Raw genomic sequence first — 52430 nt, 5'->3', positions numbered from 1 at the left:
GCGCATCGGCACGAGACCTCCGCTCGGCCACACGCGCTCGCGACGCCTCCCGCGCCTCACGGGCGCGAGGCGCTTCATCGGCTTCATCGGCTTCATCGGCTTCATCGGCTTCATCGGCTTCATCGGCTTCATCGGCTTCATCGGCTTCATCGGCTTCATCGGCTTCATCGGCTTCATCGACTTCATCGACTTCATCGGCTTCATCGACTTCATCGACTTCATCGATCCCGTCGATCCTTCGGTTCCGTCGACGACACAAAGCGGCGACGGCCGCGCTCAACACGCCGCGCCGTCCGTCGCGCATCGCCCACCCGGATCAGAACTTGTGCCGAATCCCGACGATCGCGAGCTCCTGCGAATCGGTGCCCGAGTTCGCGCCATATGAGCCGACGGACGCCTGCGCATCGATCACCGAGCCGTTCGCGCCGAGCGTGCGGCCGCTCGCCTTCTGGTAGCCGAACAGCGCGTACAGGTCGGTGCGCTTCGACAGCGCGTAGCCGGCGCCGAGATTCACCTGGTGATAGTGCGCGGAAGCCGGCCCCGTCAGCGACGTGTAGTTGTAGCCCAGGCCCGCGCGCAGCGCCGGCGAGAATTGGTAGTTGAAGAACGCGGAGCCGCTGTTGAACTTCGCGGTCTCGTTGAACGTCGACAGCGAATCGCGGCCGTATTGCGTGTTCGAGTACGCGAGGCCGAACGTCGCCGAGCCGAGCACGTATTGACCGCCGACGCGCACGATCTGAATCGACTTCGCGCTCGCGAAGCCCTGGTTGATCACCGTGTTGAACAGCGTATCCGAGCTGCCCGTCCACGTGCGCACGCCGTTCGCCGCGGTCGTGCCGCCGTCCGCATACAGATAGCCCGCGCCGAGCGACAACGGCCCGTTCGCGTAGCTGGCCGCGAAGCTGTACGTGCGGCCGCTGCCCGTCGCGCCCGCGACGCCGCCGAAGCCGTACAGCGCTGCGAACTGGAAGCCCGACAGCACCGGGCTCGTGTACTTCACCGCGTTGCTGACGCGCAGGCTGTTGTCGTAGTTGTCGAGATCGCCCGGCGTCGCGAACACCCCGCCGAAGTAGTTGTCCTCGGTGAGCCCCTGCACGAGATCGACGACCGGATCGTATTGGCGGCCGAGCGTCACGGTGCCCCACGTGTTGCTCGTCAGGCCGACGATCGCCTTCCGGCCGAACTCGCGGTTGCCGTTCTGCACGCCGGTGCCGAGATTGAAGCCGTTTTCGAGCTGGAACAGCGCGGCGAGGCCGCCGCCCAGGTCCTCGGTGCCCTTCAGGCCCCAGCGGCTGCCCGACAGATTGCCGCTGCTGAATTTCACGAGCGACGACTGATTGCGGCCGTCGGTTCCCTGGACGTTGTGCACGTATGCGATGCCCGCATCGACGATCCCGTACAGCGCGACGCTGCTTTGCGCATGAGCGCCGGCGGACAGCAGGAAGCCGGCCGGCACGGCGAGTGCCGCAAGACGCTTCGTTTGCTTCATGTGGTGGTGTTCCTCGTGGTCGACTTGTTGTTGGAATCGCTGAACGATACGGACAGGACGACGAATCGAAAACCAATTAATTCTGCGATGTTTATGATGTGCGGCCGGATCGCGCATGAACGAACGCATACGCGACAATGTCCGTTGCCAATGCGCTCGCCCGATTCGCCTCGCGCGACGCGCCGGGTGCCGGAACGATCGCGCGCTCGACGAAGCGCGGCCCGCGCGATCAATGCGTCGACCGATCGGTCGTGCGGCCGGATCGGACGCGCCAGCGTCGTCGATCGAGGTCGAGCCAACCGGCTCGACACTCGGCCGCAACGCGTGCATGCAAATACGGCCGATACGATACGTCGAGCGTCGTCGCGCCGCGCACGTCGCGAGCCCTTGCGACGACATGCGCACTGCAGCGCACCAGCCGAATGCGAAACGCAATCGACGTGCCTGACGGATCCCGAGAAGATCGACCGGCAGCCAAGACAACGTCATTCACACGATGATCGTGTTCTTGCGGCTCATCGTCCGATGACGGCACCGGAGTCGCTTTTACACGAGCCACCCGTACCGATCGGCGCCACGACAACGCGGCCTTGAAATGCGGAGATCGGAGAAATCGGCACCGGATTTGATGCGCAGCCGGAGAAGCCAATTAATGCCCGTATAGCGCATCAATCAGAAAGCCATACGGCGAAGCCGTTTCCATGACGAATTATCATAAAAGACGGCTGTCTCAGCCATCCTAGAAGAAGCCGCTTAAACCATCGCCACCACACCCCATTCAGCCTTATGCCTCAAGGAACACGGCGGAACGTTAATTACTTTATTCTCTAATTAATCTTGGCTCCACTTTTCTTTTTGACACAACAAAATCACAATTTGATTACATCCCCCTTAAAAATTCGTTAGACAGCCCCAAGAATCCTATGGTTAAATTCAACCGACTCGCCTGGTGCCGATCTATCCGATTGAATTTATCCGGATCACGCCATTCAGGCGAATAACCCATATAACAATAAATTCTGGCAAAAGTGCCTCCAACATTCCTTCGAAAACAACAATAAATTCCAAGGTGTCAGATGTGATGCGGGAAGGCATCCTGCGGCAGGCGGATTTGCAACGTCCGCTCATTTGATTGGGACTTCGATAGGTACTTAGTAATGCTAATCGATGAACGAAATCTACCGGAAACAGCTGATTTTACACATGGGAGCATTCGAGGGAAGTTGCAAAAGCAGGGTTGGGCGAGATTCGACGCCGCCGATCTCGACTATGTCGAAGCGGAATCACGCTGCGTTGCGCGGCTCCGTCGATACGCCGATCAACTGCCCGTCGATCGCTACGGCGGAGCGGGACGGCACCGCAGTTACGCCGAGGGCATTCTCATGCCGCGCGCCGGTCACATCGACTGGAAGCCGGGCTTCGTCGGAGTCGACGGTGCGATCGAGCTCGAATATCACCAGGAAGCCGGCTTCCAGCCCGAGTACGGCGGTGTACACCGCCGCTTCCTGCGAACGAGCGACAGCATTCTCGCGCTGCCGCTGATCCGCCGGCTCATCCGATTCGACCTCGCGCTCACGCCGTTGAGCGAGATCGACGAACCGCTCCTGTGCGGCCTGCACGTGCTCCGGATGCGGGCCCTGCCGGGCATCACGTCGAGAATCACGCCGGACTGCCTGCATCAGGACGGCCAGCCGTTCACCGCCGTGCATCTGATCGACCGCACGGACGCGATCGGCGGCGTGAACTACATCGCGCCGCCGCAATACGCAGGCCGCCAGGTGGACGACGTGCCGGACGATCGGCTCCATGCGTTCTCGCTTTACGCGCCGCTCGAGAGCTACATCATCGACGACGAAGCCGTCAGCCATCACGTGACATCGATCTCGTGCGCACCCCGCGCGCCATGCGGAATCCGCACCGTCATTCTCATCGACTTCACGCCGCTCAGCGCCGTCGTCCACGCGTCGTCGGACGCCGCCCCTCCGACCGATCCGATGTCCAATCTGGAGTCCGTTCGTGACTAATCGCTCAACCCGATTGCAATCCCTCGAAAACGTCGAGCGCGCCGCCGCGGATTCCGAACACGGCGCCTTCACGCTCGCCCCCACGGCGGCGCAGCGGCGTCTGTGGTTCGTGACGAACGGCGACGTCCGCTCGGCGACGTACAACATCGCGGCATCGTTTCGAATCCGAGGCCTTCTGGACGAAGACGCGCTCGGCCGCGCGTTCGTCTTCATCGCAAACCGGCATCCGATTCTCGCTTCCCGTTTCCGCACGGCGGACGGCGAACTCGTCATCGAAGCGCGTCCCGCGAGCGCCCTGCTTCAATCGGCCGATCTGAGCGAACTCGCTCCCGATGCGCAATCGGCCGCCGTCCGGCGGCACGAGCGCGAGCTGGCCGCACACGTCTTCGATCTCGAGCGCGAAGCGCCGCTGCGCGCGACGCTGCTGCGTACCGGCGACGATCGCCACGTCCTGATCGTCACCATCCATCACATGGCGATCGATGCGTGGTCGCTGGATCTCTTCTACCGTGAACTCGGCGATGCGTATCGCGCATTGCGCGACGGCCGCGAGCCGGCACTCGCCGCGGTGCGATATTCGACCGCCGCTGACGCGGCCGAATCCCCTGTCGACGCCGAATCCAGGGACGACGGACGCGAATACTGGCAGCGTCAGCTGGAAGGCATTCCGAACCTGCACAAGCTGCCGACCGACCGGCCGCGACCGCCGCAGCAACGCGGCGCGGGCGCCGTCTCGAGGCATGCGTTCGATCCCGCGATCGCGGCAGGCATTGCCCGCCTCTGCCGCACGGCGAGCGTCACGCCGTACACGGTCGGCATCGCGGCATTCGCCGCGCTGCTCCACCGATATTCGAACGAAACCGACATCGTCATCGGCAGTCCGTTTGCGAATCGCGCGACCGAGGAACAGCAGCGGCAGATCGGCTTCTTCATCAATCTGGTGCCGCTGCGCTTCGACTTCAGCGGTGCGCCGAGCTTCCTCGAGCTGCTGGCGCAAACACAAACCACGACGCTCGATGCGTTCGAGCACATCGGCTTGTCGTTCGACGAGATCGTTGACGTCGTGCAGCCGCCGCGCTCGCTGAGCCACGCGCCGGTCTTTCAGGTCATGTTCGACTATCTGAAGGGCTCGTCGCATGCGCTGTCGCTTGCGGGGACCGAGGTCGACGGCGCGCTGATCCACAACGGCACGACGAAGTACGATCTGACGCTTTCGCTCGAGGAAATCGACGATGAGTGGATCGGCTTCCTCGAATACGACACGGACCTGTACGACGCGTCGACGATCGCGCGACTCGCCGGCCACCTCGACCAATTGCTGCGCTCCGTGCTCGACGCGCCGAACGAGCCGGTGATGAAAGGCTCGCTGCTGAGCGCCGACGAACTCGCCGACATCCTGCGGCTCGCCAAGCCCGGCGAGCCGCTTGTGTCCGACGGCTTCTCGCCGATTCCTCGGCGCATTCGCGAGGCCGCGCGGCGCACGCCGGACGCCGAGGCCGTCGTCTATCGCGATGCGCGGCTCACGTATGCCGAGCTCGACCGGCTATCCGATCGCATCGCGGCGCGGCTGCGCGCGCGCGGCGTGACGCCGGGCAGCCGCGTCGCATGCTTCGTTTCGTACTCGCACCATATCCCGGTCGCGTTCGTCGCGGTCCTGAAAGCCGGGGGCGTCTATCTTCCGGTCGGGCCGAACGATCCGCGCTTTCGCGACAAGTTCGACGACGCGCAGCCGCGCGCGATCGTCACCACGGAGCACGACCGCACGCTGCTCGACAGCGACCTCGCCGCGCTCGCGCTCGCCGTCGACGACGATGCCGACGAGGCATCGGACGCGCCGCCGTTCGAGATTCCGGCATTGCATGAAGACGATCCCGCCTACGTGATCTATACGTCGGGCTCCACCGGAAAACCGAAGGGCGTCGAAGTCTCGCACGGCAACCTGAACCTGTCGTATCACGCGTGGCGTCAAGCCTACCGCTTCGACCAGCCCGGCCATCCGGTGGCGCTGCAGCTCGCGGGCCCGACGTTCGATCTATGCATCGGCGACCTGAGCCGAACGCTCGGCTCAGGCGGCAAGCTCATCATGTGCCCGCGCGACTGGCTGCTCGACGCAACGAAAGTGCATGCGCTGATCGAGCGCGAGCGTGTCACGTTCGGCGATTTTCCGCCCGTCGTGCTGCGCGAGCTGATCCGCTACTGTCACGATCGCGACGTGCGTCTCGATGGCTTCGCGGCGCTTGTCTGCGGCGCAGACGTGTGGTTCGGCCACGAGTTGCAGGCGGTGCAAGCGCTATGCGCGCCGCATGCGCGCGTGCTGGGCTCGTACGGCGTGACCGAAGCGACGATCGACAGCTCCGTGTTCGATCCGGCCGAGCACGATCTGGCGCCCGGCAGCGTCGTGCCGATCGGCCGGCCGCTGGCGAGCTGCGAACTCTACGTCGCCGATTCGCGGCTGCAGCTCACGCCGATCGGCGTGCCGGGCGAATTGCTGATCGCCGGGCCCACCGTCTCGCAACGCTATCTGAACAACACCGAGCTCACGCGCGAGAAGTTCATATCCGGCGTATTTGACGCACGCGGCTGTCTCGTGCAGACGCCTGGCGAGACGCGCTTCTACCGCACGGGCGACGTGTGCCGAATGCTGGCGGACGGCACGATCGAATTTCTCGGGCGGCGCGATCATCAAGTCAAGATTCGCGGGTTCCGCGTCGAGCTCGGCGAGATCGAAAGCACGCTGGCGGCGCATCCGGACGTACGCCAATGCGCGCTCACGACGAAGAACGAGCAATTCGACGACGCCATGCTCGTGGCGTACGTCGTCACCGACGCGCCGACCGCCGCGCTCTATCGCTTTCTCCGTGAACGCCTGCCTGCCCACATGCTGCCGACCGCGATCGAGCGGCTGCCGGAATTGCCGCTGACGGCAAGCGGCAAGATCGACCGCAAGCGATTGCAGGCACTGGAAGTGTCGCCGCTCGGCGGCAGCCAGGCCGAGCCGAGCACCGACACCGAGCGCCGCGTGCTCGAGCTTTGGCGAGCCGCACTGCCCGCGCCCGTGACGGGCGTCGACGAGAATTTCTTCTTCTGCGGCGGGCATTCGCTGATCGCCGCGCGACTGATTTCGCGCATCAACGACGCATTCGGCGTGCGTCTCGGCGTCGCGGCGTTGTTCAAGCATCCGACCGTCGCGGAAATCGCGGAGCGTGTCGACGACGAGCGGCGCGCACTGGCCGAGGCGGGCCGCGCGCCGGACGCGTCCCCCGGCGCCGCCGATGCGCCGGCGCGCGAATCGGTCTCCGGGCGGGACAGCGATCCTCGGCGGCTTTCGTTCGCTCAGAACAGTCTGTGGTTCGCAGCGAAGCGGCAGCCGCAGGATTTCACATACAACATACCGATGGTCTGGCGCCTCGACGGCGCGCCGGATCGCGACGCGCTCGCGTGCGCGCTCGACGACGTCGTGCGCCGCCATCCCGCGCTGCGCACGACGTTCTCCGCGAACCTGCTGCCGTTGGTCGCCGAATCCGGCGACGTCTCGCTCGAGCCGGTGCAGACCGTCGCCGATGGCGTGCAGGCGGCGCTTCGCATCGTGAACGTCGCCGACGACGAAACGTTGTTCCGCCTGCTGCGTGACGAAGAAACCGCGCCGTTCGACCTGACGACGGGCCCGCTCGTGCGCGCCGCCCTCTTCGTGCGCGACGATCGTCACCACCTGCTTTGCGTGACCGTCCATCACATCGTGTTCGACGGACCGTCGCTCAGCATCTTCTGGCGCAACCTGCAGGCAGCTTACAACGCCCGTGCACGCGGCGAAGCCTTCGAACTGGCGCCGCCCGGCGCGACGTATGCGGACTTCGTCGCGCGGCAGCGCGCGCAGGCGAATCATCCCGCGCTCGACCGGCAACTGTCGCACTGGCGCGAGCGCCTGCGCGATCTGCCGCCGGCGCTCCAAATTCCAGCCGGCGCGATGGCGCAAACGCAGCCAGGCCCGTCGAGCTTCGAGATTCCCGCACCGCTCGCGGCGCGGATCGAGCAGACGTCGCGGCAGCTCAGCTGCACGCCGCTGATGTTCTACCTGAGCCTGTTCGCGCAGGCGCTGCGCGACGAAACGGGCGACGACGATCTCGCCATCGGCATCCCGACTTCGCTGCGTCCGACCGACGCGTTCGACTCGGTGATCGGCTTCTTCACGAACACGCTGCCGTTGCGCGTGCGCTTCGACGGCGCCGGAACGTTCCGTGAACTGCTCGACCACGTGAAGCACACCTGCCTCGACGTGTTCGAACACCGCGAGGTTCCGTTTGAGCGCCTGGTTCAGGCGCTCAATCCGCCGCGTTCGGCGAAACGCAATCCGATTTTCCAGGTGCTGTTCTCCTACGATCTGGACGAAGTCGCCTCGCTCGATCTCGAAGGCGTACGCGCGACGCTCCATCCGCTCGAAACCTATGTCGCGAAGCTCGATCTCGAGTGCGCAGTCGCGCGGCAGGGCGACGCCGTGTTCTGCCATCTGATATCGCGGCCGGGCTCGTTCGACGACTCGTCGCTCGAACGCATGCGCGAGCGCTTTCTCGCGCTCGCGGCCTGCGCGTCGGCCGATGTCGACGTCCGCGCCGAGACAGTCGCGAACGGCCGTGCAACGCCTACGATCGCCAACGGCGACCGCGCCGACCTCCATGCGCTGTTCGCCGCGCGCGTCGCGGACAGCAGCGAGCGCATCGCGATCGAATCGGGCGATCTCGTCCTGACGTATCGGGAACTCGACGCGTTGTCGGCCGCAACCGCCGCCTCGCTACGCCGCGTCGGCGTGCGCAGCGGCGACCGCGTCGGCATCTGCATGGGCCGCCATCCGTACGCCGTCGCCGCGATGCTCGCGATCGCTCGCGTCGGCGCCGCGTTCGTGCCGCTCGATCCGGAACACAAGCCCCAGTGGAACCAGTACATCGCGAACGACGCCGCGCTACGCGCGATCGTCAGCCGCGACGAGCTCGTCGACAAAGTAACGCACCTGAGCCTGCCGCTCGTCGACATCGATATCGTCGACGCCGATCCGCCCGCCGATGCGGCGACGCTCGACGCCGCCGTCGCGTCCGACGGCGCCGCCTACGTCATCTATACGTCCGGCTCGACGGGCATGCCAAAGGGCGTCGCCGTCCCGCATCGAAGCGTGTGCCACAACGTGCTCGCGATGCGCGACGCATTGGGCATCACGCATCGCTCACGCATCGCACAGTATTCGTCGCCGATCTTCGACGCCGTGCTCGGCGAGATTTTTCCGGCGCTCGCAGCGGGTGCGGCGGTCGTCTTCGGCGAACGCAGGCGGCTGCTGCCCGGCAACGACCTCGTCGATTGGCTCGCGCAGCGGCAAATCACGCACCTGTGGATCGTGCCGTCCGCGCTCGCGCTCGTGCCGCACGCGCCGTTGCCCGCGCTCGAGGCGATCGTCGTCGCTGGCGAGGCGTGTCCGCGCGAAGTCGCGCAGCGCTGGGCGGCCGGACGACGCCTCTTCAACGGCTATGGTCCGACGGAGTGCGCGATCGTCGTCTCGATGGCCGAATACTGGGCCGAACGCGAACGCCTCGTGCTGCGCCCGCTCGGCGGCGCGCGATTTTACGTGCTCGACGACTCGCTCGATGCAACGCGCGACGGCGCGGCCGGCGAGCTGTTCGTCGGTGGCGTCTGCGTATCGCAAGGCTATCTCGGCAAGCCGGCCCGCACGGCATCGGCGTTCGTCGCCGATCCGTTCGCCGCGCATCCGGGAGCGCGGATGTATCGCACCGGCGACGTCGTCAGGCGGCTCGACGACGGCAGCGTCCAGTTCATCGGCCGCGCCGACCGCCAGGTGAAGATCCGCGGCTTCCGGATCGAGCTCGACGCTGTCCGCGCCGCGCTGATGGAAGCGCCGGGCGTGCGCGCAGCCGAAGCGCTCGTTCATGCCGATGCGCGCGGCCAGCTGGAACTCGTCGGCTACGTCGTCGGCTCGGGCGACCGGGACGCACTCGTCGACGCGCTGCGCGGCAAGATACCCGACGTGATGATTCCGTCCGCGTTCGTCTTCCTCGATCGCTTGCCGACGGGACGCACCGGCAAGGTGGACCTGCAGGCGCTGAAAACCTTTTTCATCGTGTCCGGAAGCGGCGTGCTCCGGCCTCGTGACGATCGCAGCGAGGCCGATCGGGGCGATTGCATGGCGAGAACGGATTGCGCCGAACCCAGCGCGCCGAGCGTATGAAGGAATTGACGTCGTTTCATTCGAGCACGTCCTATTGTCGTTATGCCGACGCGCGAGCGGGGCGGGCGGCGACGATCGTCGCACGCCGTCGAGCGCACGCGCCGGTGGAGCGTAGGCGAACGGCGATCGATGCGCACGCAACGATTGCCTGACGAGCGAAGCGACGCCGCCGTCTCGTCTCATCTCATCTCATCTCGTCTCATCTCGTCTCATCTCGTCTCATCTCGTCTCATCTCGTCTCATCTCGTCTCTTTTCGTCTCGCTGCGCCGCTCGCAGTGAACTTCCGCGACGAATCGCGATCCCTGTATCTCACGCCGTCGCCGCGCGACGGCGCATGCGCGTGGGCCGCGAACGGCCGGCCGGCTTCGGCGACGATGCCGGCCGCGTCCGCCCGCGGCCCGCGCCCGACCATCGAAGCCATTGTTTTTAGAAGGACGCCATGAAGAAGATTCTCGCTGTCATCGCTTTTCTCGCTGTCGTCGGCTGGCTCGCCGCGACGACGACCATCCTGCTCGCCCCGACCGCGCAGCCGGGCACCGAAGCCTGGTTCGACGCGATCGACAAGCAATTCAACATCACCGACGGCGGCGGGCACGGCCCCGATCCGGGCAGCAGCGAATGGCTCGGCGCGGTCGAGCGCAAAGCGAAGCTGCCCGAAAACGACGGTCTGACCGAGCAGCAGCGCTGCGAGGCGATCCAGCGCGAGCTCGCGCATCGCACGTACATCGTGAACCAGCGTCTCGGCCTGAAGTTCGCACTCTGATCACGCCGCGGGCGCGCGCAGCACCCACGCGCGCGTCCACTCTTTCAGATCCGGCAGACCGCGGATCGCGCTCAGCAAGTCTTCAAGCGGGCCAGCGCCGCTGCGTCGGCGTGCTTCATCGATGTCTCCGGGTTGGCGCAATCGTCGTTCGAATCGTCTGCATCGGCATGCGCGCGCGCCGTGAGCGCGATGCGAACGGCGGCGCGTCGGCGAGCCGCGCCATGTGCAGCATGTCGCCCCGTTCGCCGTCGCGGATCGCGCTACAGCGTCAGCTCGAACGACCGCGCGAGCAGCCCCGGCAACTTCGCGCCGCCCGTCGCGCGCTCGCCCCACGACTGATCGTTCAGCAGCAGTTCCGGCTCTGCGCCGAGCTGCTCGAGCTCATCGCCGAACAGCCGGTACAGGCTGTCGTCGAAGCGCATCGCGTCGACAGGCGCGACGATCCTGCCGCCTTCGACCCAGAACGTCGCGAAGCGCGTCATGCCGGTCATCCGGCAATTCATCTTGTCCGAGAAATTCAGATACCAGAGATTGCCGACGTACAGGCCGGTGCCGAGCGCCGCGAGCACGTCGGCATCGGCGAGCGCGCCGCCCGCGATCGACAGCGTCTCCGGCACTTCATATGCGGTCGCGCCGTTCGGATTCAGGCCGTGCTCGCGCGCGGTGCGCGCGCTGACGAGCTGCCCGGCGCTGCGCCCCTCGACGACGAGCGGCACGCTGTCGCGCCGATAGCCGTCCGCGTTGAACGCCGGAGCGACGCCGAGCGAGAAGTCCTCGGCGATCGTCACGCGCGGATCGAGCGCCGCTTCGCCCGCGTGCAGCCGATGCAGGCTGCTGCGCGCGCTCGCGTTCGCACGCGCGGAAAAACCGTCCCAGCCGAGCAGGCTCACGATCTCCTGCACCGCGGCGGGCGCGAGATACGCGCGATAGCGGCCCGGCGCGAGCGCCTTCGGCGTGCGGCCGAGCACCGGCAGCCGCGCGGCGGCCGCTTCGATCTTGTGCGCGAGCGCCGCGTCGCTCCAGGCGTCGCCCGCATAGACGGTCTTGATCGCGCGGCCGCTCGGGTCGTACAGCGACCAGCTGAAGTCGAAATTCTCGACCTCGTGCCAGCCGCGGCTGCCCGTCGACGAAGCAAAGCCGCGCACGAGCGCGCCGCCCGCGTAGAAGCCGACGAAATCGAGCCCGCGCGCGGCGTCCGCGACGAGTCGCGCGAGCGCGTCCGGGTCCGGCAGGCGTCCGGTGCGGCGGGTCGACTGCTGCCACGACGACGTGTCGAACAACAGATGCGGATCGTCCGGCGCGTCGCGCAGGCCGTCGCGCAGCGTCGCGAGCGCAGCCGCGAGCTCGGGCAGATCCGTGGCCGGATCGCCGCACACGGTCTGCGTGACGGACGCCTGCCGCGCGCCGCCAACGAGCCGCACGCCGAGCTTGCCCTGCAGCACGCGCCCGGTCTGGCGGATCTTGCCCGCGTTGAAACGGATGAAATCGGACGTCTCGCCGGCGAACCACAGCAGCACCGCCTCGCCCGGCTGCTTGAGCCGCTCGGCTTCGTCCGCGAGCCGCGCGAAATGCGCGTGCCAATCGATCGGGGCGGCGTGCCCCGGCTTCATGAAGTCGGTCATCACGCGCCTCCGAACACGTCGACGTCGGCGAACACGCACGCGGGAGACGCGTGGCCGACGCGGATGATCTGCGCGGGCTCGCCCTTGCCGCAGTACGGCGTGCCATACACGCCGAACGTGCTCGCGTCGCCGACCGCGCGCAGGCTGCGCCAGAAGCTCGCGGAGATGCCGCGATAGTTCGGCTGCTTGACGACGTGCGTCAGCTTGCCGTTCTCGATCAGTTGCCCGAACTCGCAGCCGAACTGGAATTTGTTGCGATGATCGTCGATCGACCACGACGTGTTCGTGCGCATCAGGATGCCGTGCTCGATGCCGGCGACGAGTTCGCCGAACGACTGCGAGCCGGGCTCGACGTTCAGGTTCGCCATCCGGTCAATCGGCGGCCGGTTCCAGCTCGACGCGCGCGCGTTCGCGACGCCCGGCAAGCCCGCGCGCGCCTGCGACAGCGCGCCGCCGAGCGGCCGCTCGAGCACGCCGTCGCGGATCAGGTACTGCTTGCGCGCGGCGCTGCCGTCGTCGTCGAACGCGTACGACGCCGCCTCGCCGCGCAGCGCGGGATCGAACGTGACGTTCAAGAGCGGCGAGCCGTATCGATACGAGCCGAACATCTCCGGCTTCACGAAGCTCCAGCCGGCGAAGTTGCGCTCGTCGCCGAGAATCCGGTCGAGTTCGAGCGGATGGCCGATCGATTCGTGGATCTGCAGCATCATCTGGTCCGGCATCAGCAGCAGGTCGCGGCGGCCGGACGGGCAGTTCGGCGCGGCGAGCAATTGCAGCGCCTCGTCCGCGATCCGCACGCCCGCGCCGTCGAAGCCATAGCGCGCGAGCACGTCGAGACCGCCCTGCGCGAGCGTGCCGGCGTTGCCGAGCGTGCGCACCTGCGTGTCGCCGTCCGCATGCGCGACCACGCTCAACTGCGGCATCACGTGGCGAAAGCGCTGGTCGATCCGCACGCCGTCGCTCGTCACGTAGAGTTGATCGGTCTGCACGAGCATCACGCCCGCGGTGCGCTCGACGATCCGCGCATCGACGGCCGCCGCCGCGCATTCGTGCGCGAGGCGCTCGATCCATTCGGCGCGGGCCGGCAGCGCGTCGTCCGCGTGCGGCGACACGTAGCTGCCGCTCGCGTCCGGCCGCGCGACCGCGCGATGGTCGATCAGCGACAGCGCGGCGCTCGCCTTCGCGCGCGCGGTGGCCGCATCGAGCGCCGCCTGCAGGCCGGCGGCCGACAGATCGGCCGTCGCCGCGTAGCCGGCGCCCGCGCCGGACCACGCGATCAGCATCGCGCCGCGATCGCGCACGCTCGCGAGCGGCTGCGCGACGTCGTTGCGCACTGCGTGTTCGTCGATCCGTTCGTCGACGACGCGCAGCGACCAGAACCCGGCGTCGCTGCGCAACTGTCGGGCGGCCTGCGCCCAGCGTTCGTCAATCATCTGCTCTCTCTCGCGGACTGCGCCTCGGCGTCAGCATCGACGACGCCAGCAGCGATTGCGTATACGGGTGCGACGGTGCGTCCAGCACGTCCAGCGTGGCCCGCCTCGACCACGCGCCCTTCCTTCATCACGATCACCCGATGGGCCATCGCCCGCATCACCGCCAGGTCGTGCGTGATGAACAAGTAGCTGAGTTTGTACTTTTTTTGCAGATTCGTCAGCAGATTCAGCACCTGCTTCTGGATCGATACGTCGAGCGCGCGCGTCGGCTCGCCGGCGAGCGTCGGCACCATCAGCAGCAATCGTCTGAGAATGTATGCAAGCATCGTCGCTCCCCGCTACGCGGCCGGGCCCGGCTTCGACGCCGGCGCCGGGCCGGCTGCGGGCTTCTTCCGGTACCAGTAGTCGATGATCCAGTCCTCGTATTGATAGGACGCCGGAATGACGGACGGATGCCCGTACGTCGTCTTGTAGGCGATCCACGCGTTCGGCAGGTAGTACTGCGGCACGAGGATGTACAGGTTGATCAGCACGCGCGCGCGTCGCCGTTTGCGGACCGTCGAGCGTGTCCGCCGCGAGCGCCGCGCGGATCAGCGCGTCGACTGCCTTCGAACGCACGCCCGGATCGTTCTCCGAACCGATCTCCGATGCCGCCGCGCTGCCGAAGCGGCGCACGAGCTCCGCGCCGGGAATCTTGACGGGCGGAAAGATCAGCGTCGTCATGTCGTACTGGAAGTTCTCGAGGCGCTTCTGATACAGCGCGCTGTCGATCTCGTGCATGTGCGCCTGGACGCCCAGCATCCCGAGCATTTGGGGCACTGCAATTTCGAGATTACGTCTCCGGCGCATCTCCACATTTTCAAAATCCCTGGAGCGTTCGCAACTTCTTGGTCTGTTTCGCTTCTATCTTTGGCTTGCATCTCTAATTAGCTGCGCGAAGATCGAAGTCGTCGCGAGCATGATGTCGCGTGTTCAAATCGGAATCTCGGCGGCATTGCTGAATCGCGGGATCGCGGGATCGCTCGTCACGTCGCAGGCGGAATTCGCGATCGCCGCCGTGGCGTGAACATCGCGGCATCACGCCACGTCACGCTTCACATCATCCGTATCCCGCGTCTCGCGCTTGAAACGCGAACCGGCGTGCTCGCCGAACACGCATCTCGTCGCATCAGCCACACGAGTGGAGAACGTCGGACGACGGCACCGTTTCAGACATGCCCGCCGAACATTCGTCACGCGCAAGCCGCGTGCCGTCAAGTCGACTCGGCGATTCTTCCGCTAGAATGCGCTCGGCGGGACGCGCAGCATCGAACGACAACCACAAGCTGCCCGCCGGCATGAGCCAATCCCGGCGATGGAACCCAGATGAGACTGAAATTCAAGATCTTCCTGCTCGCGATCGTCCCCTTCCTCGTGACGATCGCGGCGATCGGCCTCGGCGTGCGCCAGCAGGCGACCGTGCTCGCGCGCACGCAGCACGCGACGATCGAGGCCGCGTATCTGTCGAGCAAGGAAATCGAGCTCAAGCATTACGTCGACCTCGCGACGAGCGCGGTCGCGCCGCTGTACGAGGCGGGCCGCGACAACGCGCGCGACGACGCGCTGCTGCGCCAGCAGGCGCTCGCGATGCTGCAGAAGATGGAGTTCGGCCCCGACGGCTACTTCTTCGTCTATGACCTGCACGGCAATTCGCTGATGCATCCGCGCGAGCCCGAACGGGTCGGACACAATTATTGGACGCTGCGCGATCCGCGAGGCTCGCTGACGATTCAGCAACTGATTGCGGCCGCGTCGCGCGGCGGCGGCTACGTGCGCTACGTGTGGCAGCGTCCGTCGACGGGCAAGCTCGCGCCGAAGCTCGGCTACGTCGTCTCGCTGCCGCGCTGGGGCTGGATGGTAGGCACCGGCATCTATCTCGACGACGTCGACACCGCGCTCGCACGGATCGACGAACGCGCATCGGCCAACATCGAGCGCACGATGACATGGCTCAGCACGATCGCGCTTGCGGGCGCCGCGGTGATCGCACTGTGTGCGCTCGTGCTGAATGTCAGCGAGTCGCGCAGTGCGGATGCGAAGCTCAAACGCCTCGCGCAGCAGGTCGTCGAATCGCAGGAGCAGGAGCGCGCGCGTCTCGCGCGCGAGCTGCACGACGGCATCAGCCAGATGATGGTGTCGGCGAAGCTGATGTTCGAATCGGCGCTCGAACGCTTCACGCGCTTGCCGGCGCGCGAGAACGCGGCGGAAGCCGCGCTGTCGAAAGGCATCGCGCGGCTCGGCGACACGCTGCGCGAAGTGCGCCGCATCTCGCACGCGCTGCGCCCGACGATGCTCGACGACCTCGGCCTCGCGGCCGCGCTCGAGCAACTGGTGCGCGAGCTCGGCGCGGAGACGGGCGTCGAGCTCGGCTTCACGCAGATCGATCACAGCGGCGCGCCGCCGCTGCCCGCGCCTGTGAAGACCGCGCTCTTCCGCATCGCGCAGGAAGCGCTGACGAACATCCTGCGCCATGCGCACGCGACGCGTGCGGCCGTCGCGCTCGACATGTCGTCGCGCGAAGTCGCGCTGACGATCGCCGACAACGGCCGCGGCTTCGACGCCGTGCGCGCACAGGCGGACGCGCGCGGCGGCGTCGGCCTGCGCAACATGCGCGAGCGGCTCGACGCACTCGGCGGCACGCTCGCGATCAGCTCGCAAGTCGGACACACGGTCGTCGCCGCGCGCGTGCCGTTGTCCGGCGCCGCCTCCACCGGAACCACGCGATGACCACTGTCTCTCCCACGCTCCGCACCGCGCGCCTCTTGCTCGTCGACGATCATCCGCTCGTGCGCGACGGCCTCAAGATGCGTCTCGAAGCGGCGCCCGGCCTCGCCGTGGTCGGCGAAGCGGGCAATGCCGACGAAGCGCTCACGCTCGCCGAATCGCTCGAACCCGATCTCGCGCTGATGGACATCGGCATGCAGGGAATGAACGGGATCGCGCTCGCGGGCGTCTTTCACGACCGCTTCCCGGCAATCCGCGTGCTGATGCTGTCGATGCACGACAACATCGAATACGTGACGCAGGCCGTGCGCGCGGGCGCGAGCGGCTATCTGCTGAAGGATTCGCCCGCGACCGAGATCGTTCGCGCGATCGGCGCGGTGCTCGCCGGGCAGACGTTCTTCAGCGAGGGCCTTGCCGCGCGGATGATTCATGCAAGCGCGGAAGCGTCGCCGCTCGATCGGCTCACGCCGCGCGAGCGCGACATCCTCGATGCGCTCGCACAAGGGCTGTCGAGCAAGCAGATCGCGCAGCGGAACGGTCTGTCGGTGCGCACGGTCGAGACGCATCGGCTGAATCTCAAGCGCAAGCTCGACATCGAGGGCCAGGCCGAGCTGATCAAGTTCGCGGTCGAGCATCGCAGGCGCTGAGCGTCAGGCGCCGCGCGCAAGCGCGAGCAACGCAGCAAAAAAGGGCGCCGCGGCGCCCTTTTGCGTGACGAATGCCGGAACGGCCGGCGCACTCAGTTCGTGCGCGCGTTGTGCTTCGTCAGGAATGCGATCAGACCGTCGATGCCGCCCTGCGTGAGCTGCGCCTTGAACTGGCCCTGGTAGACCTGAATCAGCCACGCGCCCGACATGTCGATGTCGTAGATCTTCCAGTCGTTGCCGACTTTGCCGAGCCGGTAGCCGACCGACTGGCTGTCGCCCGGCGTCGTCACCGTCGAGCGCACGAGCGCGTCGGTGCCGCCCGCGCCCGCCGCCTTGAACGAGAACTTCGCGTCCTGGCTGCCGAGCTGCGCGAGCGATGCCGCATACGTGCGCGTCATCAGAATCCGGAACTGCTTGTACAGCTCTTGCTGTTGCTGCGGCGTCGCCTGCGTCCACGCGTCGCCGACGGCGATGCGCGTCGTGCGCTCGAAGTTCGTCGCGGGCAGGAAGCGCGCTTCGACGATCTGCGTGATCTTCGCCATGTCGCCGCCGCGCGCGGCGGGGTCCGCCTTCATCGCGCCGACGGTGCCCTCGACGGCGTTCTTGACCACCTCGACAGGCGCGGTTTGAGCGAATGCCGAAACGGACACGACGGCCGCGGCCACAAAAGCAAACAGATGACGTTTCATGCGTGTATCGAACCTGGAAGGGAAGAAGCCGGACGCGGCACGGCGCCGGCGCAGACGGGACAGTATACCGAGCTTGGCGCGCTCGCGCGGCGCCGTGACGGTCTGTTACCGAATAGGCAAAATATTTACGATGCGGCTGGCGATGCGGCGCATATCGCCGTCGAGGGCACCGCCGACGCGCGCGAACGTGCATGCGTGCGCGGCCGATCGACGCATGCCGTCGCGACCCGCTCGCGACGCGCGCTCGCCTCGCCGTCGCCGGCCGAGCTTTCCGGCGCCCGCCGCCAGACGACGACGCGCGGCGCTCACGCGTCGAGGCAGCAAGACAGGCTCATCTCGAAATATCGGAAGCTGCGCTCGATGCCGGCCGCGACGTCGCGCACCTGCTCGGTGCTCGGCGATTGGCCGAGGATCGTCGCGACGATGTCGAGCGCTTCCCACGGATGCTTGTCGTCGTAGCTCGAATGCAGCTTCAGCCAGCGCATCGCGCGGCCGCGCACGTTCTCGGCGAAGCCACGCTCGTAGACGTCCGAGCGGCACAGGTCCGCGCTCCATTCGCCCGTCACGCCTTCGATCGCATAGTTGGTCGCCGCGATGCTCGCCGCGAGCGAATCCGCGCTGCTGCTCTTCCAGCACCAGTGGCTGAGCGCGAGCGCGGCGGGCGGACTGTCGCCGTCGATCAACTGCCGGCGCGGCACGCCGCTCGCTTCCGCCCAGTTGACCCAATGCTCGACGTGATTCAGCTCCACGCGGACGTTGCGGATCAGGTAGCGGCGCGCCTTCTCGTCGCCCGACGAGCTCGGCCCGTTCGCCTTCAGCAGGTTCATCGACATGTACTTCGGAAACTGCTCGACGACGGGCCAGCCGTTCACGAAGAACGCGGCCAGTTGCCGCGGCGCGAGGCGGCCGTCGCGCATCAACGAGAAGACTTCGTGGAAGCGCACCCGATCGCGCGCTTCTCGCACCGCGCCGACCACGTCCTGTAGCCAGTGTGGATAGCTCCCGATATCCATCAAATCGCCGTCGCGTTCAAAAGGGATATGCAATTTCCTCTCCTTAGATAAAGTCATCGAACCACATCAATAGCCGCCTTCGCGCCAAGGCGAAGGCTTGGCAAAGAAATATCCCTGGCAGAAGTCGATGCCGAGCTCGCGCAGCATGCCGAGTTCGACGTCGGATTCGACATGCTCGGCGACGGTGCTGCAACACATCGAGTGCGCGACTTCGTTGATCGCGCTGACGACGCCGTAGCTCACCCGGTCCGACATCATGTTCGACACGAACTCGCCGTCGATCTTCAGGTAATCGATCGGCAAGTTGCGCAGATAGCGGAACGACGACATGCCCGCGCCGAAATCGTCCAGCGCGAAGCGACAACCGATCGCGCGCAGCTCGCTCATGAAGCGCGATGCGAGCTCAAGATTCTTCACGGCGATCGTTTCGGTGATCTCGAAGCAGATCACCGAAGGCTCGAGACCGGAGCTCAGCAGCTCGGCGATCACGAATTCGAGAAAGCGCTCGTCGGAGATCGACGCCCCCGACAGGTTCACGTTGTACTCGTGGTACTCGCGCGTCCGCAGCGCGCTCAGCTTGTGGAACACCGTGCGGATCACCCAGCGGTCGATGAGCCCCATCAGCCCGTAGCGCTCGGCGGCCGGCAGGAACGCGGCGGGCGAGATGTCGCGGCCCGCGCCGTCCATCATCCGCAGCAGCACTTCCGCGCGCTCGGGGGTCTGCGAGTCGGGGCGCGTGTGGACGATCGGCTGCACGAACAGGCGGAAGCCGTCGGTTTCGAGCGCGGTCTTGATTCGCCGGCTCCACTGCACGTCGCCGACGTGGCGCGCCTGCTGCAGGTCGCTCGGATCTGCGAGCTGAATGCGGTTGCGGCCGCGCTCCTTCGCGATGTAGCACGCGATGTCGGCGAGCTTGACGGCCATCTCGAGATTGTGCGGCGCCTTGCAGAGCTCGAGCACGCCGATGCTGACACTGACCGTGAAGCGCTCGCCTTCCCACAGGAACACGAAATCCTCGAGGCTGCGGCGCAGCCGCTCGGCCTTGTTCTTCGACGGCCACGAGCCCGCGCCGTGCGGCAGCAGCACGCCGAACTCGTCGCCGCCGAGCCGCGCGAGCACGTCTTCGTCGTCGAGACAGCTCTGGAAGCGCTGCGTGACTTCGCGCAGCATCGCGTCGCCCGCCGCGTGGCCGCACGTATCGTTGATCTCCTTGAAGCGATCGAGATCGAGCATCAGCAGCATCGAGTCCGCGCGATCCTTGCCGGATGCCGCATCGGCGAGCGCGAGTTCGAGACGGCGCTCGAACTCGACGCGGTTCACGAGACCCGTCAGCACGTCGTGCGTGGCCTGCCAGGCGAGGCTTTCGAGGAACTGCTGCTCGCGCGTCATGTTGCGCAGGATCAGCACGTAGCCGATGTGGCCGTGCACGCGGTCGCCCATCTCGGAAATAGTTGTCTGCACAACGATCTTCGAATGATCGCGGCGCAGCAGATGCACCTCGCGCTTGATCGGCGTGCGCACGTCGCGCGCCCAGAATTCGTCGACGATGTCGACCGCGAGCCCCGTCTCCTTGTCGAGCAGCATCAGCACGCTCGACACGGGCGCGCCGACGCACGCGGCCGCCGAATAGCCGAGCAGTTGCTCGGCCGCGTTGTTGATGAAGTCGACGTTTTTCGCGAGCCCGACGGTGATCACCGCCTCCGCGACCGAACTCAGCGCGGCCTCGGCGAACGCCTCGCTGCGGTCGAGCGCGTACTGGATCGACAGCCGTTGCAGCGCGGCCTTGCGCGCCCAGACGAGCGCGAGATACATCAGGAACATCGATGCGGCGAAATAGCAGACGAGCAGCAGCGCGACGCTCGAGCGGAATTCGTCGCTGAACGCCTTCGAGAAGCGGTCGGGCAGCCCGGACACGCGCTCGTTGATGTCCCACGCGCGATGCTCGAGCGCTTTCACGCGCGGATCGTCGCGATGGCCGCTGCTGACGAGCGCGTGCAGCTGGCTCGCGACGTTGCGGAATTCCGCCAGCTCGACGTCCGCCTGCATCCAGCACTGCAGCGCATAGTTGATCTTCGCGACCCAGCTGAGCGCGGGCAGCAGCCACGCGGCCGCCGTCGCGTCGGTCGGATCGATGCCGCTCGCGATGATCGCCTCGCGCGCGGTCGCGCGATCGGGCGGCTTGCGCTGCAGCGCGGTGCGTGCGAGGCTCAGGCGATACGGCTTGTCGATCGCGGCCTCGTAGAGCTGGTACGCATGCTCGTCGCCCGTCTCCGCGTAGCGGATCAGATAGATGACCGCGTCCTTCTGCGACTTCGACCACGTGCTCTCGCCGCCGATGTAGACCCGCAGGAAGGACACCACCGTAAGACTCACGATCACGACGCACACGAGCACCGACACCATCAGCAGGATCGGCCATACGTCGAGCGCCGGCCTCAGTTCGGCCGTCTGGCCACTCCCGTCATTCAAGCCGAGCGCCTGTTCGCGCATGCTGGAAGTCCCGTTCATCATCCACCTTGCCTCAGCCCCGCCGCCGCGCCGCCTCGTCGCGACGGTCTCGTATTCCCCCGGCGCGCGCAAACGCCGGAAACAAACCGGCGGCGACCCGTTGCCGGTCCGCCGCCAGATGCTCGAAACGTGGCCTGTCCCGCTGTTCCTTGCGGACGCCTTGCGTAAACTAGCCGTCTTGCGCGCATTCGTCTGCTCGTCCCGTTACATATGAAGCGTTTGCACGAATGCACGTGCGCCGCCGCCCGCGCAAGCGGCCGCGCAATCGCCGGATAATCATACGATGCGCGGCGCGCCGCCGCTTAACCTTCTTTCACACACCCTGCATTTTCAAGCGGTTCGCATGCGTGCGCAGCACCGCGACCGGATCGGCCGCGTACGCGCCGCGAATGCCGAGCAGCTGGTTGATCTCGTCGAAGTGGTTCCACTTGTAGTCGGTCGAAATCACTGTTCCGTACAGCGAACTGCAGGTCGACGTGAAGCCGTCGTTCGGCCCCGCCTGCTTGAGCGCCATGATGTTGCCGGCCGTCAGGAACACGAGCGTCGACGGATCGAGCACGTTCGCCGGATCGACGACCGGGATCGTGCTCTTGTCGACGGCGCCCGTCGTGAGGCCGAACACCGTGATCGGCTGGTACGCGCTGCCGCTCCACGAATACAGCAAGTGCACGTTGCCGGCGACCGTCTCGCTCGGCGCACCCGGCGCGCACGCGCCCGGCGCGCCCAGGCCCGCGCTCGGGAACTGGTCGTCGAACTGCGTCGCGTACGGCGTGCTGAGCGCGTTCAGCGCGGCGATCGCGTCCTGATTCGTGTTGTGCGTGTGGCTCGTCAGGATCCCGAAAATATTCAGCAGCTTGCCGAAGATCGGCGTCGCAAGGCCGGTCGGATCGAGCTTCAGCGCGCCGAGCACGAAGTCGGCGAACTGCGAGCCGCGATGCGGCGTCGCGATCGTCGTCACCGATGCGACGAGATCCGGCGCGACCGCCGCGACGTAGCGCGACGACAGTCCGCCCTGGCTGTGGCCGATCAGGTTGACCTTCTGCGCGCCGGTGACGGCGAGCACTTGCTTCACGTACGCGAGCAGCTGCTCGCCGCGCCCGTTCGGGCCGATGTCGCTCTGGAATCCCGATAGATCGGCGATGAACACGGTCGCGCCGTGCTGCTGCAGATCGGACTGCATGCCATACCAGTACGGCAGGATTCCGAAGTAGTCGTCGGTGCCCGTGAGGCCATGGACGAGGATGATCGGATAGCGCGTCGCCGCGTAGTCGTCGACCGCGCCCGCTGCGGTATCCGCATGCACGGCCGGCGGCGCGGCGAGCGCGCAAAACACGGCGACGATCCCGGCCGCCCACGCTCTCCCCAGTTTTTTCCTCGCGACGCGCGCCGCCGCGGCGACGCATTCGAACATCGAATTCATTGTTGAAATCCCCTATTTCAAGCCACACCTGAACGATGCCGCACGCCCGTTCGCCGCAGTCGCGGCGCCGGGCGGCAGCTCACCACCCCAAACAGAATCCGTGCATGTCGGCGCCGCGATCCTCCATCGCGACCGCGGCGCGCCATGCCGTGCCGAGCGCGACGTCGGCGACTGCCCAGCGCACACCGTCGCTCGCGCATTCGTCTCGCGCGGCGGGCAGCGCGGGCCACGGCATCTCCAGCTCGCGCGGATCGCGCCGCAGGCCCGTGCCGTGCGCCTTCAGCAGCGCCTCCTTGCGCGTCCAAAGCTGCAGCAGCAGCCGGTGGCGCGCGCAGGCCGGCGTTTGCGCGAACAGGTCACGCTCGCGTTCGCCGAGGCTGGCGGCCGCGAGCGCATCGACGTCGATCTTTCGATCGAGCGATTCGAGATCGCAACCGACCCGCTTCTTCGCGATCGCCACCAGCACCGCGCCGCTCCCGTGGCTCACGCTGAATTCGACATCGCGGCCGAACAGCACTGGCTTGCCGCCCGGCTCGACGTCGAACACGAGCCGCGCCGGATCGACGCTCAGGTACTCGCCGAGCACGACCCGCAACATCGCGCGCGCAAACACGAACAGCTCGCGATGCGCGCCGTATTTGAGCCGCGCGGCGCGCTCGTGCTCGCTGAGCGACAGGCAATCGCGCTTCAGGTACGACCCCGCCTCGTCGGCGCGTGCGCGCCACACGTGCACCTCGCCTCGCATCAACCGCTCCGTCAGCGCAGCCGACGGCCTCGCGACGCTGAACCGCAGCGCCGACATGTCGTCGTGCAACGTCGCGTGCGCCAATTCTTCCACCATCATTCGTCAGTCAACCTAAGTGTTTCAAACGCGCGCCGGCTGGACCGGCCGCGCCTCCCGCCCCGCCTCGTCCGTCAGCCCGCCGTCGCCGCGACGCGGCTCTGCCACCAGACGAACAGCGGCGCACCGGCGATCTCGAGTACGGTAAAGCCGATGAACGGCGGCAACGGTGCGCCGAGCGACACGAGCGAGATCAGCCGGCCGATTCCGCCGACGAAGATCATCGTCCACAGCGCGCGGAACAGCACGCCGTTGCGCTCGATGTTCGGGATCGTGTAGAACGCGCCGAGTCCAAGCCCGAACCAGACGCCCGCGTAGAAACGCAGATTGCTGTCGAGCGTCGCGTCGGCGGGCAGCGCGACGCCGAGCGACGCGTACAGCGGATCGTGGATGCCCATCATGCCGAGCGCGCCGGTGACGACCGGCACGGCCGCGAGAATCGCGGTGGCGATTTGCAGAATGCGTTTGCTCATCGTATGGTGGCCCGTGTTATTGGACGATTGACAACGTCTTATTGATAAAAAATGCCCAGCACCTGAACGCTGCTCGCTTCCGGCATCGCGCCGAAGCGGCTCCACGACGGTCCCGTCTGCCGCAGGAACTGCACGGCGACATCGAACTTGTCGAAGCGGCGCCGCAGTTCCACCCAGTACTGCTGCCCCGCGCCGAGATCGAGCTGCGCGAAGCCCGTCAGATCGAGGCGGCGCACGAACACGTTGCGCCACGCGGCCATCAGGAACAGCCCATGCCGCGACGGCAGTTCCTGCGCGGCGATCGACGTGCGCACCGCGCGGCCCCACGCATACGGATCGCTCGCTTGCAGCGCGCGCCACTGCGATGCGGACGCGCCGCCGCTGTTGCTCTGCAGTTCCGCCGTCAACGACAGGTCGACCGGCAGCGTCCACGTGAAGCCGACCGCCGAGCGCGAGCGGAACGCGCGATCCCGGTTGCCGCCCCCCGTCGCCGCGCCGAGCAGCGACGGCCGCCAGCCGCCCGTCCATTCCGCGTACGCGACGATCGCATTGCCGAGCAGCACGCTCAGATTCTGCCCGAACTGCGGCGACTGTCCGCTCTCGCCGTACAGCACCCACTGCGGCTGGATCGCCGGCGTGATCCGCTGGCTGCCGACAAGCATCCAGCGATCGACGCCGTTCGTGCGCCGCAGGTCCGACGACGCGGACGGATCGCCCGGCACGCTGCGGCTCGCGAGCCGCGGCGACAGCATCAGCGCGATCGAGCCCGAGTCCCACACGCGCTGCGCGCGCACGCCGACGCTGCCGAGCCGGTTCGTGTGCCGGCTGTCCGGATCGGGCGGCACGTCGAGGCTCACCGCGCCCGCCTTGAAGAAATCGGTCGGGTTGTAGCCGATCGCCGCGCCGATGCGCTCGTTGATCCGGCCCGCATCGATCGCCAGCAACGGCGACGGCTTCCAGCTTGCATACGCCTCCTTCACGAGCATTACGTCGCGATGCGACGCCGCACCGGACGACAGCGGATCGAAGCGGTCGAACCGCATCGCGAAGTTCACGTTCAGCGTCGGCGTCAATGCATGCTCGAACTGGAATTCGAGCGATAACTGATTACGCCACGATGAAGCCGCATCGCGTTCGTCGCTCCAACGCACGGCATCCTGCACGCTGAACTTCCACGACCGCGCCGTTTCCGTCGCGGCGACAGGCGTCGCGTCCGCGAGATCGAGCGCCGCGTTCGTCGCTTCGTTCGCCGCGTCCGCGTCGCCGGCGGTTGCGGCGTGCGACGGCATCGCCGCCGATGCCGCCGCCGCGACCGCGCAAATCAGGACCGCCAACGATCTGCGCGTCATTGCGCCTGAAAGCGGGCCAGATAGTCGCGTTGCAGCCATGCGTCCGGAATATCGCGCCACGCGTATCCGGAAAAACGCATCACCGTCACCCAGTTCGAATCGAGGCCGTCGATGATCACGGTCTCGGTCGGACGCTCGACGCCGAGCTCCGTCGTATAGCGCCGATAGAACGCGCTCTTCAGCAGCCGATCGCTTTCCGAATAGAACTTCGCCTTGACCGGCCGGCTGTTCGACGCGTCGAGCCACATCTCGATCCGGTGGTACGTGAGGCCCTGAGCCTTGCCCGTCAGCGACAGCTTGTAGCAATGCCGCGTCTGCCGATCGCCGTCCATCACGTCCTCGGCGCCTTTCAGCTCCGCCTGATAGTCGTGCGCGAGATTGACGGTGACGACGTCGCCGTTCGCCGCCTGCCCGAGCAGACGCTGGTCCGGCGAAATGCGGATGCTCGCCTGGTTCGCCGGATCGTAAAACCACAGGTCGTTGCCGTTCTTCAGCATCAGCTTGCCCGTGTCGCGCGCGGGCGCGACGAAGCGCACCAGCGTGCGGAACGCGCCGCCCGGCGCGTCGGGCTTCGAATAGATCGACAGCGTGTTGCCGTCGACCTGCTTGCCGGACCGGTATTCGGTCAGCGTCGCGGTCAGCACGAATGACTTCGCCGGCGTCCGGATCGCGTCGCTCTGCGCAAGCAGCTTCTGCGGATCGGGCGGCGTCTGCGCGTGCGCGAGCACAGCCGCGCCGAGACTCAAGCCGACCCACCATGTACGAAACAAGCGACGCACGCTCCACCTCCCGATCGATTCGATCTTTCGTTGTTCAAACTAAAAATTGCCGCGGCTCATGCGTAGCGCAACGCGTCGACGATCGACAGCCGCGCCGCGTGGCGCGCAGGCAGCCACGCGGACAGCCCGGCGACGAACGCGAGCCCGACGAACGTCAGCGCGATCAGCCGCCATTCGCCCCACACGCGCACCGTCAGCGCGACCGAGTCGATCCGCGCGGGCGGCGTCCACGCGAGCCCGCTGTGATTGACCGCGAACGCGAGCCCGAGCGCGACGAGCACGCCGATCGACGCGCCGACAAGGCCAAGCAGCGCGCCTTCGCAGACGAACAGCGCCTGGATGCCGCCGCGGCGAACGCCCATCGAGCGCAGCGTGCCGATCTCGACGGTCCGCTCGAGGATCGCGGTACTCATCGTGTTGCTGACGACGAACAGCACGATCGCGCCGATCAGCACGAACACGAAGCCGAAGATCATCGAGAACATCCGGTTCGTCTGGTCATAGAACGGATTCAGTGCGGCGAAGTCGAGCACGTCGAGCGGCTGGCCTTCGAAGCGGCCGCCGAACAACTGCTCGATCCGCGCGCGCGCGGCGGGCAGTTGCGCGGTGCGCGCGAGCTGGATCTCGACAGCCGTCACGCGCGGCGCGTCGCCGCCGTAGACGAGCCGCTGCGCGCGCGGCAGGTGCATCGCGAGATACACGTCGTCGAGCTCCTTCACGCCTTGCTGCTCGGCCTTGACGACCGTGAAGCCGCCGACGTTCGGCGCGCCGTACGCGTTCGCCGCGAGTACCTCGATGTGCGTCGCGCCGGCACGCTCGCCGTTGCGCTCGCTCTTTTGCGCGTCTGCTTCGGCCGCCGCGAGCGCGATCACGTCCGCGGGCGCATCGGCTGCGGATGCGCCGGACGCCGCGCTCGCCGCGTCCTTCGCGTGATCGCCATCGCCGCAATCGGGCACGTGCAGCGGCGCGCACAGATGCAGCACGCGCGCGACGCCGTGCCCGACGAGCGCCGCATCGGGCACGGTGCCGACGAGCGGATATGGCCTCGGCGCCAGCGGGAAGCCATAGTCGTTCCACTGCTGCATCCGGTTCTGCTCGTCGGCGATCGCGCCCTGCGCGAGCACCGTGCGCGACACGCCCGCTTCGAAGTTGCCGGCGATTCCGCCGAACTGCAGCGTCGGCGTGATCACCGCGATCATCGGCGCGAGCACCGGATCATCGCGCAGCTGCGCGATCAGACGCTCATAGCCGCCGATCCCGTACGCGACCGGATTGCCGCTGCCGTACTGGTAATAGCCGTGCCGCTGAATCTGCAAGTGCCCGCTGCGCCGCACGAAATCGGTCTGCAATCCGAACGTGATGTCCTTGCTGAAGCCGCCGAACAGCAGGATCGCGCAGACGCCGACGATCATCGCGAGCAGCGTCGTGATCGAGCGCCGCTGGTTCCGCTGCAGGTTGCGCAGCGCCAACATGAAGGTATGCATCAGCTTTGCGCCTCCTGCGCGATGCGGCGACGATCGACGATGCGGCCGTCGCGGATCTGCACGACGTCGTCGGCTGCGTCCAGCACTTGGCGGTCGTGCGACGACACGATGAACGACACGCCGCTCTCGCGCTGCATCCGGTGCATCAGCGCGATGATCGCCCGGCCCGTGACGCTGTCGAGGTTCGCGGTCGGCTCGTCGGCGAGCACGAGCGACGGCCCCGCTGCAAGCGCGCGCGCGATCGCGACGCGCTGCCGCTGGCCGCCCGACAGCTGGCTCGGCCGATGCGCGCCCTTGCCGCTCAGGCCGACCGCGTCGAGCAGGTACGCGACGCGCGCCGCGCGTTCGCGCGCGGGCGTGCGCGCCATCAGCAGCGGATACTCGACGTTCTCGTACGCGGACAGCACGGGCAGCAGGTTGAACGACTGGAACACATGGCCGACCTCCCGCGCGCGGAAGTCGGACAGCGCGTCGTCGGTCAATGTCGCGGTGTCCTGCCCGGCGACGACGACGCGCCCCGCGTCGGGCCGATCGATGCAGCCGATCATGTTGAGCAGCGTCGTCTTGCCGCTGCCGGACGGGCCGCTCAGCACGGTGAAGCGGTTCGCGTCGATGTCGACTGACACGCCGGCCAGGCCGGTCACTTTCACGCTGTCGAGCAGATAGGTCTTGCTGATGCTCTCGACGCAGACGATCGTCATCATGCCTCTCCCGCTTGCACGCGCCCGGCGGCAACCGTGGCGGGCGTGGCGGGCGCCGGCGCTTGCGCCGCGGTCGCGACGGCCACGGGCCGCCGCTGCCGCGCCGCCACGCGCGAATCGGGCAGCGCGCGAATCAGCCGCTTCAGTTGCAGCCGGTAGGCGAAATGCTCGACTTCGATCACGTGCCGCTGCGTGTCGCTGAAGTGAATTCCGCCATTCCAGTTCGAGCGGTCTCGCCGGATCAGCCGATCGATCCGCGCGGCCTTGCGCGGTGCGGCGTCGCGCGCGCGCAGATAGCGCGCGACGAGTTGCGCCTGATAGTCCATCAGCGGCCAGTTGCCGGTCGACGTCTGGAACAGGCCGATGAAGAACAGGTTCGGATGCGCCTGATCGAAGATGTTCAGATACAGGCGCGGCTGCATCTTGTCCCATTGCAGGTACGACGGGTCGAGAAACGGAAAGCTGAGCTGGAAGCCCGTTGCATAGACGATCGCGTCGATCTGCTCTTCGCTGCCGTCCGAGAACGCGACGCGGTCGCCCTTCAGCTCGACGACATCCGGCTTCGCGACGAGATCGCCGTGTCCGAGGTGATAGAACAGCGTCGAGTTGATGATGAAGTGCGCTTCGAACAGCTTGTGGTCCGGCTTCGGCAGGCCGTAGTCTTCCGGCTGGCCGGCCGTCGTCAGGCGCAGGAGCCGCACGCCGAAGAAGCGCCGCGCCCACAGCGGCAGGCGCAGCTTCAGCGGCCACTCGGCCCAGCGATCGGCAGGAATCCCGAACAGGAATTTCGGCCAGTAGTAGTAGCCGCGCCGCGTGCTATGGAACACCGCGCGCGCGTGATGGGCCGCCTCGACCGCGATGTCGCAGCCCGAGTTGCCCGCGCCGACGACGAGCACCCGCTTGTCCTTCAGCACGTCAGGCGTCTTGTACAGCGCCGAATGCAGTTGCAACCCGTCGAAGCGACCCGGATAGTCGGGCACCTGCGGCTTCGACAAATGGCCGTTGCAGACGAACACGCCCTTGTAGTGGCGCACCTCGTGGCCGTCGAGTTCAACGCGCCACAGCCCGCCGTCCGCGAGCGGCGCGACTTCGAGCACGGTCCGGTTGAACTCCGCGTGCTCGTAGACGCCGAAGCGGTGCGCGTAGTCGCGCAGGTAAGCGAGCGCCTGATCGCCGCGCGCGTACGTCGGATAATCGGCTGGCATCGGGTAGTCCGTGTATTCGGAGAACGCGCGCGAGCTGATCATGTGCACCGACTTGTAGATCGCGCTGCACGGCTTGCCGTAGTACCACGTGCCGCCGATGTCGTCTTCGCGTTCGATCAGATCGAATGCGATGCCGTGCTCGCGCAGGTTCTTCGCCGTCGCGATGCCGGCCGCGCCGCCGCCGATGATGCAGTAGCGGTTGCTGCAATCCCGGTTCGCCGAGCTCGCCGTCGCTGCCGTCGCCGCTGTCGGTTCCATCGTCGTTTTCGTCGTTGTCATCGTTGTCGTTCCTTCATTTGGGCGGTCGCGCGTCATGCCGTCAGCGGGTCGGCGAGCGCGCCCGCTTCGGGCCGCGTCGCCTGCGCGGCGACGACGCGCGTGTCGTCGAGGCGCAGCAGCACGTAGCCGCGCGCGTCGACCACCGCGAAGCGGCCGGTCGCGTACTCGACGACGCCGTCGGCCGACGACGCCGGCAGCCGCGCGAGCTTCGCGCCGCCGATTCGCCAGACAGCGGGCGCGTCGGATTGCGCCGCGCCCCATTCGGCGAGCAGTACGCGCAGCACGTGCTCGACGTGATTGACGGGCAGGCGCAGCTCGAGCGGAAACGGCAGTGTCCACAGGCTCAGCACCGCGGCGGGCGGCACGCGGCCGATCCGCACGATGCCGGCCGACGCGTCGTCGGGCACGCTCCAGTCGCCCGCCGGCAGCAGATCGCCGTTCCACGCGGCGTGCGGCGCGCTCGTCAGCCTCGGCGGTTCGGGCGTCGCGCCGGGCGGCCGCGCATACGCGGCGCCGATCTGCTCAGGCTCCGGCCGGTAGACGAGCGTCATGCTGAGCAGTTCGGCTTGCGTGCGCGCATCGCTGCAGCGCACGTCGACGCACCAGACGTCGCCGATCATGTAGCCGGCCGCCTCGCTGCCGATCTCGACGGGCGCGCCGCCGTTCGACACGTCGGGCAGCGCGTCGAGGCGCAGCACGACGTTCGTCATCTCGCTCAGGTCGCGCGGCTCGCCCGTCGGCGGCATCACCCAGTCGCCGACCGCGCACGCATGCTCGAGCACGAGCGATGCGGGCAACACTGCCCGGCCGTTGAAGCGGAACGCGTGCGCGTATGGCGCGACGGCCGGATCGATCGCATAGCGGCCTTCGAAGCGCTTGAACGGCCGAAAGCGCAGCGGCTCGCCGACGTGATGCCGGCGCGTGACGAGCTCGCCGATGTTCGGCAGCTCGCGAATCGGCTGAAAGCCCTTGATCTGCACGGGCGTCGGCGCGCGGCCGACCGCGCCCATGAACATCACTTCGCCGCTGCCCGGCGACGCGAGTTCGCGCAGCCAATGCCGCACGCCCTCGTCGACGTTCATCGGCGTGATGTAGCGCTGCGTGACCGCGAAGTTCGTGATCATCCCGATGCCTTCCCACGTCGGCCACACGAGCGTCTTCACGCCGCACGCGGGCGCAAGCGCATGCTTCGCCGCCCAGAGACCGAGGCGCGCGAGCCCTTCGTTCGCGGCGGCGTAGTCGGTCTCGCCCGTCATCCCGCCCCAGCGGCCCGTCAACGAGCCGACGTTGCAGAACTGCACAAGGCGCGGCCGGGTGCGGACGGCATCGCACAGATTCGCGAAGCCGAGCACCTTCGTGCGAACCGTGCGCGCGAAGTCGTCGGCGCCCTTCTGGATCAGGCGCACCGGTTGGTCGACGCCCGCGTTGTGGATCACCATCCGCAGCGAATCGCCGAGCTCGTCGCACAGCGCGCGCACGGCCGCGCGGTCGGTCACGTCGCAGACCCGATAACGGACCGGCAAATCGAGCGCGGCCATCTCGTCGAGCGCCGCCTTCAACTCGCGCCGCCGCTTGAGCCGCTGCAGCGTCGCGCGGATCGCCTTCGGCGGATTGTCGGGCGTCGCCGCGCGCAGTTGCTCGAGGCCGTATCGCTTGAAGCCTTCGTCGTCGAGCGCCATCCACGGCTCGCTGCCGTCGGGCGGCGCCTCGCGTCCCGTGACGATCACCGTGCAGCCGTGACGCTCGGCGAGCGCACGCGCGCACAACAGGCCGATTCCGCGCGCGCCTCCCGAGAACAGCACGGTGTCCCCCGGCGCGAGCGTCGTGCGCGCATCCACGGCAAGCGGCGGCAGTTCATTGCGCCGCGCGTGCAGCGTGTAGCGCACGCCCTGCCGGTAGCCGACCTCGAAGAGGCCCCAGCGATAGAGCTCGTTGACGACGAGCCGGTCGACGCGGCCTGTCTCGTCGGGCGCGATGTCGAGCACGCGCACGTTGCAGTTCGGCAGCTCCTGCGGCAGCGTCTTCGCGAGTCCCGCCCACAGGCCGCCGAGCGGCTGCGCGCCGGCGGCGGCGTCGCCATAGCCCATCATTCCGTCCATCCACGTGAGCGCGACGTAGAAGAGCCGCGACGTATCGTCCTCCGCCGCCCAGTCGCCGTAGCACGCCTTCAGCAGCTCGACCGTGCGGCGCATCGGCGCTTCCCATGCGCTCGCGTCGTCGAGCGTGAACGGCGCTTCGAGCCCGAGATCGACGATGCCGTCGAGCGGGCCCGCTTCGTTGACGAACGTTCGCGCAGCCTCCGCGTAATCGGCGTTCGCGGCGGGCGCGAACACCGACACCTTCGTGCACGTCCGCGCGAGCGCGGCCGCGATGCGCTCGACCGTGCCGCCGCGCCCGTTGACGAGCGCGATCCGCTTGCCGCTCAACGCGGGCGATGGCGCATCGGGAATCGGATCGACGGTCGCCGGCCGCCACGTGAAGCGCCATGCGGGCACGCCGCGGGCGCTCGCGTCGGCGGCTGCATCGCGCGGCGCCGCGGCGCTCGGCGTCGCGAGCGACAGCCTCGCGGCGTCGGCGTGTTGTCGGGTCGCCGCACGCTCGTCGGTGACGGCTGCGCCGCTCGCATGCGCGGCATCGAGCGCTTGCGCCGATTCCGCCGCTGCCCCCGCCGCCGCGCTCGCGCCGATCTCGCCCGCCGCCGCCATCGGACACGCGGCGCCCGTCGGCTCGACCGTATCGCCGAGCGGCCGCAGCGCACGCGCGGCCTCGTGCTCGCGCACGCGCGCGAGATGACTCTGCTGACGCTCGCGCGGCTTCACGATCAGACGGATGCCGTGCACCGGCCGCAGCGAGATCGTCGCGCCGAGTTCGATCGGATGGCCGGGCAGCACGTTCAGATCGAAATGCTGCGCGACCACCGCGACGAGCACGCGCATCTGCAGCAGCGCGGTCTGCAAGCCGATGCACTTGCGCATCCCGCCGCCGAACGGGAAATAGACGAAGCGATGGCGGGCCGCCGCATCGCTCGCGAAGTTCTCCGGATCGAACGCGTCCGGATTGCGCCAGAACGCCGGATGGCGATGCGTGACGTACGGCGACATGAACACCGACGAGCGCGCCGGAATCCGATAGCCGCCGATCTCGTCGTCTTCGACGAGATCGCGCGTGAAGCCCCAGATCGGCGGATAGACGCGCAGCGACTCGTCGACGACCTGCGTCAGATACGGCAATTGTTCGAAGTCCTGCACGGTCGGCGCGCGCCCGCCGAGGCGCGCGTCGAGCTCGTCGCGCAGCTGGCGCAGCACCGCCGGATGCTGCGCCAGCGCATACAGCGCCCACGCGAGGCCCGCGCCCGTCGTCTCATGGCCCGCGAGGAACACGGTCATCACTTCGTCGTGCACTTCCTGCTGCGTCATCGGCGCGCCGGTGTCGGGATCGCGGGCATTCAGCAGCAGCGAGATCACGTCGCTCGGCTCGCAGCGTTCGTCGCGATGATCGGCGATGATCTTCGCGATGATCGTGTCGATCGCGCGGCGCGCGTGCGCGATCCGGCGATTGAAGCGCGTCGGCGCCCAGCGCGGGATGAAGTCGTTCATGTTGCCCTGCGGCATCATCGCTTCGATCCCGAAGCGCACCGCCGGCCCCACCGCCTGCGCATGCGTCGACACGTCGGTGTTGAACACCATCAGCCCGAGCATCCGCAGGCTCAGGTGCATCATCTCCTCGACGACGTCGATCGATTTGCCCGGCGGCAGCGCGCTCCAGCGATGCGCGAGCGCGAGCGCCGCGTCGCCGACCGCGGCCGCGTGCGCGTCGACCTGCTTCTTGTGAAAAAGCGGCTGCACCGCGCGCCGGTGGCGACGCCAGAATTCGCCGTCGGTCGTCAGCAGGCCGTCGCCGAAGAACATCTTGAAGTTGTCGTAGAAGCGCCCGCGCACGTAGTTGCGATGGTTCTCCTGCAGCACGTACTGGACGTGGTCCGGATGCGCGAGCGCATGCGTGACGAACGGCCCGAGCCGGTTGCGCGCGACGTCGCCGTATTGCTGGTGCAAACGCAGCAGCATCGTGATCGGATTGCGCTTGTATGCGGCGAGGTTGCCCATCACGAGGCTGCCGCGCGGCCCCGGCGCCTGGCGGTGCTTGCTCATGCCGTCTCCCGCTCGGTTGCAAGGCGCGCGGCGAGCGCGTCGACCTCGGCCTTCGTCGCGTACGCGCCGGTCGTCCGGTGCACGTAGCCGATCACGACGCCAGACACATCGCTCATCTCCATCAGCATGCGGCCGTCGGAGCGCACCGCGGCGAAGCGGTTGCCGGCGTGCGCGCCCTCGAGCGCGAACTCGCGGGGCGTCGCATACAGATCGATCCGGTCGTAGCGGCGTGCGAGTTCGCAGTCGTTGCCGCCTTCGTACAGATCGATCCGGCCGATCGACACCGGCGCGGCGAGCGGGATGTAATCGCCCGCGACATAGTTCAGCACCGCGACGCGCGCGAGGCCGTCGAGCATGATGCTCGGGACGACGAAGCGCGAAAACACCGGGTCGCCGGGCGCGACGTTCAGTTGGTAGCGCGCGACCTTGCCCGACGCGGTGACCCCCGTATCGGCCGTCGACACGAAGATGCCCGTCAGGCGCACGGGCGCCGATTCGAAGTGGTACGGATCGGCGACCGGCGTGCGCGGCTCGTCCGGCCGCATGGGCCAGACGGGCGCGCTCGCGTAGCGCGGCGCGACGAGCGCCTTGATCTCGAAGTGCAGCTTGTCCTGCACGAGCACCTGGCCGTTCGGCGCGAGCACGTCGCCCGTGATCCGCACCTGCACGACCGCGGCCTCGCCTTCGCGGCCGACGACCTGCGCGTGAATGCGCTTCGTGCTCGGCCGCTGCGCGTCGTACACGCGCAGGAAGTGGCGGAACGCGGCATCGCGGAAGCCGACGACGCGCAGCCCCGGCAACAGCTTCATCGCCGCCTCGGCCGCGAGCTCCGGCACGAACGTGCCGGGCAGCGTCGCGAAGCGATTCACGACGTGGTGCTGCAGGTATGCATCGGTGCGCAAATCGAAGATGCGCTCGAACGTCACGCTGTCGCTCGTGCGGCGCACTTCGCGGCCGAGATAGAAATCGTGGCTCGGCGGCGGCACGATGCGATCGCGCGGCGGCGCCGGATGCGATCGCTGCGCCGGTTGCCCGGCACGCGCGCCCGGCGCGGTTTGCACGTTCGGCGCGTAGCTCGGCGCTTGCACGGACCGTTCCGTCCGCGCGGCCGGCGCGGACTCGGGCGTTCCGAAGAACGTCGGCAGATGCGCCTCGATCGCGCGCCGCTCGGCCGCGCCGAGATGCACGGAACTCGCCGCGCGCTCGGTCAGATTGAGCTCGCGCAGGAAGTGATGAATGCCCTCGTTGGTCCGCATGCTCGTGAAGAGCCCGCTCTTCTCGAGGAACGCGCGTGTAACGGGATTCGCGCCGAGACCGACCGAGCGCCATAGCGTCCAGCCGATCGTGAACTCGTCGCGCGCGAGCGCCGCGCGATGATAGGCGGCCTGCGTGTTGAGAAAATCGTTGCCCGACGCGTAGTCGGTCTCACCCGCTTGGCCCGTCAGGCCGATGAACGAACCGAAGTTGCACCACGCGCGCGGCGGCGCGGCGCCGAATGCGTCGCGCACGTTCCAGTAGCCGCGAATCTTGATGTCGCGCACCGCGACGAAATCGTCGAACGACTTCACGTCGACTGACGCGGAGCGGTTCAGGCCCGCCGCGTTGACGACGAAATCGATCGGCTGGCCCGCCGCGACGATCTTGTCGACCGCCGCGCGCACGCTGCCTGCATCGAGCACGTCGGCGCGCAGATAGAACACCTTGTTCGGGCCGCAGTACGACTTCATCACGTCGATGTTGCGGCGCGCGGCGCGCGCGTCGACCTGGCGCTCGAACGCCTTGATGATCGCGGGCACCGGCAGATGCGGATTGAGCGCCTTCTGCTCGCGGATGTAGTCGGGACGACGGCGCGCGAACGCTTCGTCGCTGCCCGCGAACACGTCGGGGCCGTATGCGTCGAGCCCGCTGCTGCCGATCAGGTAGATCGTCGGCTGGAAGTGCTCGGCGACCGCTTTCATCAGCTCGGCCGTGATCCCGCGCGCGCCGCCGAATGCGACGACGACCGAATCGGGATCGAGCCGCGCGAAGCCGTCGGCGGGCAGCTCGCCCGCGTCGCGCGTCACGCGCGGCGTCAGACGCCGGCCGCCGCAGAGCGCGACGACGGGCAGCAGATGCTGCGCGCCGCTCTCGCGCTCGGCCTGTGCGACGCCTTGCCGGATATCCGCGTCGTCCGTCAGCACGGCGAGCGAGCGCGCATGCGGCAGCTCGATCGCGAGCGCCTTCACGAGGCCCGTGAACATCCCCGCATCCGGATGCAGCACGTCTTCCTTCACTGCGTCGAGCAGCAGCGCGATGAACGAGCCCTGCTGCGCGACGCCGTCGTAGCACTGCTTGAGCGCGAGGAACGCGAGGTCGTGCAGCTTCAGCAGCTCGGGCGACGGGGCGGACAAACGATCCGGCGCAAGCGCGCGCGCGCGCAGCGACGTCAGCAGCCGCACGTGGCGCGTGCCCGCGGGAATCACCCCTTGCAGCGCGGCTTCGCCCAGCGTATCGACGACGACGAGCCGCGCGCGCGAGAACGTCGTCGCGCGAGTGGACAGCACGAGCAGATCAGCGGGCAGCATGCCGATGCCGTCGAGCAGCTCAGGCGCGTCGGTCACGACGACGCTGCCCGCGGGCAGATACGCGATCGCGCCCGCGCCGGCATGCCACGGCGTTTCCTGCAAATCGATCCGATAGCGGGCGACGCCGAGCGGCTCGCCGTCGGCGGCGACATCGGTCACTTTCAGCGTCGCGGGAATCGGCACGCGCTTCTCGGTCGAAGCGGCGACGACGGGCGGCGCAGCGGGCGCCGTCGACTCCGTTCTCACGGTCGTCGCGAGCGGCGCGACGGCATGCGCCGTCGATGCCGAAGCCGCAACGGGCGTCGACGACGACATCGAAAGGTGAGAAGAAACGGGAGCCGATGGAGCTGCCGGAGCTGCCGGAGCTGCCGGAGCTGCCGGAGCTGCCGGAGCTGCCGGAGCCGCCGGAGCCGCCGGAGCCGCCGGAGCTGCCGAGGACACGCCGGGCGCATCCACGCCGGGCGCATCCGAAACGGCGTGCGTGCGCGTGCTTTCGTCGCCGACCGGCGGCGCGTTGCGATCGACGCGCAAGCCGAAGCGCACCCGATCGCGATCGTTGCCCAACGCGACCGACGCGGCGCCCTCACCGCCGACGAGCGCGCGCAGCACGGCGAGCGCGCCGTCGGCGCCGGCGTACGTGACTTCGCGGCCGTCGGCATCGCGCAGCGCGCATTGCGGCGCGGAAACGTCCGCGAACGCGCGGTCGCTCTCGACCCACGCAAGCACCGGCAGCCCGGCCGCGTCGGCCTGCGCCTTCGTCGTCACCGCGAACAGCACGATCCCTTCGGCGAGCGGCCGATCGAACGCGGGCTGCACTTCGTCGGCCGAGTTGCCGTTGATGCCGCCGACGATCACCATGTCGAGCTCGCCGCTTCTCAGGAAGCGCGACGCGACTTCGAACGCGGCAAGCGTCGACGCGTGCCCGGCGTCGACCGTCATGTTCATCCCGTGCAGATCGTGATAGTTCGCGACGCGCGCGGGAATCACGTTCGGCATCATGCCGGGGAACGCATTTTCGGTCGTCGGCGGCACGAGGCGCTTCGTTTTTTCGGCGACGCGCGCAAGCGCATCGTCGAGCGCCGGGCGCGACGCATCGTCGACGCTCGCGCGCACGGCGGTCGCGATGTCGTCGAGATAGCAGCGGCTCGCGTACAGCGCGGCGTTGCGCGTCGGCCCCATGTGGCCCATCACGATGCCGATCGCGTTCGCATGCGCGCCCCAGTAGTCGCGCAACTGCTCGCGCATGTCGTGCGCGGCGTCGAGCGCCATCAACTGGCAGCGGTCGAGCGCGCGCAGCACCGCGGGCGGCATCCGCACGCGATCGAAGCTCGGCAGCGGATACGTGAGACCGAAGCTCGCGCCGGGCGCGGCGCTCGCGCCGTTCAGCCACGCGGCGATCGCGTCGCGGCCGTCGAGCCCGGGGAATTTCGCGGACCAGCCGACAATCGCGAGCGGCTCGCGATTGACGCGCGCGGCAGGCTTCGACGCACGCAAGTCCGGCCGGTATTCGCCGACGATCAGATGGCCGTTCGTGCCGCCGAAGCCGAAGCCCGACACCGCGGCGACGCGCGCCGCATCGGTCTTGCGCGGCCAGTCGACGGCCCGCGTCGGAATCGTAAAGCCGCTCGCGTCGATGTCGAACTCCTGCGGCGGCTCGGAGAAGCGATGCTGCGGCGGAATGCGGCCATGCTCCAGCGCGAGCAGTACCTGGATCAGCGACACAACGCCCGCCGCCCAGCCGGTATGGCCGACGAGCGACTTGTTCGATGTCACGTACACCGGCCGGTCGCGCTTCAGCATGTCGCGCAGGCTCTGGAATTCGGCGAGGTCGCCCGCGGGCGTGCCCGTCGCGTGCGCGACGACCCAGTCGACCGCATCCTTCGGCACGTCGGTCTGCCGGTACGCGCGATCGATCGCGATGCGCTGGCCGGCCGAATTCGGCGCGTAGATCGCCTTGCCCTTGCCGTCCGACGACGAGCCGAACGCCTTGAGCACGCCGAGCACGCGGTCGCCGTCGGCGAGCGCGCGCTTCAGGCGCTTCAGGATCACGACGCCCGCGCCGTCGGCGAACAGCACGCCGTCGCACGCCTTGTCGAGCGGCCGCACTTCGCCGCTCCTCGACAGCCCGTGCAGCTTCGAGAACAGGATCGAGCCGCGCGGCGCGAGCGCGAACGCGCCGCCGCACGCGACGACGTCGTGCTTGCCGGCGAGCAGACTCTTGATGCCGAGGTCGACCGAATAGAGCGACGACGAGCACGCGGTGTCGACCATCATGTATTCGGCGTCGTCGGGCAGCACGCCGCGCATCGCATTCAGGCCGACGCGATGCGGAAAGAACTCGGACAGCTCGCCGGTGCCGCGTGCGTAGCGCGCGCGCAGCACCGCGTCGATCTGCGCGATGCTGCGCTCGCGTTCTTCGGGCGGCGCACCGGCTTCGTCGAGCGCGTCGCGCAACCGCGCGCGCATCGCCGCGAGCACCATCCCTTCTTCGAGGTGCTGACTGCCGTCCGCCGTGTAGCCGACGAGAAACGACGTGCGGTCGCCCGCGCGAACGCGAACGCCGTCGAGCGCCTGGCGCAGCGAATGGCGCAGCCACAGTGTCGTCAGTTCGCCGGGCGCGGCGGCGGCCTCGATCTCGGCGCGCAGGCGGGCCTCGGGCTCGAAACGCTCGATGAACACCGAGCGCGACTGGTAGCTCTTGTCCTCCGCCGACAGATCCGGCGAATAGAACGATCGGTAATCCCAACGATCGGGCGGCACGTTGCCGAACAGCTCGGGGCCGTTCAGCAGCGCCTGCCAGAACGCTTCCGGGTCGCTCGCGCCGGGCAGCGCGACGCCCATGCCGACAACGGCGATTTCGTCAGCGTCGTCTTCGGACGCGCTTTCGGCGTCGGGCGCGCCGATTACGTCGGCCGACACTGCGGGACGTGCGCCGCGCGCGCTCGATGCGCTCGATGCGCTCGATGCACTAGCATTCGCGTTCTCGCTCGCGAGCGCCGCCGCCACGAAAAAAGGCGACGATGCGGCGATGCTCGCATCCTTGCGAGAAGACGCGGCTGACGGCGCCGGGGCAACCGCGTGCACATCGGATGCCGATGCGGCCGGCGCATGCGCCACGGCCGAATCGGTTGACGGCGCGAACGCATGCGCGCTCACGGCATTCCGCGCGCCCGCCGACGCGGCCACGGTTCCGGCAACGTCGGCACCGTGCTTCGCCGCGGGCGCGCCGAGGCCCGCATCGTGCGGCGCGGCCGACGTCGCCGGCGCAGCCGCCGCGCCAGCGCTCGCCCGGCTCGGAAACGCGGTCGACGACGGCGCGACATCGCCATTCGGCGCGGCGGAATCCGCCGCCGCGCGCCACTCGCGCCGCGGCGACAACGCCTCGCTGCACAGCGACAGCCCGCCGTCCGCGACAATCACCTGCCCGGTGATCCAGCGCGCAGCATCCGACGCGAGGAACAGCACGACGTCCGCGAGATCCTCAGCGGTCGCGAGGCGGCCGAGCGGCGTCGCCGCGATGCTCGAGCGCTTCGTGTTGCCGGGATCGGGAAACTGCGCGGCGACGTCGCCGTCGATCAGCGTCGACGACGCGCCGTTCACGCGAATCCCGAGGCTCGCATACTCGACGGCCAGATAGCGCGTCAGCGATTCGAGCGCGGCCTTCGCGGTGCCGACGACGAGATAGTTCGCCGGCACGAGCGTCGAGCCGACCGACGACACGTTGACGATCGCGCCGCCGCCCGCGCGCGCCATCAGCCGCGCGGCGCGGCGCGCGCACCAGAACGCGCCTTTCAGATTGGTGTCGAGCGCGCGGTCGAAATGCGCGGCCTCGATGTCGTCGACGGGCAGCAGCGCACCCGACGCCGCGTTGTTGACGAGGATGTCGAGCTTGCCGTACTTCGCTTCGATTTCGTCGAACATCCGCTCGACCTGCACCGGCTGCGCAACCGACGCGCGCACGACGTCGACCGTCGCGCCGAGCGCACGCAGCTCGGCCGCGGTCTCTTTCGACGCGTCGAGCGAATGAAAGAAATTGACGATGACATGCGCGCCTTCCTCGGCAAAGCGGCGGCAGATCGCCTTGCCGACATTCTTTGCCCCGCCCGTCACCAGAACCCGTTTCCCCTTCAGATAGGAATTCGACATAAATCGCAGTGGTCAGGATTACCAAACATTCGGACGAGACTCTCCGTCTGATCCGGCCCTCTCCTCTCGTTTTTCTCGTGGCGCGCGGTGCGTGCGCGGCGCTCAGCTCATGACGAGCGCCGCCGCCTTGCCCTGGTGCTCATGGACGAAGTCGACGATCTGCCCCATCGCCTTGAAGTCGCCGGCGCGGAAGTTCGCCGGCAGCGGCGGCAGCCCGTAGCGGGCGCTGATCCGCTGGATGATCTCGGTCTGCTTGACCGAATCGATCCCGAGCTCCGCTTCGAGCTCGACCGTCTCGGTGAACACTTCGACCGGATACTCCATTGCCTCCGCGTAAATCGTGACGAGCTCGGTGAAGAGCCGGTCGCGCGGCACGTGCGCGGTCGGGGCCGCGGCGGGTGCGGCAGCCCCAACGGGCGCGGCCGGTGCTTGCGCGGCGGGCGCGGCCGGCGAAACGCTCGCCGCAGCCGCATGCGCGGCCGGCGCGAAACCGGCCGCGCCGCCGCGTTCGGTCACGATTTGCGGCGCGGGCGTCGCCTGCAGCCCCCGCGCGTCGAAGTAACGCTTGAGCTCACCCTTGATCTTGTCGACGATCCCCGGACCACTGTCGCGCCAGAACTCGTCGAAGTCGAGTTGCAGATGGCTTGCGCGAATGTCGTCGTTCATGACACTACCCCCATTGAAATATGCGAGAACGTTCTCCAGGCCGCCGAGTTCGTCTCCCACGCTCGACGCGCCCGGAAAGGTCTTGATGGCGCCGGGTCCCAGCGCGCGCACCGCGATCTTGCTGAGCGCATTCAGCGCACCGCACTCGACGAGCGCGCCGACACCGGCCGCTTTCAGTCTTGCGACCCCATCTCCGAACCGGACCGGCAATACGAGATGGCGCGCGAGACACGCGCCGAGATCGTCGGCTGCCGAGTAATAGCGATTCAATATCGGTGAATACACCGGATATTCGAGCGCTTTATTTTTATAAGCTCTCAGACGTCGTCCGAATTCAATTCGCGCATTTTCCAGATCGCCGTGATGAAATGCATAAGGAGAATTCAATATTTGCGCGAAGGTATTATTTCGAACGCAATAGGCCAAGAATTCTTCGACGTATTCTTGCGCGCCCGATACGACGGTCTGCGACGCATGATTTTCAACCGCGATCTGCACGCGCCCCTTGCGTTCTTCGGGCGCGCCGCGAAAGCATGCGGCGAGATGCGCGCGCACCGCGTCGGGTGTCGCGGACACGGCCGCCATCCGGCCGTCGGCGGGCGCGGCCGCGCGCAGCGCGTCGATCCGGTCGCAGACGATGTCGGCGCCTTCCTCGATCGAGAACGCGCCGCCGCACGTGAGCGCGGCGATCTCGCCGAAGCTGTGTCCGACGAGCACGTCGGGCCGCACCGCATGCGCGCGCAGCGCCTCGAAATACGAGATGGACGTCGCATAGATCGCGAGTTGCAGCAGATCCGGCGCGTATTGCAGGAGATCTTCGACGCCGATATGCTCGTCCCACAGCGTCGCGAGCAGCGGACGGCGCAGCCGTCGGATGGAAACGGCATCGATGGCTTGCATCGCCCGCTGCACCACGGGATACGCGCCGCTCAACGCCCGCGTCGCGCCCGCATGGAATGCGCCTTGCCCGGGAAACAGAAATGCAACTTGCACCATGTGATTGCCTTTGCCCACCACCAACGCCGAACGGCCCGATGTCGATCGGCCGAGAATTCGTCCCCTCAGCCTCCCGCTGATTATTTATTCGATTACGCATCGCGCCGGCGATATGCAATCCTTAATCCCATAATGCATTGGCGTAAAGTAACACACGCGCTTACACACCTATGTTCGCCAAACTACATATCTTCTGTGCGCATTTACGCGTCGAATAGGCATGACATCGCACCGCGCCGATCCGAACCGAAAGTCCATTTCGCGGCGCCGTTTGTTAAAAATGTTGAATTAAACGACTGAAAATCGATATTCACGCGCGGCGGCGCCGATTGGCGGCCGTCGCGAACGAATCGGCGCGCGCCGGCGGGCGGCCGCACGCGCCGTGTTCCCGCCGCACCGCCGCGTCGTTCCCCGAGCCCTGCGCCCGCCTTCGTGCCGCCTCCCGCCGCTTTCCGCCGCATTCCAACCCTATTTCGCAACAATCCGGCGAGATTCACATGCGCCGGAACCTTGCCGACTCTGAAACCCGCGCGCCGGTATACTTGGACACTTTGCCTTTCCGCAGCCCCCAACCCGCCGCCTCATGCTGACATCCGTCCTCGTCCGACTCGTCGCCTGGTCGGTGCGGCGCCCTATCTGGGTCGTCGTGCTGTCGCTCGTCGTCGCCGCGCTCAGCAGCGTCTACGTCGCACACCATTTCAAGATCAACACCGACATCAGCAAGCTCGTCGAGAACGACCCGCAATGGGCCGCGCTCGGCGATGCGATCGACGACGCGTTCCCGCATCGCAGCCAGACGATCCTCGCGGTCGTCGAGGCGCCCGCGCCCGAATTCGCGACCGCCGCGGCCAATGCGCTCGCCGACGGCCTGCGCCGCGAAACCGAAGCGGGCCGCATCGGCCAGGTGTCCGAGCCCGGCGGCGGCCCGCTCTTCGAGCACAACGGCCTGCTGTTCCTGCCCGAACAGGACGTCGCGACGACGACCGCGCAGCTCGCGAGCGCGCGGCCGCTCATCAACGTGCTCGCGAAAGATCCGAGCATCACCGGCCTCGCGACGACGCTGTCGACGACGCTCGGCGTGCCGCTGCAGTCGGGCCAGGTCAAGCTGTCCGGGATGGCGAAGCTGCTGTCGCGCAGCGCGGCGACCGTCGACGACGTGCTGGCCGGCAAGCCGGCCGCGTTCTCGTGGCGCGCGCTCGTCGATACTGACGCGGCCCGCGAGCCCGCGCGCACGTTCGTGACCGTGCAGCCCGTCGTCAACTACGGCGCGCTAAAGGCAGGCGAACAAACGTCCCGGACGATCCGCGCGACCGCGCAGGCGCTCCAGCTCGACAAGCGCTTCGGCGCCGTCGTGCGGCTGACGGGCGAGCAGCCGCTCGCCGACGAGGAGTTCGCATCGGTCGAAGACGGCGCGCTCGTCAACGGCATCGCGACGCTCGCGATCGTGCTCGTGATCCTGTGGATCGCGCTGCGCTCGAAGCGGATGATCGCGTCGGTGTTCGTCACGCTGTTCGTCGGCCTCGTCGTCACCGCCGCGCTCGGGCTGATAATGGTCGGCTCGCTGAACATGATCTCGGTCGCGTTCATGGTGCTGTTCGTCGGCCTCGGCGTCGACTTCGCGATCCAGTACGGCGTCAAGTACCGCGAGGAGCGCCACCGCGCGCCGAATCTCGAGCACGCGCTCGTCGGCGCCGCGCACGCGATGGGCGTGCCGCTCACGCTCGCGACGGCGGCCGTCGCCGCGAGCTTCTTCTCGTTCCTGCCGACCGCGTACCGCGGCGTGTCGGAGCTCGGCCTGATCGCGGGCGTCGGGATGTTCGTCGCGCTCTTCACGACGATGACGCTGTTGCCCGCGCTCATCAAGCTGTCCAAGCCGCCCGGCGAGCGCAAGCCGCCCGGCTTTCCGCGCCTCGCGCCCGTCGACGACTATCTCGACCATCATCGCAAGCCGATCCTGATCGGCACGCTCGCCGTCGTGATCGGCGCGCTGCCGCTCCTCACGCACCTGCGCTTCGACTTCAACCCGCTGCATCTGAAGGACCCGGGCAGCGAATCGATGGCGACGCTGCTCGCGCTGAAGGATTCGCCGGAAGCGTCGGTCAACGACGTGTCGATGCTCGCGCCGTCGCTCGCGGCCGCCAATGCCGCCGCGAAGCGTCTCGAAGCGCTGCCGGAAGTCGGCCGCACGACGACGCTGTCGACGTTCATCCCCGACGCGCAGCCGCCGAAGCTCGCGACGATCGCCGCGACCGCGCGCCAGTTGCTGCCCGCGCTCACGCAGCCGGCCGCGGCGCCCGCGCCCGATGCGCAGCGCGTCGCGGCATTGAAGCGCGCATCGGACCTGCTCGAATACGCGTCCGAAGACTATCCGGGCCCCGGCGCTGCGGCCGCGAAGCATCTGTCCGAATCGCTCGCGAAGCTTGCCGCCGCCGACAGCGCGACGCGCGACCGCGCGGAAAACGCGTTCTCCGCGCCGCTGAAGATCGCGCTGAATCAGCTCGCGATGCTGCTGCAGCCGTCGGAGATCACGCGCGAGAACCTGCCGCCGCAGATCGTGCGCGACTGGATCGCGCCGGACGGCCGCGCGCTCGTGCAGATTTCGCCGAAGGTGCCGAAGGGCGTTGATCCCGGCGACGACGCGATGCTGCGCCGCTTCGCGAAGGCCGTGAAGGCGGCGGAGCCGGGCGCGATCGGCGGTCCGATCTCGATCCTGCACTCGGCCGACACGATCATCCGCGCGTTCCTGCAAGCGGCCGCGCTGTCGGTCGTGTCGATCACGGTGCTGCTGTGGATCACGCTGCGCCGCTTCGGCGACGTGCTGCGCACGCTCGTGCCGCTCCTCGTGTCGGGCGTGGTGACGCTCGAGCTGTGCGTGCTGTTCGGGATGCCGCTCAACTTCGCGAACATCATCGCGCTGCCGCTGATGCTCGGCGTCGGCGTCGCGTTCAAGGTGTATTTCGTGATGGCATGGCGCGCGGGCCAGACAGGCCTGCTGCAGTCGAGTCTCACGCACGCGGTGCTGTTCAGCGCCGCGACGACGGCCACCGCGTTCGGCAGCCTGTGGCTGTCGCATCATCCGGGCACGGCGAGCATGGGGCGCCTCCTCGCGCTCGCGCTGTCGTGCACGCTGATCGGCGCCGTCGTGTTCCAGCCCGTGCTGATGGGCAAGCCGCGCACGAAGCGCGTGACGAATCAATTGCAAGGAATCGATGAATAAGATGCGAATTACCGCGTCGGCGCTCGCCGCCTGCCTGCTCGCGAGCGGCTGCGCGACCGGCCCGAACCGCCACCCCGGCGACCCGCTCGAACCGATGAACCGTGCGGTCTTCAAGTTCAACGACGCAGTCGACCAGACGGTCGCCGTGCCGATCGCGAAGGGTTATCAGAAGGTGACGCCGACGCCGCTGCGCACGGCGATCAGCAACTTCTTCTCGAACCTCGGCGATCTCGGCAACATCGCGAACAATCTGCTGCAACTCCGGATCACCGACGCGACGCAGGACGTGATGCGCGTCGCGATGAACTCAGTGTTCGGCGTCGCCGGGCTGATCGATGTCGCGACGCTCGCCGGGCTGCCGAAGCACCACCAGGATTTCGGGCTCACGCTCGCGCGCTGGGGTGTGCCGGCGGGCCCGTATCTGGTGCTGCCGGTCTTCGGGCCGAGCTCGTTGCGCGACGGCGTCGGCCGCGCGGTCGATGTCCGCTTCAATCTGCTGAACTACATCGAACCCGCCGCGCGCAATCCGATGTACATCGCGCAATTCATCAGCGCGCGTTCGGATCTGCTCGGCGCGAGCGACCTTCTGCAGCAGGCCGCGCTCGACAAGTACTCGTTCGTTCGCGACGCGTACGTGCAGCAGCGCCGCTCGCTCACGTATCACGGCAGGAGCGAAGAGGAATCGCTGCCGAACTACAACGAGCCCGGCGGCGAGCCGGCGGACGGCAAGGGCGGCAACGCGCCGGGCGGCTTGCCGCAGTATGAGGATCCGGGCGAGGGCGCGGGCGGCATGCCGCCGGGCGGCGGCGCGGAAGGCCGTGGGCGCGAGCCGGCGGGGCTGCCGCGGTATCAGGATCCCGGCGATGCCGGCGCGAGCGGCGGCGCGGCGGCGGAGCCGGCTGCGTCTGCTTCGGCGTCCGCTTCGGCACCTGCTTCGGTGCCTGCTCCGGCGTCTGCTTCGGCGTCTGCTTCGGCGTCTGCTTCGGCGTCTGCTTCGGCGTCTGCTTCGGCGTCTGCTTCGGCGTCTGCTTCGGTGCCTGCTCCGGCGTCCGCGCCCGCATCGGCGGCTTCTGCCGCGGCGCCGGCATCCGCGCCGGATGCGAAGGCTCCGTCGACGACGCACTGACGCACGCCCCGCTCATCGACACGGCGGCCGTTTCGAACCCGAAACGGCCGCCGTTGTCTTGTCCGGATGCGACGAGCGCGCGCCGCCCGTCTCATCGTTCCTTCGTTTTCCCTCCGACTATTCGGCGAACGGCAGCGCCGTCTGCCCGTCGGCGCGCATCTCGAATACGTTCAACGTCATCGCGACGAGCGCGTAATAGCCGAGCAGCGCGACGAGATTCACGATCACCTGGCGCCCGAAACGCGCGGCCGACGCGTCGTATGTCGCGTCGGATACACGCCTCGTCTCGTACAGCTCGGTCGCGAAGCGGAAGATCAGCGCATCGTCGGCGTCGTCGAACGCCGGGGCCGTGCCGGTTCGGATCGCTTCGGCGACCGCGGCGGGCACGCCCGCATCGAGCGCGATCGGATGATGGATGTGCCATTCCGCCTGCGAGCGCCAGCGCGCCGCCGTCACGAGGATCGCGAGCTCCGACAGCCGCAATGGCAGCCCGGTGCGATACCGGCAGAACGCGCCGAGCCGCTGCGCGTGCTGCGCGAGCTCGGGACTCGCGATCCAGCCGAGAAACGGCCCGTTCAGATTGCCGCGCGGCCCGCTCAGGATCTCGTCGAGCACCGCCTTCTGCTCGTCGGTCGCGGTCTCGCGCTGGAATTCAGGAAGCCTGTTCTTTGTTTTCGTCATGTCGGTTCACCGGAGCAAAAGGGGCGCACGTGCGCCCGCGCATCAACGCACGACTGCCGCGCCGATCGATGCGAGCGCCGCCTCGATCGCGCCCGCGAGCCGCTCGACGATCGTGCCGATCTGCTGCGCGGTGCAGATGAACGGCGGCGCGAGCAGGATATGATCGCCCGAATTGCCGTCGACGGTGCCGCCCATCGGATACACCATCAGCCCGCGCTGCATCGCTTCGCGCTTGACGATCGCGTTGAGCTTCTGCTGCGGCTCGAACGGCGCCTTCGTGTCGCGCTCGCGCACGAGCTCGACGCCGACGAACAGCCCGCGGCCGCGCACGTCGCCGACGTGCGGATGATCGGCATAGCGCTCGCGCAGCAGCGCACGCAGTTGCTCGCCGCGCGCCTTCACGTTGTCGAGCAGCCGATCCTCGGCGATCACGCGCTGCACTTCGAGCGCGGCCGCGCATGCGGTTGCGTGGCCGATATACGTGTGGCCGTGCTGAAAGAAGCCCGAGCCGCCGACGATGGTCCGGTAGATCTCGTCGCTGACGAGCGTCGCGCCGATCGGCTGATAGCCTGCACCGAGACCTTTCGCGATCGTCAGGATGTCGGGCGCGACGCCGTCCTCTTCGCACGCGAACAGATAGCCGGTGCGTCCCATCCCCGACATGATCTCGTCGAGGATCAACAGGACACCGTACTTGTCGCACACCGCGCGGATCTTGCGGAAATACTCGCGCACGGGCGGCACCGCGCCCGCCGTCGCACCGACGACCGTCTCCGCGACGAACGCCGCGACCGCATCCGGGCCGAGCTCGAGAATCTTGCTTTCGAGTTCGTCGGCAAGACGCTGCGCGAACGCCGCTTCGCTTTCGTCCGCGCGCTGCTCGCGATACGCGTGGCACGGGCTCACGTGATGGGCTTCGATCAGAAGCGGCAGGAACGGCGCGCGCCGCCACGCGTTGCCGCCGATGGCGAGCGCGCCGAGCGTGTTGCCGTGATAGCTCTGCCGGCGCGCGATGAAATGCCGGCGTGCAGGCTCGCCCTTTTCGACGAAGTACTGACGCGCGAGTTTCAGCGCGGCTTCGATCGCTTCCGATCCGCCCGACACGAAGTACACGTGCTCGAGCCCCGCCGGCGCGGCGGCGGCGAGCCGGTCCGCGAGTTCTTCGGCCGGCTGCGTCGTGAAGAAGGACGTGTGCGCGTATGGCAGTTGCTGCGCCTGCCGCTTGATCGCGTCGATCACGCGCTGATTGCTGTGCCCGAGGCACGATACGGCTGCGCCGCCGCACGCGTCGATGTAGCGCTGGCCGGTCGAATCGATGATCTCGATGCCGTCGCCCGCGACCGCGACCGGCAGGTTCGCGCGCGGCGCGCGATGAAATACGGTGGTCATGCGTGTCCTTCTTCGTGTCGAAGCGCCGGCGGACGCTGCACGTCCGCCGGCACGAATTGCTGAAAGCGCACCGAGCCTTGCTCGCGCACTTCGAACGCAACGCCATCGTCGCCGATCGAGAAGAGCGCGGTCGCAAGCGTGTTCTCGTCGTCGGGATCGTTCGGATCGTCGCGGTAGATCGGCAGGCCGTCGCCCGCGCGGTCGGCGAGCACGCGCCACAGCGCGGATGCGTCGACCGTCCCTTCGAGCGGCGGCAGCAGCTGCGCGAGCCGCGCTTGCCGATCGGCGGACGACGCGGTGACGATCTGCGCTTCGGTGTCGCCCCCCGGATGAATCAGATGGTTCGCGTGGCCGGACACGCCGTCGACGTCGAGCACCGACGTGCGCGCGACGCTCGCCTCGACGCTGACGACGCGCCGCTCGCCCGCGCAACCGAGCGTGTGATGGAAGCCGCTCGCGCGCGGCGTGTCGCACAGCATGCGCAGCGCGTCGTCGAGCGACAGCGCGTCGAGCACCGCGCGCGCGAGGATCATCCGCGGCACACCCGCGGCCGGACGGCGGATGCGGACATTATTGATCGCCTGCACGAGCCCCGCGCGATTCACCGCAAACGTATGGCCCGGCAGCGATCCCGGATAGTAGAAACTGACGAAGCCCGGCTTGCCGTCGGGCCGCACGTCGACGAGCATGCATTTGCCGCGCAGATGCGGATCGCCGTCCTCGTTGTGCGCGATCATCCGATCGCGCGGCGTGCGCACCGCGAGCGTCGTGCAGCCGTCCGGCGCGTTGTGGATCAGCTCGCCGCGGCAGTTCCAGACGAACACGTCTTCCGCATGCCAGCCGAGGCCGGCCGCGAGCCCGTCGAGCTCGGCGACGAGCGCCGGAAAAAACGTCTCGGCCGCGCGACGCAGCTCGGCGACGAACGGGTGGCCGCGCCAGCGTGCGACCGCGCGCCACGCGCTGCTCTGCGCAACGTACGCATCCATCATCGGCCGGGCGAGCTCGCCGAGCTGCCGGCCGAGGTCATGCGGCGAACCCGCGACGACGACGGGCTTGAGAAACTTCATCGGTTGTCCTGATCACGAAACATGTTTGAGAAAATCCTTCAGGCGCGGCGTCGGCGGATGATCGATCAACGTCCTCGGATCGCCGTCCTCGGCGATGCCGCCCTGGTCCATGAACAAGAGCCGCGTGCCGACCTGCTTCGCAAAGCCGATCTCGTGCGTGACGACGATCATCGTCATCCCTTCGTTCGCGAGATCGCGCATCACCTTCAGCACTTCGTGGCGCAGCTCGGGATCGAGCGCCGATGTCGGCTCGTCGAACAGCATCAGCTTCGGCTTGATCGCGACGCGCTGCTGCTGGCCGCCCGACAGTTCGGACGGATAGTGGTTCGCGCGTGCCTCGAGGCCCACTTTATCGAGCAGCGCCATCGCCTGATCGCGCGCCTGCGCGCGCGACGCGCCGCGCACCTGGATCGGCCCGAACATCACGTTCTCGAGCGCGGTCATCTGCGGAAACAGATTGAACTGCTGGAACACCATCCCGGCTTCGAGCCGGATGTTGTGGATCACCGCGGCCTTGCCCTTCACGCTCTGCCCGTCGACGAGCAGATCGCCGCCCGTGATCTTCTCGAGCACGTTGATGCAGCGAAGCATCGTCGACTTGCCCGAGCCCGACGGTCCGACGACGACCACGACCTCGCCCGCGTCGATGCACAGGCTGATGTCCTTCAGCACCGGCACGTGACCGAAGCTCTTCGACACATTGCGGAATTCGACCATGCTCATAAGATGCGCATCCTTCTCTCGACGAAGCGAAGCGTGAGCGTCATCACGCCGGTGAGCACGAGATAGATCGCGGCGACCGCGGTCCAGATCTCGACCGCCTGGAAATTGCCGGCGATGATTTCCTGCCCCTTGCGCGTCAGCTCGCCGACGCCGATCACGATGAACAGCGACGTGTCCTTCAGACTGACGATGCATTGGTTGCCGAGCGGCGGAATCAGCCGGCGGAATGCGAGCGGCCCGACGATCTTCACGAGCACGCGCGGCATCGACAGCCCCATCGCAAGCCCTGCTTCCGTCAAGCCCTTAGGAATGGAAAGCAACGCGCCGCGCACGACCTCGGCAAGATACGCGCCCGAGTTCAGCGTGATCGCGACGATCGCGGCCGTCAGGCCGTCGATCCGGATATGCGCGAGCAGCGGCAGCGCGAAATAGAGGAACATCACCTGCACGACGATCGGCGTGCCGCGAATCAGTTCGATGTAAACCTGCGCGAGCACGTTCAGCACGGCAGGGCCGTATGCGCGAAACATGCCGGCAACCATGCCGACGAGAAAACCGCCCGCCAGCCCGAGCAATGCGATGAAAACCGTGAGCTTCACGCCGTCCATCAAGTCCGGCAATGCAGCCCATATCGCTGACCAGTCGAATTGCACATCCAGCTCCCGATTGAGTTCCGATCGACGCGGCGAAACACGCCGCGCCGGCCTGATGCACCGCTTAGGACTTCGGCGGCTCGGAGCCGAACCACTTCTTGTAGATCTTCGCGTAGCGGCCGTCGGCCTTCATCTTCGCGAGCTCGGCGTTGACCTTCGCGACGAGCGGGCTGCCCTTCGGGAAGCCGATCCCGTACTTGTCGCCGCTCACCGGCGTGCCCGCGGCCTTCACGCGGCCCTTGCCCTCGTTGTTCACGAAGAACAGCACGTTCGGCGTGTCGTGCATCGCGGCATCGACGCGGCCGGCTTCGAGCGCGAGATACGCCTGATCGATGTTCGGGAACTGCCGGATCTCCTTCGGCTTCAGGTGCGCCTTGATCCAGTCGATCGTCGCGGTGCCCGTCTTCGCGGCGATCACCTTGCCGTTCAGGTCGTCGATCGACTTGATCGTCGTGTTGTTTGTCTGGACCATCGCGGCGAGGCCGCTGTCGTAGTACGGATCGGAGAAGTCGATCGCCTTCTTGCGCTCCGCCTTGATCGTCATTCCGGACAGCGCGACGTCGATGTTCTGCGTTTGCAGCGCCGGAATCAGGCCGGCGAAGTCCATCGGCTGGATCTTGTAGGTCCAGCCCGCGTCTTTCGCGATCTCGGCCCACAGGTCGAGATCGAAACCGACGTATTTGTCGCCTTGCTTGAACTCGAACGGCATGAACGAGGTGTCGGTGCCGACGACGAGATCCTTCGCCTGCGCGCCGGCGAGGCTCGCGCCGACGAGCGCGACCGCGACGACTGTCTTGATGAACGAACGGCGTCCCATGATTTATCTTCTCCGCAGTGAGTGGCGATGCCCCGATCTGGCCGGGGAACGGCGACGAACACCAGCCGCACCGCAACACGCGATGTCGTTATTGTAATTCGTGCAACATGTGTTGTCACGACGGATGCTACGCCGCCAAAAAAGAAAACAACAGGAATTTGCGTCGCGAAAAACCCTAGGTGGGAGGATCAGTCGGTCGATGGGAAGGGTGGCGGAATTACCCGGCGCGCCGGCTGACGCGAGCGCGGAGTGGGGACTTCGGCCGGGGTCGGACCGATTCGAACCGGGGCCGGCGGCATGCGTGAGCCGCAGAGCATGGGGAGCGGCGCGCACGGCACGAGACGGCGGCGGCGGTCTGGGCAAGCGACGATGATAGTCGGAGATCGGGACTGCGAATCGTTGGCTTCGGCTTCGGCTTCGGCTTCGGCTTCGGCTTCGGCTTCGGCTTCGGCTTCGGCTTCGGCTTCGGCTTCGGCTTCGGCTTCGGCTTCGGCTTCGGCTTCGGCTTCGGCTTCGGCTTCGGCTTCG

At 67.6% G+C, this 52430-nt stretch carries 31 protein-coding genes and 5 pseudogenes; 8 read left to right on the top strand and 28 right to left on the bottom strand.

Features of this window, described 5'->3' with window-relative positions:
• Both WS62_RS06200 and WS62_RS06195 read right to left on the bottom strand, forming a co-directional pair.
• Positions 1-304, bottom strand: a 304-nt coding sequence (locus tag WS62_RS06200; protein WP_231748211.1) for a hypothetical protein, incomplete at its 3' end; no start/stop codon positions are given.
• Positions 305-316: 12 nt separating this feature from the next.
• On the bottom strand, positions 317-1489 hold the full coding sequence (locus WS62_RS06195; RefSeq protein WP_066569034.1) for a porin: 1173 nt from the start codon (positions 1487-1489) through the stop codon (positions 317-319).
• A 1223-nt stretch (positions 1490-2712) separates the two neighbouring features.
• On the opposite strand from WS62_RS06195, the gene WS62_RS06190 reads away from it, so the two are divergent.
• The 3 genes and pseudogenes from WS62_RS06190 (at position 2713) to WS62_RS37300 (ending at position 10503) form a co-directional block, all read left to right on the top strand.
• Complete coding sequence (locus WS62_RS06190) at positions 2713-3513, top strand: 2OG-Fe dioxygenase family protein (RefSeq protein WP_066569031.1); 801 nt, start codon at positions 2713-2715, stop codon at positions 3511-3513.
• 13 nt (positions 3514-3526) lie between these two features.
• Positions 3527-9623: pseudogene (locus tag WS62_RS06185) on the top strand (amino acid adenylation domain-containing protein); the annotation flags it as partial.
• A 556-nt stretch (positions 9624-10179) separates the two neighbouring features.
• On the top strand, positions 10180-10503 hold the full coding sequence (locus tag WS62_RS37300) for a hypothetical protein (protein WP_066569028.1): 324 nt from the start codon (positions 10180-10182) through the stop codon (positions 10501-10503).
• Positions 10504-10687: 184 nt separating this feature from the next.
• Here WS62_RS37300 and WS62_RS36030 read toward each other — a convergent pair.
• The 5 genes and pseudogenes from WS62_RS36030 to WS62_RS36025 all read right to left on the bottom strand — a co-directional run.
• Positions 10688-10762: pseudogene (locus tag WS62_RS36030) on the bottom strand (GNAT family N-acetyltransferase); the annotation flags it as partial.
• A 1-nt stretch (position 10763) separates the two neighbouring features.
• Positions 10764-12125: a metallopeptidase TldD-related protein gene (locus WS62_RS06175; RefSeq protein WP_066569025.1), complete on the bottom strand. Its 1362-nt coding sequence runs from the start codon at positions 12123-12125 to the stop codon at positions 10764-10766.
• Positions 12125-13558, bottom strand: a complete 1434-nt coding sequence (locus WS62_RS06170; protein WP_066569020.1) for a TldD/PmbA family protein — start codon at positions 13556-13558, stop codon at positions 12125-12127. The genes WS62_RS06175 and WS62_RS06170 overlap by 1 nt, the downstream gene beginning before the upstream one ends.
• A pseudogene (locus tag WS62_RS06165) lies at positions 13551-13836 on the bottom strand (microcin ABC transporter ATP-binding protein); the annotation flags it as partial. The pseudogene WS62_RS06165 and the gene WS62_RS06170, both read right to left, overlap by 8 nt.
• 60 nt (positions 13837-13896) lie before the next feature.
• A pseudogene (locus WS62_RS36025) lies at positions 13897-14371 on the bottom strand (ABC transporter substrate-binding protein); the annotation flags it as partial.
• Between WS62_RS36025 and WS62_RS32760 the strand changes: the two are divergent.
• The 3 genes from WS62_RS32760 (at position 14337) to WS62_RS06145 (ending at position 16968) form a co-directional block, all read left to right on the top strand.
• Positions 14337-14624: a hypothetical protein gene (locus tag WS62_RS32760; RefSeq protein WP_197422774.1), complete on the top strand. Its 288-nt coding sequence runs from the start codon at positions 14337-14339 to the stop codon at positions 14622-14624. The pseudogene WS62_RS36025 and the gene WS62_RS32760 sit on opposite strands and share 35 nt — an antisense overlap.
• A 299-nt stretch (positions 14625-14923) precedes the next feature.
• Complete coding sequence (locus tag WS62_RS06150) at positions 14924-16324, top strand: cache domain-containing protein (protein WP_066569009.1); 1401 nt, start codon at positions 14924-14926, stop codon at positions 16322-16324.
• Complete coding sequence (locus WS62_RS06145; RefSeq protein ID WP_066569007.1) at positions 16321-16968, top strand: response regulator; 648 nt, start codon at positions 16321-16323, stop codon at positions 16966-16968. The genes WS62_RS06150 and WS62_RS06145 overlap by 4 nt, the downstream gene beginning before the upstream one ends.
• Positions 16969-17060: 92 nt before the next feature.
• Here the strand turns inward: WS62_RS06145 and WS62_RS06140 are convergent, their stop codons facing one another.
• The 14 genes from WS62_RS06140 to WS62_RS06070 form a co-directional block, all read right to left on the bottom strand.
• Positions 17061-17657: an MlaC/ttg2D family ABC transporter substrate-binding protein gene (locus WS62_RS06140; RefSeq protein ID WP_066488057.1), complete on the bottom strand. Its 597-nt coding sequence runs from the start codon at positions 17655-17657 to the stop codon at positions 17061-17063.
• A gap of 305 nt (positions 17658-17962) precedes the next feature.
• Complete coding sequence (locus WS62_RS06135; protein WP_066569005.1) at positions 17963-18703, bottom strand: TenA family transcriptional regulator; 741 nt, start codon at positions 18701-18703, stop codon at positions 17963-17965.
• Between the two features lie 33 nt (positions 18704-18736).
• Complete coding sequence (locus WS62_RS06130; protein WP_066569003.1) at positions 18737-21160, bottom strand: putative bifunctional diguanylate cyclase/phosphodiesterase; 2424 nt, start codon at positions 21158-21160, stop codon at positions 18737-18739.
• A gap of 331 nt (positions 21161-21491) precedes the next feature.
• Positions 21492-22598, bottom strand: a complete 1107-nt coding sequence (locus tag WS62_RS06120; RefSeq protein WP_066569000.1) for a triacylglycerol lipase — start codon at positions 22596-22598, stop codon at positions 21492-21494.
• A gap of 79 nt (positions 22599-22677) precedes the next feature.
• A complete protein-coding gene (locus WS62_RS06115) occupies positions 22678-23442 on the bottom strand; it encodes a 4'-phosphopantetheinyl transferase family protein (RefSeq protein ID WP_066568997.1) in 765 nt (254 codons plus the stop codon).
• 71 nt (positions 23443-23513) lie between these two features.
• Entirely contained in the window at positions 23514-23912 is a 399-nt protein-coding gene (locus WS62_RS06110; protein WP_066568995.1) for a DUF4345 domain-containing protein, read from the bottom strand.
• A 38-nt stretch (positions 23913-23950) separates the two neighbouring features.
• A complete protein-coding gene (locus tag WS62_RS06105) occupies positions 23951-25261 on the bottom strand; it encodes a hypothetical protein (protein WP_066568994.1) in 1311 nt (436 codons plus the stop codon).
• Complete coding sequence (locus tag WS62_RS06100; RefSeq protein WP_066568992.1) at positions 25258-26040, bottom strand: outer membrane lipoprotein-sorting protein; 783 nt, start codon at positions 26038-26040, stop codon at positions 25258-25260. The genes WS62_RS06105 and WS62_RS06100 overlap by 4 nt, the downstream gene beginning before the upstream one ends.
• Positions 26041-26096: 56 nt before the next feature.
• On the bottom strand, positions 26097-27524 hold the full coding sequence (locus tag WS62_RS06095) for an ABC transporter permease (protein ID WP_066568989.1): 1428 nt from the start codon (positions 27522-27524) through the stop codon (positions 26097-26099).
• A complete protein-coding gene (locus tag WS62_RS06090) occupies positions 27524-28225 on the bottom strand; it encodes an ABC transporter ATP-binding protein (RefSeq protein ID WP_066569045.1) in 702 nt (233 codons plus the stop codon). The genes WS62_RS06095 and WS62_RS06090 overlap by 1 nt, the downstream gene beginning before the upstream one ends.
• Complete coding sequence (locus WS62_RS06085; RefSeq protein ID WP_066568986.1) at positions 28225-29709, bottom strand: flavin-containing monooxygenase; 1485 nt, start codon at positions 29707-29709, stop codon at positions 28225-28227. The genes WS62_RS06090 and WS62_RS06085 overlap by 1 nt, the downstream gene beginning before the upstream one ends.
• 32 nt (positions 29710-29741) lie before the next feature.
• Positions 29742-33857: a cytochrome P450 gene (locus tag WS62_RS06080; protein WP_066568981.1), complete on the bottom strand. Its 4116-nt coding sequence runs from the start codon at positions 33855-33857 to the stop codon at positions 29742-29744.
• Positions 33854-40567, bottom strand: coding sequence for an SDR family oxidoreductase (locus WS62_RS06075; protein WP_066568979.1), 6714 nt, complete (start codon positions 40565-40567; stop codon positions 33854-33856). Before WS62_RS06075 ends, WS62_RS06080 begins: the two co-directional genes overlap by 4 nt.
• Before the next feature lie 102 nt (positions 40568-40669).
• Positions 40670-42229: an acyltransferase domain-containing protein gene (locus WS62_RS06070; RefSeq protein ID WP_066569043.1), complete on the bottom strand. Its 1560-nt coding sequence runs from the start codon at positions 42227-42229 to the stop codon at positions 40670-40672.
• Between the two features lie 583 nt (positions 42230-42812).
• Here WS62_RS06070 and WS62_RS06065 point away from each other — a divergent pair.
• Entirely contained in the window at positions 42813-45446 is a 2634-nt protein-coding gene (locus WS62_RS06065; protein WP_066568977.1) for an MMPL family transporter, read from the top strand.
• 1 nt (position 45447) lies between these two features.
• Complete coding sequence (locus WS62_RS06060; RefSeq protein WP_066568975.1) at positions 45448-46572, top strand: MlaA family lipoprotein; 1125 nt, start codon at positions 45448-45450, stop codon at positions 46570-46572.
• 117 nt (positions 46573-46689) lie between these two features.
• On the opposite strand, the gene WS62_RS06055 is transcribed toward WS62_RS06060, so the two are convergent.
• The 7 genes and pseudogenes from WS62_RS06055 to WS62_RS37295 all read right to left on the bottom strand — a co-directional run.
• A complete protein-coding gene (locus WS62_RS06055) occupies positions 46690-47253 on the bottom strand; it encodes a carboxymuconolactone decarboxylase family protein (protein WP_066568973.1) in 564 nt (187 codons plus the stop codon).
• Positions 47254-47295: 42 nt separating this feature from the next.
• On the bottom strand, positions 47296-48642 hold the full coding sequence (locus WS62_RS06050; RefSeq protein ID WP_066568972.1) for an aspartate aminotransferase family protein: 1347 nt from the start codon (positions 48640-48642) through the stop codon (positions 47296-47298).
• The gene (locus tag WS62_RS06045) at positions 48639-49709 is read right to left on the bottom strand and encodes a C45 family autoproteolytic acyltransferase/hydolase (protein ID WP_066568971.1); all 1071 of its coding nucleotides are present in this window, start codon (positions 49707-49709) and stop codon (positions 48639-48641) included. Before WS62_RS06045 ends, WS62_RS06050 begins: the two co-directional genes overlap by 4 nt.
• Positions 49710-49721: 12 nt before the next feature.
• Positions 49722-50432, bottom strand: coding sequence for a glutamine ABC transporter ATP-binding protein GlnQ (gene glnQ, locus WS62_RS06040; RefSeq protein WP_066568970.1), 711 nt, complete (start codon positions 50430-50432; stop codon positions 49722-49724).
• On the bottom strand, positions 50429-51085 hold the full coding sequence (gene glnP / locus WS62_RS06035) for a glutamine ABC transporter permease GlnP (protein ID WP_066488107.1): 657 nt from the start codon (positions 51083-51085) through the stop codon (positions 50429-50431). The genes glnQ and glnP overlap by 4 nt, the downstream gene beginning before the upstream one ends.
• A 64-nt stretch (positions 51086-51149) precedes the next feature.
• Positions 51150-51902: a glutamine ABC transporter substrate-binding protein GlnH gene (gene glnH, locus WS62_RS06030; protein WP_066568969.1), complete on the bottom strand. Its 753-nt coding sequence runs from the start codon at positions 51900-51902 to the stop codon at positions 51150-51152.
• A gap of 188 nt (positions 51903-52090) precedes the next feature.
• Positions 52091-52430 (bottom strand): annotated as a pseudogene (locus WS62_RS37295) (hypothetical protein); the annotation flags it as partial.

Origin of the sequence: Burkholderia sp. ABCPW 14 (assembly GCF_001523835.1) — a bacterium.
Lineage (GTDB): Bacteria > Pseudomonadota > Gammaproteobacteria > Burkholderiales > Burkholderiaceae > Burkholderia > Burkholderia mayonis.
This window is presented reverse-complemented; position numbering and strand designations above follow the sequence as displayed.

Bases quoted from the DNA above. Each gene is read 5' to 3' on its own strand.
- WS62_RS06195 (WP_066569034.1), bottom strand. From the start codon at position 1,489: ATGAAGCAAACGAAGCGTCTTGCGGCACTCGCCGTGCCGGCCGGCTTC.
- WS62_RS37300 (WP_066569028.1), top strand. From the start codon at position 10,180: ATGAAGAAGATTCTCGCTGTCATCGCTTTTCTCGCTGTCGTCGGCTGG.
- WS62_RS06175 (WP_066569025.1), bottom strand. From the start codon at position 12,125: ATGACCGACTTCATGAAGCCGGGGCACGCCGCCCCGATCGATTGGCAC.
- WS62_RS06170 (WP_066569020.1), bottom strand. From the start codon at position 13,558: ATGATTGACGAACGCTGGGCGCAGGCCGCCCGACAGTTGCGCAGCGAC.
- WS62_RS32760 (WP_197422774.1), top strand. From the start codon at position 14,337: ATGTGCGCCTGGACGCCCAGCATCCCGAGCATTTGGGGCACTGCAATT.
- WS62_RS06150 (WP_066569009.1), top strand. From the start codon at position 14,924: ATGAGACTGAAATTCAAGATCTTCCTGCTCGCGATCGTCCCCTTCCTC.
- WS62_RS06145 (WP_066569007.1), top strand. From the start codon at position 16,321: ATGACCACTGTCTCTCCCACGCTCCGCACCGCGCGCCTCTTGCTCGTC.
- WS62_RS06140 (WP_066488057.1), bottom strand. From the start codon at position 17,657: ATGAAACGTCATCTGTTTGCTTTTGTGGCCGCGGCCGTCGTGTCCGTT.
- WS62_RS06130 (WP_066569003.1), bottom strand. From the start codon at position 21,160: ATGCGCGAACAGGCGCTCGGCTTGAATGACGGGAGTGGCCAGACGGCC.
- WS62_RS06120 (WP_066569000.1), bottom strand. From the start codon at position 22,598: ATGAATTCGATGTTCGAATGCGTCGCCGCGGCGGCGCGCGTCGCGAGG.
- WS62_RS06115 (WP_066568997.1), bottom strand. From the start codon at position 23,442: ATGATGGTGGAAGAATTGGCGCACGCGACGTTGCACGACGACATGTCG.
- WS62_RS06110 (WP_066568995.1), bottom strand. From the start codon at position 23,912: ATGAGCAAACGCATTCTGCAAATCGCCACCGCGATTCTCGCGGCCGTG.
- WS62_RS06105 (WP_066568994.1), bottom strand. From the start codon at position 25,261: ATGACGCGCAGATCGTTGGCGGTCCTGATTTGCGCGGTCGCGGCGGCG.
- WS62_RS06095 (WP_066568989.1), bottom strand. From the start codon at position 27,524: ATGCATACCTTCATGTTGGCGCTGCGCAACCTGCAGCGGAACCAGCGG.
- WS62_RS06090 (WP_066569045.1), bottom strand. From the start codon at position 28,225: ATGACGATCGTCTGCGTCGAGAGCATCAGCAAGACCTATCTGCTCGAC.
- WS62_RS06085 (WP_066568986.1), bottom strand. From the start codon at position 29,709: ATGACAACGACGAAAACGACGATGGAACCGACAGCGGCGACGGCAGCG.
- WS62_RS06080 (WP_066568981.1), bottom strand. From the start codon at position 33,857: ATGAGCAAGCACCGCCAGGCGCCGGGGCCGCGCGGCAGCCTCGTGATG.
- WS62_RS06075 (WP_066568979.1), bottom strand. From the start codon at position 40,567: ATGTCGAATTCCTATCTGAAGGGGAAACGGGTTCTGGTGACGGGCGGG.
- WS62_RS06070 (WP_066569043.1), bottom strand. From the start codon at position 42,229: ATGGTGCAAGTTGCATTTCTGTTTCCCGGGCAAGGCGCATTCCATGCG.
- WS62_RS06065 (WP_066568977.1), top strand. From the start codon at position 42,813: ATGCTGACATCCGTCCTCGTCCGACTCGTCGCCTGGTCGGTGCGGCGC.
- WS62_RS06060 (WP_066568975.1), top strand. From the start codon at position 45,448: ATGCGAATTACCGCGTCGGCGCTCGCCGCCTGCCTGCTCGCGAGCGGC.
- WS62_RS06055 (WP_066568973.1), bottom strand. From the start codon at position 47,253: ATGACGAAAACAAAGAACAGGCTTCCTGAATTCCAGCGCGAGACCGCG.
- WS62_RS06050 (WP_066568972.1), bottom strand. From the start codon at position 48,642: ATGACCACCGTATTTCATCGCGCGCCGCGCGCGAACCTGCCGGTCGCG.
- WS62_RS06045 (WP_066568971.1), bottom strand. From the start codon at position 49,709: ATGAAGTTTCTCAAGCCCGTCGTCGTCGCGGGTTCGCCGCATGACCTC.
- glnQ (WP_066568970.1), bottom strand. From the start codon at position 50,432: ATGAGCATGGTCGAATTCCGCAATGTGTCGAAGAGCTTCGGTCACGTG.
- glnH (WP_066568969.1), bottom strand. From the start codon at position 51,902: ATGGGACGCCGTTCGTTCATCAAGACAGTCGTCGCGGTCGCGCTCGTC.